The 57,671-nt window shown below is 65.9% G+C and carries 42 protein-coding genes; 14 read left to right on the forward strand and 28 right to left on the reverse strand.

Translation table 11 applies throughout. The features are described from left to right. The 3 genes from EBS11_RS16760 to phaP all read left to right on the forward strand — a co-directional run. Positions 1-1,724 (forward strand): ATP-binding protein (locus tag EBS11_RS16760; RefSeq protein ID WP_290604599.1); only part of this gene is annotated, 1,724 nt, incomplete at its 5' end. Positions 1,725-1,773: 49 nt separating this feature from the next. Further along, complete coding sequence (locus EBS11_RS16765; RefSeq protein WP_290604601.1) at positions 1,774-1,968, forward strand: hypothetical protein; 195 nt, start codon at positions 1,774-1,776, stop codon at positions 1,966-1,968. Between the two features lie 108 nt (positions 1,969-2,076). Next, positions 2,077-2,688, forward strand: a complete 612-nt coding sequence (phaP, locus tag EBS11_RS16770; protein WP_290604603.1) for a TIGR01841 family phasin — start codon at positions 2,077-2,079, stop codon at positions 2,686-2,688. 79 nt (positions 2,689-2,767) lie between these two features. Here the strand turns inward: phaP and EBS11_RS16775 are convergent, their stop codons facing one another. Further along, positions 2,768-3,397 carry a metalloregulator ArsR/SmtB family transcription factor gene (locus tag EBS11_RS16775; RefSeq protein WP_290604605.1) on the reverse strand — a complete coding sequence of 210 codons (630 nt, stop codon included), beginning with the start codon at positions 3,395-3,397 and terminating at the stop codon, positions 2,768-2,770. Further along, a complete protein-coding gene (locus EBS11_RS16780; RefSeq protein ID WP_290604607.1) occupies positions 3,394-4,611 on the reverse strand; it encodes an MFS transporter in 1,218 nt (405 codons plus the stop codon). Before EBS11_RS16780 ends, EBS11_RS16775 begins: the two co-directional genes overlap by 4 nt. A 146-nt stretch (positions 4,612-4,757) precedes the next feature. Here EBS11_RS16780 and EBS11_RS16785 point away from each other — a divergent pair, with 146 nt between their 5' ends. From EBS11_RS16785 to EBS11_RS16795, 3 genes are all read left to right on the forward strand, one after another. Beyond that, a complete protein-coding gene (locus EBS11_RS16785) occupies positions 4,758-5,462 on the forward strand; it encodes an SMI1/KNR4 family protein (RefSeq protein WP_290604612.1) in 705 nt (234 codons plus the stop codon). Between the two features lie 95 nt (positions 5,463-5,557). Further along, on the forward strand, positions 5,558-7,210 hold the full coding sequence (locus EBS11_RS16790; protein WP_290604614.1) for a VRR-NUC domain-containing protein: 1,653 nt from the start codon (positions 5,558-5,560) through the stop codon (positions 7,208-7,210). Then, entirely contained in the window at positions 7,207-9,480 is a 2,274-nt protein-coding gene (locus EBS11_RS16795; RefSeq protein ID WP_290604616.1) for an ATP-dependent DNA helicase, read from the forward strand. The genes EBS11_RS16790 and EBS11_RS16795 overlap by 4 nt, the downstream gene beginning before the upstream one ends. Here the strand turns inward: EBS11_RS16795 and EBS11_RS16800 are convergent. The 14 genes from EBS11_RS16800 to pstS form a co-directional block, all read right to left on the reverse strand. Beyond that, positions 9,477-10,214 carry a LytTR family transcriptional regulator DNA-binding domain-containing protein gene (locus EBS11_RS16800; RefSeq protein WP_290604693.1) on the reverse strand — a complete coding sequence of 246 codons (738 nt, stop codon included), beginning with the start codon at positions 10,212-10,214 and terminating at the stop codon, positions 9,477-9,479. The genes EBS11_RS16795 and EBS11_RS16800 overlap by 4 nt on opposite strands. Positions 10,215-10,225: 11 nt before the next feature. Then, positions 10,226-11,302 (reverse strand): histidine kinase, encoded by a 1,077-nt coding sequence (locus EBS11_RS16805; RefSeq protein ID WP_290604618.1) that lies wholly within the window; start codon positions 11,300-11,302, stop codon positions 10,226-10,228. A 6-nt stretch (positions 11,303-11,308) separates the two neighbouring features. Next, complete coding sequence (locus EBS11_RS16810) at positions 11,309-12,118, reverse strand: DUF5668 domain-containing protein (RefSeq protein WP_290604619.1); 810 nt, start codon at positions 12,116-12,118, stop codon at positions 11,309-11,311. Continuing rightward, a complete protein-coding gene (locus EBS11_RS16815; protein WP_290604620.1) occupies positions 12,108-12,491 on the reverse strand; it encodes a DUF5668 domain-containing protein in 384 nt (127 codons plus the stop codon). The genes EBS11_RS16810 and EBS11_RS16815 overlap by 11 nt, the downstream gene beginning before the upstream one ends. Before the next feature lie 388 nt (positions 12,492-12,879). Then, on the reverse strand, positions 12,880-13,782 hold the full coding sequence (locus EBS11_RS16820; RefSeq protein ID WP_290604621.1) for an NAD-dependent epimerase/dehydratase family protein: 903 nt from the start codon (positions 13,780-13,782) through the stop codon (positions 12,880-12,882). 94 nt (positions 13,783-13,876) lie between these two features. After that, on the reverse strand, positions 13,877-15,823 hold the full coding sequence (locus EBS11_RS16825; protein WP_290604623.1) for an ATP-dependent helicase: 1,947 nt from the start codon (positions 15,821-15,823) through the stop codon (positions 13,877-13,879). Positions 15,824-15,857: 34 nt separating this feature from the next. Next, entirely contained in the window at positions 15,858-17,054 is a 1,197-nt protein-coding gene (gene senA / locus EBS11_RS16830) for a selenoneine synthase SenA (protein ID WP_290604625.1), read from the reverse strand. 73 nt (positions 17,055-17,127) lie between these two features. Further along, a complete protein-coding gene (phoR, locus tag EBS11_RS16835) occupies positions 17,128-18,444 on the reverse strand; it encodes a phosphate regulon sensor histidine kinase PhoR (protein WP_290604627.1) in 1,317 nt (438 codons plus the stop codon). A gap of 11 nt (positions 18,445-18,455) precedes the next feature. Further along, positions 18,456-19,145: a response regulator gene (locus EBS11_RS16840; RefSeq protein WP_094444609.1), complete on the reverse strand. Its 690-nt coding sequence runs from the start codon at positions 19,143-19,145 to the stop codon at positions 18,456-18,458. Between the two features lie 5 nt (positions 19,146-19,150). Beyond that, positions 19,151-19,861: a phosphate signaling complex protein PhoU gene (phoU, locus tag EBS11_RS16845; protein ID WP_034778131.1), complete on the reverse strand. Its 711-nt coding sequence runs from the start codon at positions 19,859-19,861 to the stop codon at positions 19,151-19,153. Positions 19,862-19,905: 44 nt separating this feature from the next. Next, positions 19,906-20,700, reverse strand: coding sequence for a phosphate ABC transporter ATP-binding protein PstB (gene pstB / locus EBS11_RS16850; RefSeq protein WP_034755069.1), 795 nt, complete (start codon positions 20,698-20,700; stop codon positions 19,906-19,908). A 27-nt stretch (positions 20,701-20,727) separates the two neighbouring features. Continuing rightward, entirely contained in the window at positions 20,728-21,615 is an 888-nt protein-coding gene (gene pstA / locus EBS11_RS16855) for a phosphate ABC transporter permease PstA (RefSeq protein ID WP_290604634.1), read from the reverse strand. Then, positions 21,612-22,583: a phosphate ABC transporter permease subunit PstC gene (gene pstC, locus EBS11_RS16860; RefSeq protein ID WP_290604635.1), complete on the reverse strand. Its 972-nt coding sequence runs from the start codon at positions 22,581-22,583 to the stop codon at positions 21,612-21,614. Before pstC ends, pstA begins: the two co-directional genes overlap by 4 nt. 238 nt (positions 22,584-22,821) lie before the next feature. After that, positions 22,822-23,871, reverse strand: coding sequence for a phosphate ABC transporter substrate-binding protein PstS (gene pstS / locus EBS11_RS16865; protein WP_290604637.1), 1,050 nt, complete (start codon positions 23,869-23,871; stop codon positions 22,822-22,824). 271 nt (positions 23,872-24,142) lie between these two features. On the opposite strand from pstS, the gene ppk1 reads away from it, so the two are divergent. From ppk1 to EBS11_RS16880, 3 genes are all read left to right on the forward strand, one after another. Beyond that, a complete protein-coding gene (ppk1, locus tag EBS11_RS16870) occupies positions 24,143-26,236 on the forward strand; it encodes a polyphosphate kinase 1 (RefSeq protein ID WP_290604639.1) in 2,094 nt (697 codons plus the stop codon). 34 nt (positions 26,237-26,270) lie between these two features. Next, entirely contained in the window at positions 26,271-26,729 is a 459-nt protein-coding gene (sixA, locus tag EBS11_RS16875; RefSeq protein WP_290604641.1) for a phosphohistidine phosphatase SixA, read from the forward strand. Between the two features lie 277 nt (positions 26,730-27,006). Beyond that, positions 27,007-27,132 (forward strand): hypothetical protein, encoded by a 126-nt coding sequence (locus EBS11_RS16880; RefSeq protein ID WP_254926692.1) that lies wholly within the window; start codon positions 27,007-27,009, stop codon positions 27,130-27,132. A 229-nt stretch (positions 27,133-27,361) separates the two neighbouring features. On the opposite strand, the gene EBS11_RS16885 is transcribed toward EBS11_RS16880, so the two are convergent. The 8 genes from EBS11_RS16885 to EBS11_RS16920 form a co-directional block, all read right to left on the reverse strand. Then, positions 27,362-28,477 (reverse strand): polyamine ABC transporter substrate-binding protein, encoded by a 1,116-nt coding sequence (locus EBS11_RS16885; RefSeq protein WP_290604645.1) that lies wholly within the window; start codon positions 28,475-28,477, stop codon positions 27,362-27,364. Positions 28,478-28,662: 185 nt separating this feature from the next. Beyond that, positions 28,663-31,269, reverse strand: coding sequence for an ATP-dependent chaperone ClpB (gene clpB, locus EBS11_RS16890; RefSeq protein ID WP_290604647.1), 2,607 nt, complete (start codon positions 31,267-31,269; stop codon positions 28,663-28,665). A 121-nt stretch (positions 31,270-31,390) separates the two neighbouring features. Next, positions 31,391-31,864, reverse strand: coding sequence for a molybdopterin synthase catalytic subunit MoaE (moaE, locus tag EBS11_RS16895; RefSeq protein WP_290604649.1), 474 nt, complete (start codon positions 31,862-31,864; stop codon positions 31,391-31,393). Beyond that, positions 31,861-34,443 (reverse strand): DUF349 domain-containing protein, encoded by a 2,583-nt coding sequence (locus EBS11_RS16900; RefSeq protein WP_290604651.1) that lies wholly within the window; start codon positions 34,441-34,443, stop codon positions 31,861-31,863. The genes moaE and EBS11_RS16900 overlap by 4 nt, the downstream gene beginning before the upstream one ends. Before the next feature lie 181 nt (positions 34,444-34,624). After that, positions 34,625-35,278 carry a hypothetical protein gene (locus tag EBS11_RS16905; protein ID WP_290604653.1) on the reverse strand — a complete coding sequence of 218 codons (654 nt, stop codon included), beginning with the start codon at positions 35,276-35,278 and terminating at the stop codon, positions 34,625-34,627. A 114-nt stretch (positions 35,279-35,392) separates the two neighbouring features. After that, positions 35,393-38,062 carry a bifunctional acetate--CoA ligase family protein/GNAT family N-acetyltransferase gene (locus EBS11_RS16910; RefSeq protein WP_290604655.1) on the reverse strand — a complete coding sequence of 890 codons (2,670 nt, stop codon included), beginning with the start codon at positions 38,060-38,062 and terminating at the stop codon, positions 35,393-35,395. A 113-nt stretch (positions 38,063-38,175) separates the two neighbouring features. After that, positions 38,176-39,168 carry a DUF2804 domain-containing protein gene (locus EBS11_RS16915; protein WP_290604657.1) on the reverse strand — a complete coding sequence of 331 codons (993 nt, stop codon included), beginning with the start codon at positions 39,166-39,168 and terminating at the stop codon, positions 38,176-38,178. Beyond that, positions 39,165-40,451, reverse strand: a complete 1,287-nt coding sequence (locus tag EBS11_RS16920) for a crosslink repair DNA glycosylase YcaQ family protein (RefSeq protein WP_290604659.1) — start codon at positions 40,449-40,451, stop codon at positions 39,165-39,167. Before EBS11_RS16920 ends, EBS11_RS16915 begins: the two co-directional genes overlap by 4 nt. Positions 40,452-40,861: 410 nt before the next feature. Between EBS11_RS16920 and EBS11_RS16925 the strand changes: the two genes are divergently transcribed. Beyond that, positions 40,862-44,080, forward strand: a complete 3,219-nt coding sequence (locus EBS11_RS16925; protein ID WP_290604661.1) for a di-heme oxidoredictase family protein — start codon at positions 40,862-40,864, stop codon at positions 44,078-44,080. A gap of 27 nt (positions 44,081-44,107) precedes the next feature. On the opposite strand, the gene EBS11_RS16930 is transcribed toward EBS11_RS16925, so the two are convergent. After that, positions 44,108-45,469 (reverse strand): ATP-binding protein, encoded by a 1,362-nt coding sequence (locus EBS11_RS16930; RefSeq protein WP_290604663.1) that lies wholly within the window; start codon positions 45,467-45,469, stop codon positions 44,108-44,110. Positions 45,470-45,751: 282 nt separating this feature from the next. On the opposite strand from EBS11_RS16930, the gene EBS11_RS16935 reads away from it, so the two are divergent. Then, positions 45,752-47,905, forward strand: coding sequence for a TonB-dependent receptor (locus EBS11_RS16935; RefSeq protein ID WP_290604665.1), 2,154 nt, complete (start codon positions 45,752-45,754; stop codon positions 47,903-47,905). Positions 47,906-47,966: 61 nt separating this feature from the next. On the opposite strand, the gene EBS11_RS16940 is transcribed toward EBS11_RS16935, so the two are convergent. Together EBS11_RS16940 and EBS11_RS16945 are read right to left on the reverse strand one after the other, a co-directional pair. Continuing rightward, entirely contained in the window at positions 47,967-48,635 is a 669-nt protein-coding gene (locus EBS11_RS16940; RefSeq protein WP_290604667.1) for a response regulator, read from the reverse strand. Between the two features lie 23 nt (positions 48,636-48,658). After that, positions 48,659-49,030, reverse strand: a complete 372-nt coding sequence (locus EBS11_RS16945; RefSeq protein WP_034755042.1) for a YajD family HNH nuclease — start codon at positions 49,028-49,030, stop codon at positions 48,659-48,661. Positions 49,031-49,319: 289 nt separating this feature from the next. Between EBS11_RS16945 and EBS11_RS16950 the strand changes: the two genes are divergently transcribed. From EBS11_RS16950 to EBS11_RS16960, 3 genes are all read left to right on the forward strand, one after another. Beyond that, entirely contained in the window at positions 49,320-52,331 is a 3,012-nt protein-coding gene (locus tag EBS11_RS16950; RefSeq protein WP_290604670.1) for a PAS domain-containing protein, read from the forward strand. Positions 52,332-52,396: 65 nt separating this feature from the next. Beyond that, positions 52,397-53,623, forward strand: coding sequence for an exonuclease SbcCD subunit D C-terminal domain-containing protein (locus EBS11_RS16955; protein WP_290604672.1), 1,227 nt, complete (start codon positions 52,397-52,399; stop codon positions 53,621-53,623). A 21-nt stretch (positions 53,624-53,644) separates the two neighbouring features. After that, positions 53,645-57,400 (forward strand): AAA family ATPase, encoded by a 3,756-nt coding sequence (locus tag EBS11_RS16960; protein ID WP_290604674.1) that lies wholly within the window; start codon positions 53,645-53,647, stop codon positions 57,398-57,400. Positions 57,401-57,424: 24 nt separating this feature from the next. On the opposite strand, the gene EBS11_RS16965 is transcribed toward EBS11_RS16960, so the two are convergent. Continuing rightward, the gene (locus EBS11_RS16965) at positions 57,425-57,592 is read right to left on the reverse strand and encodes a hypothetical protein (RefSeq protein ID WP_290604676.1); all 168 of its coding nucleotides are present in this window, start codon (positions 57,590-57,592) and stop codon (positions 57,425-57,427) included. Between the last annotated feature and the right edge of the window lie 79 nt (positions 57,593-57,671).

Here is a 57,671-nt window from a genome sequence, read left to right on the forward strand (position 1 = left end):
CCCCGGGCGACAACAAGCTGCTCATCGACGCCAACCACCTGGCCGAGGAGCTGTTCGGCATGCCGCAGGCCGAACTGCTGCAGGGCGGCATGGAACCGCTGTTTCCCCGGACGCAGAACGATGGCCGCGCCTCGCCGCAGTTGCTGGAAGAAAAGATACGCGCCACCCTGCAAGGCAAGATCGTCGTCTTCCGCGCCAGCTGCTGCCACCGCGACGGCCATGCGATCGCCTGCGAAATCCGGCTGATGCGCCTGGCCGTGCCGGGCCGCCAGCTCGTGCATGCGCGCGTCATCGATTTGACGGAACGCAACCTGGCCGAAGCCATGCGCTCGGGCCAGAGCGCCCTGCTGGAAATGGTGGCCAAGGGCGCGCCCCTCGTTCCCACCCTGAACCAGCTGCTGCTGCTGATCGAAGGCCAGTCGCGCGGCGTGTACTGCTCCATCATGCTGCTCGACGATGACGGCATCCACATGCACAGCGCGGCCGGCCCCAGCCTGCCGCCCGAATACATGGCCCTGCTCGAAGGCGTGGCCATCGGCCCCGGCGTGGGGTCCTGCGGCACGGCCATGTTCCGCCGCGAACCCGTCGTGGTCAGCGACATCATGCGCGACCCGCTGTGGGCGCCCTACCGCGAGCTGGCCGCGCCGTTCGGCTTGCGCGCCTGCTGGTCGCGCCCCATCTTCGGCCAGGATGGCGCCGTGCTGGGATCGTTTGCCATGTATTACCGCGACGTGCGCAGCCCCGATGCGCACGACCTGGGCCTGATCGACACGGCCACCGACCTGGCCGGCATCGCCATCGGCCGCATGCGCCACGAACGGGAACTGCAGCGCCACCGCGCCCACCTGGAAGAATTGGTGGCCGAACGCACGGCCGCCTTGACGCAGGCCAAGGAACAGTCGGAACAGGCCAACCGCGAACTGGCCGCCGCGCTGGAAAACCTGTCCATCACGCAAGGGGAGCTGGTCCGCCGCGACAAGCTGGCCGCCCTGGGCGCCCTCGTGGCCGGCATCGCACACGAACTCAATACGCCCATCGGCAACGGCCTCGTCGTCGCCACCACCATGGCCGAGCGCACGCGCGAGATCCAGGCCAGCTTCCACGACGGCCTGCGCCGCTCCGAGCTGGAAGGCTACCTGGCGCAGGCCGGCGAGGCGGACGCCATCATGCTGCGCAACCTGCAGCGCGCGGCCGACCTGGTGTCCAGCTTCAAGCAGATCGCCGTCGACCGCGCCAGCTCGCAGCGGCGCCACTTCCTGCTGCGCCAGTTCATCGCCGAACTGATGCTGCCCCTGTCCACGCAGCTGAAGGCGGCCGGCCTGAGCCTGGCGCAGGACGTGCCGGAAGGCCTGGCCATGGACAGCTATCCCGGCCCCCTGGGCCAGGTACTGAGCAACCTGCTGGAAAACTGCCTGCGCCACGCCTTCGAGGGCCGCAGTGGCGGCAGCATCAGCATCACGGCGCGCGGCAGCGAGGATGGACAAGACGTCCTCCTCGCCATCGCCGACACGGGCGTGGGCATCCCCGCCGACGACCTCACGCACATCTACGACCCCTTCTTCACGACGAAACTCGGTTCCGGCGGCTCCGGCCTGGGCCTGCACGTGGCGCACAACATCGTCACGGGCGTGCTGGGCGGCCATATCGATGCCAGCAGCAGCCCCGCCGGCACCACCTTCACCCTGCTGCTGCCCGCCGCGGCGCCCCAGGCGGGTGCCATCTGACTGGCAGGCGCGCTACAATGCTGCCAACGTTTTCTGATGGAGCAGTGCCATGAAATACATCCTCGCCACGATCCTGCTGGCCATGTGCGCCGGCGCAATGGCCGGCCCTGCCCCCTGGTACAAATGGCGCAGCAAGGTCGACGGCACCCTGTCGTGCGCCCAGTCCACCCTGGGATTTGGCTGGGAACTTGCCTCGGGACCGTACAAAGATAGCCGTTGCGAAAAACCGGCGCTTGTTAAATAATGGGGCCATGACAACACGGGAAAACCGGCTTGAACACAAGCGATGGCAATGCGGCGTCGAAAGAGTATGGAACGATAAGAACGTATCTATTCAAACCGAGGAGACCACATGTTTACGAATCCGGAACAATTCGCATCGGCCACCAAGGCCCTGTTTGAATTCCAGCTGATGACCTTCAACACGCTCACCACCAAGGCCGTGCAGGGCGTGGAACAGGTGCTGGCACTGAACATGGCCACCGCCAAGTCCGGCATCGAGGATGGCCTTGCCGCCGGCAAGGAAATCAGCCAGGCCAAGGACCCGAAGGCCGCCATGGCCGCCGCTGCCGCCCAGCTGCAACCGGGCGTGGCCGGCGCCAAAGCGTATAAACAGCAGCTCGACGACATCATCAAGGAAATCCACACGGAATTCACCACGGCCGCCGAAGCCCACGTGGCCGAAGCGAAAAGCAATCTGAGCGCCCTGATCTACGACGTCACGAAAAACGTGCCGCCCGGCTCGGAAAACGCCGTGGCCATCGTCAAGGCCGCCATCGACAACGCCTTTCTTGGCTACGAGCAAGTCACCAAGGCCACGAAACAGGCCGTGAAAACCGTGGAAGAGCAGATCGCCAAGGCCAGCGCGCAAGTGGCGCAGGCCACGGAAAAGGCGACGAACGGCGCCAGTGCCGCGGCTGACAAGGCGGCGCCCGCCGCCAAGCCCAAGGCGGCTAAAAAGTAACACGCCCCAAGAGCAAGTGCCGGGGTCGTGCCCTCATGGTGCGACCCCGGCCTTTATTTGGGGTCAACACGTTTGGCCCTCACCCCACCGGCACGATCCGGTACACGCAGCGCCTCCCCCCCTCCAGCAGATACTCGCTGCGCGCCACCGTGCAATCGTCGCCCAGTACCCGCTGGAAGATGGCCAGTTCCGAACGGCAGAAATTCTGGCATGCCGTGGCTGCCGCGCAGATGGGGCAATGGTTTTCCACCAGCAGCACGCTGCCATCGTCCTGCGGCTCGGCATGGGCCATGTAGCCCTCGCCATCGCGCGCGCGCGCCAGGCTGTCCACTCTTTGCGCCAGATCAAGCCGCGGATCGACCAGCTTGCCATACGCCAGCTCGCTGCTGCGCTCGCGCGCGCCGATCAGTTTGTCGAGGCCCTCATCACCGAACAGGGCTTGCACTTGCGCGATCAATTCCACGGTCAGGTCGGCATGGCGATCGGGAAAGCGCGCATGCCCTGCCGGCGTCAGCTGCCAGCGGCGCGACGGGCGCCCCACCTTGTCGGCCACGTCCTCGTGCGCCACCAGGCCCTTCTCCTGCGCCGCTTCCAGCTGGCGCCGCGCGCCCATGGAGGTGATGTCGAGCAAGGCGGCCAGCTGCTGCGCCGTCTGCGGCCCCCGCATCTTCAGCAGGAACAGGGTGTGTTCGGACGTGCCCGCGCTCATGCCACCGCCTCGGCGTCGACGGCACCGCCCAGCTGGCGGCGCCAGGCCGCCATGCGCCACGCGGCCCAGGCGGCGCTGCCCGCGCCGGCGACGAGGATCAGCCGCGTGTCGATCAGGGTCAGCACGGAGCCGCTCAAGGCGACGACGATGTTGGCGATGCAAAAGGTGGTGGCCAGCAAGCCCATCACGGCGCCCTGCCCGTGCGCGCTGAAGCGCTCCGCGCACCAGCCCTGGATCACCGTGTTGTACAGGGCGTTCGGAATGCCGAACAGCACGATGGCGGCGATGCCCACCCAGATATTGCCCAGCGCCAGGATGCCCACGGCCAGCGCCACGCCGCAGGCATACCAGCTGGCCCGCAGCAAGGGCGCGTGACGGCTGGGGCCGCCCGCCAGCAGGGACGTGATCGTCATCGTGCCGCACAGGCCCACATTCACCCAGGCAATTTCCTGCGCATGGTAACTGGCCGTTTCGACCAGCCACAGCGGATAGAACTCGTAGAAGCTGGCCACGCCGCAGGTGAGCGCCAGTTGCACGATGAACAGGGTGCGCAGCTCCGCGTGGCGCAGCAGATTGAGCGAATGGCGGTCGCGCGCCACCTGCCACCACGACGTCGTCAGCAGGGATGGCGTTTCGCGCGGCAAGCCCACGGCCACCAGCACGGCGACGAGCATGAGGGCAGCGGCGGCGATCCAGAACGGCACCGTCACGCCCCAGTGCAAGGTGGCGCCCGCCAGGATGGGCCCCACCAGCCAGCCCAGGTAAAACGCGCCGTTCAGCCAGGACATGGCGCGCAGGCGCAGTGGTCCCTGCAATTGGTCGGCCAGCATGGCGCGCGCCACGGCGCCGTTGCCCTCCAGCAAACCCGTGATGAAGCGGGCGACGATGAACAGGGGATAGGACTGGATCACCAGCGCCCAGGCCGTGATGGCATGGCCGATGGCGGCGCCCACGGCCGTGCGCATCAGCAAGGGGCGGCGGCCATAGCGGTCCGACAAGGGACCCAGCACGGCCGAGCCGATCAGCAAGCCCAGCGGATTGATGGTCAGCGCCAGGCCGAACAGCAATTTCGACGGCAAGCCGAGGAAATTGTTGAAGGCATTCGGCGCCTCGGCCGCGAACAGCGGGGGCAGGATCGGATACGGCAGGGAGGCGCCGATGGTCGACAGCAGCGCCAGCAGGCAGGCGGCGGAAATCAGGAGAATATTTTTCATGCAGCCTCGGCGTAGGTAATCCGGCAAGAATACGTGGCCACGCCAAATAAGTAAACGAATATGTTTATTAATTATCCCCTCCTTGCCGCCGTGCGCGCCCCCGCCTCGGCTATCATGGCGCCATGATTCACGTTTCCAGGGCAAACATGACACTGTCAGAGATCGAACAGCGGCACGGCTACACCTTCCCTTCCCTGTATCGCCAGCTGGACCGCGACGGCATGCTCGCGGTCGGGGAATACGGCCCCGACTGGTACGAGCGCGTGTATCCCGCCTTGAAGGACACTCCCACCCTGCTGCTGCACGCCGACGATTTTGAGTTGCTGAGCGTCAAGGCCGTTGCGGCAGCCACGGAAGAACTGGCCGATCCCGACGACTACCGGCACATCGATCCCGCCTTCCGCTTCATCCCGTTCGCGCAGACGGGCGCGGGCGACCACTACTGCTTTTTCGCCTCAGGCGGGCAGGATGGCGAGATGCCCGTCGTGCTGCTGTGGCACGACCAGAATGCCGCCCAGTACCTGGCGAAGAACCTGCAGGATTTCCTGTTCCACATGCTGTTGAGCAGCATGGCGGACCAGGATACGTACAATGCCGTCGGCGACGACGCCTTCAAGGAACAGCTGGCCAGCATGCTGGGCACCCACGCGCGCTACCTGACGGCGCGGCAAGCCGAGGTGCTGCAAGCCTTGCTGGCCAGGGACATCATCGATTACGAGGTGGTGTTGCCGAAAGGACGCAAGCAAGCCCATCGCGGCCTGCTGACGGATCTCGAAGTGGCCAGCCTGCGCGAGGAACACATTCCCTACGAAAAGTTCGACAGCGATTTTGCCTACGGCGCGGCTGGCTGAACATGAAATCGCTGGGCAAGCGGCGGCTGAAGGTTTAAACTGTATATAAACACAGTAAAACCCGTCACCTTGCCACTTGCCCTATTGCCATCCCCATGCTGAAAGTCCTGGAAAATCCCCTGTACTATCTGGACAATTTCCAGGACGTGCTGAACTGGATCAGTGGGCGTTACGCCGACCTGCTGAGTCTTGAGGAAACGCGCTTCATCGCCGACTTCGGCGCCCTGCCGCAGCCGTCGCGCGCCCTGTTCGTGCGCCTCGTCATGCGCAAGGGCTGCCTGTTCCGCGCCAGCAAGCTCAACTACCCGGAAATCGGCGACACGCGCGCGGCCGCCCTGCCCCTGCTGGCGACGGGCTGGGTGGAGGCCGATCCCGCCATCTCGCTGGCCGAACTGTTCGAGCTGCTGCTGAAAGCGGAAATCGCCCAGGCATTCGGCCTCGCCGCACCCCTGAAGGCGGCGCGCAAGGCGGAGCAGCTGGACGCCTTGCGCGAGCAGCATGGGGATGAGAAAACCTTTTCCGCCTGGCATCCGGCATCCAACGACGTGCTGTACCGCATCGGCCTGCAACCGCTGTGCGACCGATTGCGCCTGATTTACTTTGGCAACTATCACCAGGACTGGTCGGAATTCGTGCTGTCCGACCTGGGCGTGTACCAGTATGAAAAAGTGGAATTCTCGCCCGCTTCACGGGGTTTCCGCACGCGCCAGGATATCGAGCACTATGAAGTGCTGCACCAGTGCCGCGAACGCTACAACGACAGCGCGCCCGCGGACGACGTGCTGCAGGAACTGGCGGCGCTGCCCTTGTCCCAGGACAATACCTGGCTGCTCAGCCGGCGCGACAAGCTGCGCTTCCAGATCGGCCAGCACCTGGAAAAATGCCAGGACTGGCCCGCCGCCTACCGCGCCTATGCGGATTGCCGCTATCCGGGCGCGCGCGGGCGCGCCATCCGCGTGCTGGAAAAAGACGAGCAGCCGCAGGCGGCCTACGAGCGCCTGGAGATCGCCCTGGCCGCGCCGGAAAGCGAGGCGGAACAGCAATTGCTGCTGCGCATGGCGCCCCGATTGCGGCGCAAGCTGGGGTACGCCAAGCAGGCGGCCAGCGCGGCCGCGGCCGTGGAGCGCATCGACCTGCTGCTGCCCCATCCGGGCGCCGCGTGCTACGTGGAAGGCGTGGTGCAGCAGCACCTGATGCAGGACGACGCGCCCGTGTACTACGTGGAAAACACCCTGATCAACTCGCTGTTCGGCCTGCTGTGCTGGCCCGCCATCTTCAAGGCCATGCCGGGCGCCTTCTTCCACCCCTTCCACCGCGGTCCGGCCGACTTGCACAGCGCCGATTTCTACCTGCGCCGCAGCGCCGACTTCGCCGCCTGCCTGGCCCGGCTGGACGACGGCTCGTATCAGGCGACGATCCGCGCCACCCTGGCCGCCAAGCACGGCATCGTCTCGCCCTTCGTCAGCTGGGAGGCGCTCGATGGCGGCTTGCTGGACCTGGCGCTGGCCTGCATGCCGGCCTTTCATCTGAAGAAGGCCTTCGAGCGCATCTTGCTCGACATCAAAAGCAACCGCAGCGGCTTGCCTGATTTAATCCAGTTCTGGCCGGCGGAACGGCGCTACCGCATGATCGAAGTCAAGGGCCCCGGCGACCGATTGCAGGACAACCAGCTGCGCTGGATCGCCTATTGCGCCGAGCACGCCATGCCCGTCAGCGTGTGCTACCTGCAATGGCAGGAGGCCGCATGAGCGGCCATACCTACACCATCGCCGTGCGCGCCCTGTGCGAGTTCACGGCCAAGGTGGGCGACCTGGACCTGCGCTTCACGCCCTCGCCCACGGCGCAGGAAGGCATGGCGGGCCACGCCACCGTCACGGGCCGGCGCGACGACGATTACCAGCGCGAAATCAGCCTGTGCGGCGACTTCGGGCCGTTGCACGTGCGGGGCCGCGCCGATGGCTACGACCCGGCGCGCCGGCAGCTGGAAGAAATCAAGACCTACCGGGGCGAGCTGGACGCCATGCCCGCCAACCACCGCCAGTTGCACTGGGCGCAGGCGCGCATCTACGGCCATTTGCTGTGCCAGCAGCTGAACTTGCCCATGTTGCGCGTGGCGCTCGTGTATTTCGACATCGCGAGCCAGAAGGAAACGGTCATGCACGAGGAATGCACGGCCGAGGCGCTGCGCCTGTTCTTCGAGCAGCATTGCGCGCTGTTCCTCGACTGGGCCGAGCAGGAGCTGGCGCACCGCGCCAGCCGCGACGCGCAGCTCACGTCCATGGCCTTTCCCCACGCGGACTTCCGCCCGGGACAGCGCCAGCTGGCCGAAGCCATGTACAAGGCCAGCAGCCGCGGCTGCGGTTTGCTGGCGCAGGCGCCCACGGGCATCGGCAAGACGGTGGGCAGCCTGTTTCCCATGCTCAAGGCGACGGCCGCGCATGGCCTCGATAAGCTGTTTTTCCTCGCCGCCAAGGTGCCGGGTCGGCAGATGGCGCTCGACGCCTGCGCCATCCTGAAGGACAGCGCCCCGCTGCTGCCCCTGCGCGTGCTGGAACTGAGCGCGAAAAACAGCGCCTGCGAGCATCCCGACAAAGCCTGTCACGGCGCATCGTGCCCGCTGGCCCAGGGCTTTTACGACCGCTTGCCGCTGGCGCGCGAGGTGGCGCTGGCCAGCGGCTTGATCCTCGACAAGGAAGCCGTGCGCGCCGTCGCCTTGCAGCAGGGTATTTGCCCCTACTACCTGGGCATGGAACTGGCGCGCTGGAGCGACGTCGTGATCGGCGACTACAATTATTATTTCGACCTCAGCGCCATGCTGTACGGCATGACCCTGGCCCACGACTGGAAGGTCAACGTGCTGGTCGACGAGGCGCACAATATGGTGTCGCGCGCGCGCAGCATGTACACGGCCGAACTGGCGCAGACCGACCTGAAGCTGCTGCGCAAGTTCGCGCCCGACACCCTGAAAAAGCCGCTGGACCGCCTGGCGCGCCAGTGGACGGCGCTATTGAAAGAACAGGACGGCGACTACCACGTGCATGCGGCCCTGCCCGACAAATTCTTTGGCGCCCTGCAAGGCGTGGCGACGGCCATCGGCGACTACATGGCCGAGCACGCCGCCGCGCTGGACGAGGACTTGCAGCGCTTTTATTTCGACGTGCTGCTGATCAACCGCCTGGCGGAAAGCTTCGGCACGCATTCGCTGTTCGACGTCAGCAGAACGAATACGGGAACCCATGCCGGTTCCACCGTCTGCATCCGCAACATCGTCCCGGCGCCGTTTCTCAAGGAACGCTTCGCGGCCAGCCACAGCACGGCCCTGTTTTCCGCCACCTTGAGTCCGTGGAATTACTACAGCGACACCCTGGGCATGCCGGACGACACGGCCTGGGTGGACGTGGAGTCGCCCTTCCAGGCGCAGCAACTGTCCGTGCGCGTGGCCGACAGCATTTCCACGCGCTACCAGCACCGGGCCGCCTCGCTGCTGCCCATCGCCCAGCTGATGGCGAAGCAATACGCGGAAACACCGGGCAACTACCTGGCCTTCTTCAGCAGCTTCGATTACCTGGAAAAGACGGCCACCCTGTTCGCCCAACATTACCCGGACGTGCCCATCTGGCAGCAGCCGCGCCGCATGGACGATGCGGCCCGGGCACAGTTCCTGGGCCGCTTCGGCCTGGAGACGCGCGGCATCGGCTTTGCCGTGCTCGGCGGCGCCTTCGGCGAAGGCATCGACTTGCCGGGCGCGCGCCTGATCGGCGCCTTCATCGCCACCCTGGGTTTGCCGCAGATCAATCCCGTCAACGAGCAGATCCGCCAGCGCATGGGCGACATCTTCGGCGCCGGCTACGATTACACCTATCTGTATCCGGGCATGCAGAAGGTGGTGCAGGCGGCCGGCAGGGTCATCCGCACGCAGTCGGACAAGGGCGTCGTCTACCTGATCGACGACCGTTTTTCCCGCCCGGAAATCCGCCAGCTGCTGCCCACCTGGTGGGATGTGCAGCTGGCCAGCTAGCCAACCATCAGCTTCAGTTTCTGGTAGCCGGCCTTGCTCACGGGAATGCGCGTATCGTCGCGCAGGATGGCCACGTGGCTGTCTTTCGTCGCCGCCTCGATGCGGCGGATGCCGTCGATATTGAGCAGGTAGGAACGGTGCACGCGCAGGAACTTGGCGGGGTCCAGCTGCGCTTCCAGTTCGCTCAGGCGCTGGCTTTTCAGGTAGGACTTGCCTTCGGAGCGGATGCTGATGTAGTCGTCCTGCGCCTCGATGTAATCGATGCGCGCGCTGGCGATGACGTGGACTTTGGCGCCGTCGCGTATCAGCACGCGGTCCAGGGGCGCGGCGCGCGTGGCGGCTTCGCGCGCCACCACCTGCACGGCAGCCGAAGCGTCCGGCGTGCTGCGCTGGGCGCGCGCATGGGCCAGCGCCTGCTCGAAGCGCTGTTCGCTGAATGGCTTCAGGAGGTAGTCGAGCGCATGGCATTCAAAGGCTTTCAAGGCATACTGGTCGTAGGCCGTGACAAAGATCAGCCGCGTCTTCGCGCCGATCAGCTCGGCCACTTCAAAACCGTCCAGGCGCGGCATCTGGATGTCGAGGAACACCAGTTCCGGTTCCAGTTCCGCGATGGCCTTGACGGCTTCGAAGCCGTTGGCGCACTCGGCCACGATGTCGATATCGTCATGGCGCGCCAGGTATTCGCGCAGCACGCCGCGCGCCAGCAGTTCATCGTCGACGATGGCTACCCGCATTCTTTCCTGCATCATGCTTCCTCCGTGTCGCCGGTCTGCGCCGGCATCGATAAGGTCACTTCAAACGTCCCGCCCCGCCGCGCCCAGTGCACGCTGGCCTCGTGGCCATAGGCGCTGGCCAGGCGCTGGCGCACATTGTCCAGTCCTACGCCATTGCCGCGCGATGGCCCTTGATCCGCATCAACCGGGTTGCGCACGGCGATCTGCAGCAGGCTGCCCGCGCGCCGCGCCTCGATGTCGAGCACGCCGCCATCCGTCAAGCCGCAGATGCCATGCTTGACGGCATTTTCCACCAGCGGCTGTATCAGCATGGGCGGCAGCAGGCAGGCCAGCGCTGCATCGTCGATGGCCACGGCGACCTGCAGCCGCTCGCCGAAACGCACCTGTTCGATGGCGAGGAAATGGCGGATCAGCACCAGTTCCTCGTGCAGGGTGATGTGCTTGTGCGCTTCCATGCTGAGGCTCTGGCGAAAGAAACTGGCCAGCTGCACCGTCATCTGGCGCGCCCCGGCCGCATTGATGGAAGTCAAGGCGCTGATGGAATTGAGACTGTTGAACAGGAAGTGCGGATCGATCTGCGTGCGCAGCATGCGCAGCTGCGCTTCCTGTGCCATCAGCTGCGCTTCCAGGCCCCGCTGTTCCGCCGTCTTGGCGCGCACGAATTCCAGCAGCAGGTAGTGCACGGCGGCGGCCAGGCAGTACAGCAGCGCGCCCAGGCCGAAGAACAGGGCCAGCAGCGGCTGCGTCAGCGGTACGCCCAGCCAGTGCACGTCCAGCAGCAGGCTGACGCTGTTGGAAAATTGCAGCAGCGTAGCCCACAGCAAGCCCGCGAACAGGGCCGCCACGCCCATCACACCCGCGATGGCGGCCGGATGGCGGGCGTTCAGCGGGTAGGCGCGGCACAGGTAAAAAGCGGAAAACCCCGTGCCGATGGCATACACGAGCGTGGCGGGCACCACCAGCAAGGCCGCGTTGAGCCAAGGCGCGCCGGCCACCCTGGCCAGTACGAACGCCAGGGCCAGCCCCAGCGCCAGGCAGACCAGCAGCGCCACCACGGCGCCGCGCCGCTTCGACAAGGGCCCGGACATGCGCGCCTAGTTGCGGATTTCCAGGCCGCCCATGATGGCGTAGCCCGTCACGTACAGGCGCTTGTCCTGGTTCGCCGGCACGATGGTCTTTTCCTCGAAGCCGCCGAGGATGGGCGTGCCCTGCAGCACCACGCTCCAGTCGGGCGGAATCTTGATGGTGATGCCGCCGCACAGGGCAAACACGTTGAGCACGGCTTCGCCTTCGATGGATGCCTGGCGCAGGTCGATTTCGCAGCCGGCCATGATGACATTGATGTCGCCGCCCTTGAAGCGCTGCGAGGACACGCGCCGCACGTAGCCACCCAGGATGGCCGTCACTTCGATGATGCTGTCGTCGTCCGCCGCCCCGCCCGTGCCGGACGCTGCCGTGGCCGCTGGCTTGTCGAGCGACACGGCGCCATTCCTGGCCTGGCCGAAGGAATCCGTCTGCGCGCCGCCCTCCTGCCGCGCGGCAAAGCGCCGGCGGCGCTGGCGCTGCTGCGCGCCAGGCAGGGACTTCGAGACGACGGCCACGCCCAGGCCGATGATCAGCAGGGGCCACAGCATGTCCCAGTTCATGTAGAAAATGCCCATGTGCTTGAGGGTCCAGACCAGGCCCAGCAAGACCAGCATGCCGCCCAGCAAGTAACCGTTGGCGCTGCGGCTTTGCGACAGTTTCAGCAAGCCAAACACGATCAAGAGCGTGGGCCAGAAACGGAAGGTATAGCGCACGCTGATGAAGCCCAGGTTATCGAGCAGGAACAGCAGCCCCAGGCCGATGACGATGACACCCAGCACGATCTGCGATGGCGAGTGCAGCGGCGGTTTATTTTTCATGCTCGGACTCCCGGTAGGCAATAAAATGTTTGTTCAACAGCGGTTCGATCACGAGGCCCACGCCCCAGGCGATCAGCAGGGCCGGCCAGCTATTGTAAAAACTCAGGTTCCACAGTTCTTCATAGGAAACATACCACCATGCGGCGAAAAAGATCAGCCACAGGCCGCTGAGCACCTGCTTGGCGGAGACGGGCGCGAGCAGCTTGTTCAGGCCGAAGAGCGCCATGATCACCGGCCAATAATGCCATAGCGCATAGTAATCGTGGAGGATGATCACATCGAGCCGGTCCAGCAGGATGATGGCGCCGATGACAATGAGCAGCACGCCCCATAGCAGCTGGGTACGCCGGCAATATGCTTGTTCAGGTTTCACGGGACCCCCTTGTTGTTGGTTGATCGTAAAGATACGCGCGATGGGCGCGTAGCGACAGCCTTCTTCGGCGAATGGCGGATACGCCACGGTGGATGGCGAGGCGGGACCAACGGGCGAAAAAAAAGACCGGCTGACGCCGGTCTTGAAGGGGTTGATGCAGTACACGACTTGCGGATCCCATGCGCAACATCGGGATGCGCATGCAGAGGAAATATGGTGCCGATCCTTGAGGCGACCGGCTGACCTGCTGGAAGATCGAACATGCCGCCCACTTCACGGCAGTGCGTCTCAACCAAGCAAAGTCATCATACTCCCGATTGGGAAAACATACCGTTCGCTAGCGCACACAGAACAGGCGTTGCTGAGCTGTATCAAACCCGCAAGCCTTTCAATGGGGCGGATGCAGCATGTCCTTGCCGATCCACGCCAGCACGGACGGCCCCTGCGGCTGCCAGCCCAGCAGCTTGCGCGCCCGTTCGCCCCGCACGCGGCTGTTCGAACCGAGGCCATACGAAGCCATTTCATAGCCCCATTCGGCGATGGCTTCCTGCAAGGGCCAGTCTTGCGCGGGGCCCAGGTCCAGTGCCTGGGCGATGGCGGCCGTCATGTCGCGGAAGGCCGCTTCGCCCGACTCGACGAAGTAGAAGGTGCCGGCGGGCGACTTTTCCAGCGCCAGCAGATACAGGCTGACGACATCGTCGATATGCACGTTGGACCAGATATTGCGGCCCGGCCCCACGTGGCGCACGATGCCGCTCTTGCGCGCCTGCTTGAGCAGGCGCGGCAGCTGCACGCTGTCGCGCGGCAAGGCACCGTGGCCGTAGATCAGGGTGTTGCACAGCACGGTGGCGCGCACGCCCTTGCCTGCGCTGGCCAGCACGAGGTCGTCGATGGCGACCCGGGCCGCCTTGTCGGCCGTCGGGGCCGGCAGCTTGTCTTCGTAATAGATCTGCTGCGTGCCCTCGCCGCCCGAGGCGTCGCCCACGATGGACGAGCCGCTCGTGTGCAGGAACGGCTTGTTCGTTCCCGCCAGCGCCTCGATGATGGCTTCCACGGCGCCCCGGTGGTCGCTGCTGGCCGCGTTGATGACGGCATCGGCCGCCTTCGCCTGCTCGATGAGCAATGCGCGGTCATTCAGCTCGCCCTGCACGCCCTGCACACCGATCTTGGCCAGTTCCGCCACCTGCTCCGGCTTGCGCACGAGGCCCGTCACCTGGTGGCCGGCGCGCACGAGGCCCGCCGCGATGGAACTGCCGATGAAACCTGCCGCACCCGTCAAAAACACGTTCATATCTTGCTCCCTGTCTGGTTAGATTGCTGTCAATCACACCAATCCAGTATGCCCGCTTTCGTCTTTCGCAAAAAGCAGTGGCACGACAAATGATCTATGACTTGGGCGCAACAATCTTCTGTTTGAGCTGGAGGGCGGCGATGTAGCGGCTCCGGTAGGCGGGGTCTTCCGGCGTCAGCAAGGTCAGCCGGTCGCGCGCCCGCGTGGCGGCCACGTAGAAGCGGTTTTCCTCTTCCAGCGGGTCGGTCTTGCTGCGCGGGAATTCGTCGACGGCCAGGTAGGGCAAAATCACGTGGTTGTACTCCAGGCCCTTGATCTGGTCGATGCAGGCGATCACCAGTCTGGCCTTGCCGGTCGAGACCGTTACGGCCTCTTCCATCTCGCCCAGCCAGCCGGCAAAGCCGTCCAGCGCCACGCCCGCTTCGCTGCACACGCCGATGAAGCCGTGCAGGGAGCGGGCCACGACGCGCGCCTGTGCCGGGTCGACGTAGATGCGGCGCGCCGTCTGTTCCAGCTGCATCAGGCCAAAGATGTGCTCCAGGGCGGCGCCCGCCGGCGCATCGGCCGGCAAGGCGCGCAGGTAGTCGACGGCCGCCAGGGTCAGGGCCGCCTTGGCCTGGTTGTGCGACTTGGCCAGCTGGTTGCTCAGGAAACCTTCCAGCAAGTCAGGGTAATTGGCCACGTCGGCCTTGGCTTGCTGCAATTCCGTGCGCGTAAACGGGATTTCCGCGAAGGCCACCAGGGCTTCGAGGATCTCGCCCCGGCGGGGACCGCTCTTGATCGCGTGCAAATCCTTGCGGGCGATGGCGACCATGCCGCGCAGCATCAGCACTTCCTGGCTCAGCAGATAGCTGTTCATGTCCACCAGGCCATACGCGATGCCGCTCTGGAATAGCGCCGTTTCCACGCGGATGGCCTGGTCGCGGTCGCGCAGCAAGATGGCCGTCGTGCCCGCATGCGCGTGTTCCAGCGCCGCGATCAGTTGCGCGCTGCACGCTTGCGGCTGCGCATGGTCGTACTGCAGCAGCTCGATGTGCGTGGCGCGCGCCAGGGCCGACACGCTGGCCTTGTTTTTCAGCACGCCGACGGCCTGCGCCAGCTGCGGGCCGTAACGGTAGGAGGCCGTCAGCGGCAAACGCTGCAAGGCGGGGAATTCCTGCTCGAAGCGCTGGCGCAGGAAGCGGTGGTCGGCGCCCGACCACGTGTAGATAACCTGATCCTTGTCGCCGGCGCCGCAGAAAAAGGCGTTGCCGCGGCGGATCAGCATGGTCAGCAGGCGGAACGACGCTTCGTTCAAGTCGTGCAATTCATCGGCCACGATGATCTGGAAGGCAGGCAGCTGCTGGCGCAGCGGTTCGTCGCCGTCGAGCATGCGCACGAGGTCGTAGGTGGCGTCGAACGGGGCGCGGAACTGGATGTCGCCCGTATCGGCGCCGCGCAAGCCTTCGTATTCGCGCAGCCACAGGTAATTCGTGCGCGACATGCCCAGCAGCTCCAGATTGTCTTCCAGGGAATTGCTCTCGAAGTCGGGATGCTGGAAGTCCATGCGCGCCTTGGTGCGCAGCTGCAGCTTCAGGAATTCGGCGATGGCGCCGTTCGTCGTATTGATTTCCAGAGGGTAACGGTCGGCGTATTTCTCGGCGACGACTTCCAGCGCTTCCCACGCCACGGGGCGCAGCTCTTCGTCGCTGCGCATGGCCGCCACCTGCGCCCGCTCCATCTGTTGCAAGACCTTGGCGGCAAAGGCGTCGAAGGTGTCGATGGTCAGGCGCTTGACGACGCCCAGCGGCACGCCCACTTCCAGCAGGCGCTGGCGCAGGGCCACGCGGGCCGCTTCCGTGAACACGAGGGCCAGCATGCGTTCGGGCGCGCGGCCCCGGTGCAGGGCTTCGGCCAGGCGCAGGGCCAGGGTCGTCGTCTTGGCGGCGCCCGCATTGGCGTCGATGAGGACAACTTTCTTTTGCGCCGTCTGGATGGCGACCTGCTCCGGCGTGGGCGTGATGCGTTTGGGAAGGAATTGCGGGGCGTTATCTATGCTCAAAAGGAATCCTGAAATTATGACTGACTTGACAGCCTCACCAGGCGCAGGTGCGCAAGCCGGCAAAGATGTCGTTGCGCTCGGGCGCGTGGAAGGCGCGCAGGCGGGGCGAGCGCAGGCGCGGCGGCGTGGCGAACGCGGCGCCGCGCAGGGCCTGGTGCCGCATGAAATAGGGCGCCGAATATTCGCGCCAGGCGTCCACGGCAAAGCCCGGATACGGCTCGAACGGCGTCGCCGTCCACTCCCACACCTGGCCCCACTGGAAGCGCGGATGGCCGGACAGCGCAGCATACTCCCATTCCGCCTCCGTCGCCAGGCGGCGCCCGGCCCAGGCGCAATAGGCTTGCGCTTCATACAGGTTGATGTGGCGCACGGCTTCGTTCGGCGGCAAGGTGGTGCGCTGGCCGAAGCGCATGGTGCGCCATTGCGTAGCCTCGCGCAGCCAGTACAGGGGCGACGAGCGCTCCTGCTGCATCAGCCAGGCGCTGCCGGCAGCGCTCCAGAACTGGCGGTTCTGGTAGCCGCCGTCGGCGACAAAGTCGGCAAACTGGGCGTTCGATACGGCGCAGGCATCGATGGCAAAGGGCGCCACGTAGCAGGCGTACGGCGGACATTCATTGTCGAAGGCAAAACCGGCGGCGCGGCGCGAACCCAGTTCGATGGTGCCACCCGGAAAGGCAATGTCGCCCGCCCCTGCCGGCAAGGCGGGGCTGGCCGCCAGGGTTTCCGGCGCTTCCAGTCCCAGCCATTGCAAGCCGGCCAGCATTTCTTCGCCGCACAAGTCTTCATGGGCCAGCGCCAGCCGGTAGGGATACAGGGCGCTGTCGACACTGGCTTCGCGCGACAGCTTGTCCAGTACCCGGTCCAATACTTCATGGCAATACGTCTTCACGGCGCCGGGACTGGGCAAGTCCAGCGTCCAGCGCGCGCGCTGTTCCACCATGTTGGCGTCGAACAGGTCGTCGCCGCGCGTCAGCAGGGAGTTATACACGGCGTCGGCCGGGTGGCTCGACGGGGCTTCGCGCAGGATGTACCACTCGGCAAACCAGGCGATGTGCGCCAGCTGCCACAGGGGCGGATTGAGCTGCGCGTGGCGGGGCATGCGCTCCACCACGTCCAGCCCGGCGGACACATAACAATCGAACAGGGACAGGGTGGCCTGGCGCGCGGCCACCAGCGACTGCGCCAGTTGCTGCGCGCCGGCGTGGCGAAAAGAAGCGTTGATTAAAGTCATGGCCTGATTGTAACGACTTTTGCCAACATTGCACCAGTCGCCGGGGAAACAGGGGACTGCGCCCCCGTTCCGCCTACTTGACCAGCAAGTCGCCCTGCAGCGGCGTGACGACGGACTTGGGCATGCTGACGATGAAGCTGCTGCCCTTGTCGGCGACGGACTGGATGGCCAACGTCCCGCCATGGCGCAGCAGCACGTGCTTGACGATGGCCAGGCCCAGGCCCGTGCCCTGGGTTTCGCGCGACCGGCTCTTGTCGACGCGGTAGAAACGTTCCGTCAGACGGGAGATATGTTCCTGGCTGATGCCGATGCCCGTGTCCTGCGCGATGAATTGCGGTCCGGCCGGGCCATCCTGCCAGCGCAGGGTGATGGTGCCGCCGGCCGGCGTATAGCGCACGGCGTTCGAGGCCAGGTTGCCGAAGGCGCTGTAGAGCTCGTCGTAACTGCCCAGCACGTCGGGACCGTTGCACTCCATCTTGATCTCGTGCTTGCCTGCCGACAAAGCCTTGGCGTCGCGCAAGACCTGCTGCATCAGCTTTTTGATGTCCACCGGTTCGGGGCGCAGGGGGTAGTCGACCGATTCCAGGCGCGACAGGGTCAGCATGTCCTCGATCAGGTGCTGCATGCGGTGGCCCTGCTCCGTCATCAGCTTGAGGTGCGCGGCGCGCGTGGCGGCGTCCAGGTCCAGCTCGGCGGAAGCGATTTCCAGGAAGCCCACGATGACGGTGAGCGGCGTGCGCAGTTCGTGCGAGGCGTTGGCGATGAAGTCGCGGCGCATCATCTCGATGCGTTCCGTCTCCGTCACGTCGTGGGTGACGAGGATCTGGCGGCGGTTCTCGAAGGGGATGATCTGCACGATCAGCTTGCGGTTGCGGAAGGTGATCGTCAGCGGCTGGTCGTAGCGGCCCAGGATGATGTAATCCATGAACTCGGGGCTGCGGATCAGGTTGGTGACGCGCATGCCCTTGTCGCGCTCGTGCGTGAGGCCCAGGTGCTTCTCGGCGGCGGGATTGCACCATTCGAGGAACAGCACGTCGTCCATGATGACGACGCCGTCGGGCAGCAGGTGCATGGCCTGGCGGAAACGCGCCAGCCATTCCGTCAGCTCGGCCTGGTTTTTCTCGTCGTCGCGGCGCATGCGGTACAGGCGCGCGAAGATGCTGGTCCAGGCGCCCCAGCCGTCGGGCAGCTTGGCGCTTTGCGGATTGTCCAGCCAGTTGCTCAGCTGGAACAGGTAGGACAGCTGCACGAACACCATCATGGCCATCAGCACGAAGGCGATGCCCAGCGCATACGTGGCGCCAAACAGGTACCACACGATGGCCACGCCCAGCAGCGCCAGCACCATGCGCAAGGCGGCCGGTACCCAGAACAGCAATTTCGGATTCATAGAGTGAGGCTTTACTTTTCAGACAACATGTAGCCGACGCTGCGCACGGTCTTGATCAGGCTTTCCGCCTCTTTCAAGGCTTTGCGCAAGCGCAATACGTGGACGTCGACCGTGCGTTCCTCGATCACCACATGGTCGCCCCACACCTTGTCGAGCAGCTGGCTGCGCGAAAACACGCGCTCCGGGTGGGCCAGCAGGAATTTCAGCAGCTTGTATTCGGCATGGCCGATATCGATCTTCTGTTCATCCATCATCACGGTGCAGCTGACGGGATCCAGGGCCACGTTGCCGGCGCGCATGGGCGCCTGCGCGTGTTCCGGGCTCTTGCGTCGCAGCAAGGCCTTGGCGCGGGCCAGCAGCTCGCGCGGCGAGAACGGCTTGGTGACGTAGTCGTCGGCGCCGCTGTTCAGGCCGGCCAGCTTGTCTTCTTCCATGCTCTTGGCGGTGAGCATGATGACGGGGATGGCGGCGAAATTGCGGTCGGCGCGGATGCGCGACAGCAGGCGCAGGCCCGTCTGGTCCGGCAGCATCCAGTCCAGCAGGATCAGATGCGGCGTGCGGTGCTGGATGAAGTCCCACGCATCGGCGACGTTTTGTACAGAACAGCAATTCCAGCCGGATTCGCGCAGCGAATAGGTCACCAGTTCAACGATGGCCGGCTCATCTTCAACAATCAATACCGTGGTTTTATCAGATGCCATAAAGCTTACTCAGGGAGCTCCTCGGAAATGGCGGGAGCAGCCACCTTGGTGTGGCGGATGTCCTTGCCTTCAACCACGTAAATCACGTATTCGGCGATGTTTTTCGCATGGTCGCCGATCCGTTCGATGGCCTTGGCCACCCACAGGGTATCGAGCGCCGCCGAAATCGTGCGCGGGTCTTCCATCATAAAGGTAATCAGGTTGCGCATGATAGACCGAAACTCATGGTCGATGATGGCATCTTGTGCAATTAATTGTAATGCCTGCTTGCCATCGTTGCGCGCGAACGCGTCCAGCGCGTCATGCAGCATGTCGGTGGCCGTGTTGGCGATGCCGCGCACCATTTCATAATGGTTGACGACGCCGTTGCCCCGCTTGTGCAGATTCTTCGCCACGCGGGCGATCTTCGTCGCCTCGTCGCCTACGCGCTCGAGGTCGGTAATCACCTTGATGGTGGCCATGATGGTGCGCAGATCGTTGGCGGCCGGCTGGCGGCGCACGATCAGGTGGCTGCAGGCGTCGTCCAGCGACACTTCCAGCTGGTTGACGACGTCGTCTTCGCGCATCACGCGGTCGGCGCGTTCCGGGTTGCCGATGCGAAAGCACGTCATCGCGTCGAGGAACTGGGTTTCAACGATGCCGCCCATCAGGAGCACTTTCGAGCGGATCGCTTCGAGTTCGTTGTCGTATTGCTTGGATGAATGTTCGCCTATCATGCTGTCTCTCCGTATTCAGTTGTCTTGTGTATGCGCGGGGCGGATCAGCCGAAGCGGCCCGTGATGTAATCCTGGGTTTCCTTGCGGGCAGGATTCATGAAGATCTGGTCCGTTTCGCCGAATTCCACCAGCTCGCCCAGGTACATATAGGCCGTGTAATCGGAGCAGCGTGCCGCCTGCTGCATATTGTGCGTGACGATGGCGATCGTGTAATCCTGTTTCAGTTCGCTGATCAGCTCTTCCACCTTCGACGTGGAGATGGGGTCCAGCGCCGAGGTCGGCTCGTCCAGCAGCAGGACGTCCGGCTTCACGGCCACGCCGCGCGCGATGCACAGGCGCTGCTGCTGGCCGCCCGACAGCGACAGGCCGCTCTTCGTCAGCTTGTCCTTGACTTCGCCCCACAGCGCGGCCTTTTTCAGGGCCCATTCGACGCGCTCGTCCATCTCGCCCTTCGACAGGTCTTCATACAGGCGCACGCCGAAGGCGATATTGTCGTAGACGGACATGGGGAACGGCGTCGGCTTCTGGAACACCATGCCGACCTTGGCGCGCAGCATGTTGACGTCCTGGTCGGCGTCGAGCACGTTGCGGCCGCGGTACAGGATGGAGCCTTCCGCGCGCTGGCCCGGGTACAGGTCGTACATGCGGTTCAGGGTGCGCAGCAGGGTTGATTTACCGCAACCGGACGGGCCGATGAAGGCCGTGACCTTCTTCTCGTGGATGTCCAGGTTGACGTTATGCAAGCTTTGCGTTTTGCCGTAAAAAAAGTTCAGGCCCGAAATCTCGATGGTTTTTTTCTTTGGTGCCAGGTCTTGGGCTGGATTCATTTGCGTATTCATATGGGTTCGCTTCGCTCGGTATCTGTTTTAATGAGGGACTTTTTGGCTGAACACGGTGCGCGACAGGATATTCAAGGCCAGCACGCTGAAGGTGATCAGCAGTGCACCGCCCCAGGCCAGCGAGCGCCAGTTGTCGTACGGGCTCATCGCGAAGGAGGCGATGACGGACGGCAAGTTGGCCATCGGCGCATTCATGTTGAAGCTTTGGAACTGGTTATTCAGGGCCGTGAACAGCAGCGGAGCCGTTTCGCCGGCGATGCGGGCCAATGCCAGCAGTACGCCGGTGATGACGCCAGCCTTGACGGCGCGCAAGCGCACCAGGGTGGCCACCTTCCAGCGCGGCGCGCCCAGGGCAAACGCGGCTTCCAGCAGGCTGTTCGGCACCAGGCGCAGCATGTTGTCCGTCGTGCGCACCACCACGGGCACGGCGATCAGCGACAGGGCGATGGCGCCCGCATAGCCGGAAAAGTGCTTCACATGCGCCACGTACAGCGCGTACACGAACAGGCCGATGACGATCGACGGGGCCGACAGCATGATGTCGGTGACGAAGCGCGTCACTTGCGCCAGCTTGTTTTCTTCGCCGTATTCGGCCAGGTAGATGCCGGCGAGGATGCCGATCGGGGTGCTCACCAGCGTGGCCAGGCCCACCATCAGGGCGCTGCCGACGATGGCATTGATCAGGCCGCCGCCTTCGCTGCCGGGGGCCGGCGTCGTTTGCGTGAACAGGTCGATCGACAGCGCGCCAAAGCCCTTGATCACGAGGGTGAACAGGATCCACACGAGCACGGCCAGGCCCAGGGCCATGGCGGCCACCGACAGGGCGATGCCGACGCGGTGCATCAGCAGGCGCTTGCGGTAGACCGGGTTCATGGCCGGCTTGGCCGGAACGTCGAGAGTGCTTACTTGGCTCATTTCGTGCCTTCCTTGCGGGACATGCCAGCCAGCATCAGCTTGGCGGCGGATAAGACGATAAAGGTGATGACAAACAGGATCAGTGCCAGCGAGAACAGCGAGGACACGTGCAGCGCCGATTGCGCTTCGCCGAATTCATTCGCCAGCAGGGAGGTGATGCTGTTGCCGGCGGCGAACAGCGACCACGACAGCTTGTTCGCGTTGCCGATGACGAAGGTCACGGCCATGGTCTCGCCCAGCGCGCGGCCCAGGCCCAGCATGACGCCGCCGACGACGCCGGTCTTGGTGTATGGCAAGACGATCTTGCGCACCACTTCCCAGCGCGTGCAGCCCAGGCCGTATGCGGATTCCTTCAGCACGGCAGGCACGATTTCGAACACGTCGCGCATCACGGAAGCGATGAAGGGGATGATCATGATGGCCAGCACCAGGCCGGCCGTCAGCAGGCCGATGCCCATCATGGGGCCGCTGAACAGCTGGCCGATGAGGGGCAGGTTGCCCAGGGTGGCTTTCAGCAGGGGCTGGACGTGGTCGGCAAACAGGGGCGCGAAGACGAACAGGCCCCAGATGCCGTAGATGATCGATGGCACGCCGGCCAGCAGCTCGACGGCCGTGCCCAGCGGGCGACGCAGCCAGGCCGGGCAGATTTCCGTGAGGAACAGGGCGATGCCGAAGCTGACGGGAAAGGCGATCAGCAGGGCGATCACCGACGTCACCAGGGTGCCGATGATGGGGATCAGGGCGCCGTACTGGTCATTGACGGGGTCCCATTCGGCCGACACGATGAAATGCAGGCCGAAGTTGCGGAAGGCCGGTATCGATTCCATGATCAGCGAAATGATGATGCCGACCAGCACGACCAGCACCGACATGGCGAACAGCATCGTCACCTTGTGGAACAGGAAGTCCTGGATGCGCTGCTTGCGCATGGTGGAAAGCATCTGTGCGTGACTGATGGAATCGGTCATGTTGCCGCCTGGCATGGGGATCGTGGAAGAGGTAGATTGTGCGCTCATAGTGTGCCAGATGTGGGTGGTACTGCCGGTATTACTGCTTGCAGGTACTGCTGTTGTGAACTCTTGTTTTATTATTACTTCTTTAGCCAGGACCGTCTGCAAGGGCTTGCGGGCGGTCCTGGCTAACTCCCTGCCCCGCCGTGCTGCTGGCGGGGACAAGGATCAGTACTTATCTGGTCAAGCTATCGAATTAGTAGATGGCTTTGCCCGATGCGTCTTTCAGGTTGGCTTTCCACGATTCCTGCACCAGTTTCACGACCGATGCCGGCATTGGCACGTAGTCCAGTTCAGCAGCGGCGGCGCCACCGTTCTTGTAGGCCCAGTCGAAGAATTTCAGGACTTCCTTGGCCTTGCCTGCGTCAGCCTGCACTTTGTGCATCAGGATGAACGACACGCCCGTGATCGGCCAGCTGTTTTTGCCAGCCTGGTCGGTCAGAACCACGCCGAAGCCTGGGGTTTGCGTCCATGGTGCCGAAGCGGCAGCGGCTTTGAAGTTCTCGTCGTCCGGTTGCAGGAAGTTGCCGTCCTTGTTTTGCAGCTGGGTGTGCGACATCTTGTTTTTCTTGGCGTACGCCCACTCGACGTAGCCGATCGAACCCTTGATGCGCTGTACGTTGGCAGCAACGCCTTCGTTACCCTTGCCGCCCACGCCCACTGCCCATTTCACAGCCGAGCCAGCGCCGATCTTCGATTTGAATTCCGGGTTGGTTTTCGACAGGAAGTCGGTGAACAGGAAGGACGTGCCCGAACCGTCGGCGCGGTGCACCACGGTGATTTCCGTGTCCGGCAGCTTGACGCCCGTGTTCAGCGAGGCGATTTCAGGCGCGCTCCACTTGGTGATCTTGCCCAGGTAGATGTCGGCAACGACTTTACCCGTCATTTTCAGCTGGCCTGGCGCCACGCCGTCGAGGTTGACGATGGTAACCACGCCGCCCATGATGGCCGGGAACTGCATCAGGCCGGACTCTTCCAGCTCTTCCGCCTTCAGCGGCATGTCGGACGCGCCGAATTCAACAGTCTTGGCCTTGATTTGCTTGATGCCGGCGCCGGAACCGACGGACTGGTAGTTCAGGCCGTTGCCGGTGTTGGCTTTGTAGGTTTCAGCCCATTTGGCGTAGATCGGGTACGGGAAGGTTGCACCAGCACCTGTCATATCTGCCGCCATGACGGAAGCGGAAGAAAATGCCATCGCTGCCGAAGCACCCACGACGATAAATTTGAACATTTGCTTCATTTGCATATCAAGTCCTCAGGGTTGTTAGGGCACAAAGTCCCGGTTGAATGCTGCGCAGTCTAGCAAGCGAATATGACAGCTTTATGACATGCGCCAAATTTCATGAAATATTTGCCTACGCCCGGGAAATGGCCATTTTCGGCGCCGCAAATGACATCCGCGCCGGCGCTTTATGACAGAATATGTCACGGCCATGTCATATTTCATGATTACACTCATTGCGCGTCATACAAGTAAAAATACCGCTAGAATTAATCATCTGCAAAGACAAAAGAATATGAAACCTGAACTGCACACGGAAGTGACCAAATCGGGCATCCTGCTTGACCGCGAGCTGTCGCAACTGACTTTCAACCGGCGCGTGATGGCCCAGGCGGAAGACCCGAACATTCCGCTGCTCGAGCGCCTGCGCTACCTGTGCATCGTCAGCAGTAACATGGATGAGTTCTTCGAGGTGCGCGTGGCCAGCCTGCTGGCGGCCGGCAGCATCGGCGGCTCGCTGGCGGGCCACCCTGCCCTGGCCGCCAACCTGGAACGCATCGGCAAGGAATGCCATGCGCTGGTGGAACGCCAGTACGAGATATTAAATAACGAAGTCTTGCCGGCCCTGCGCGAAGCGGGCGTGCATTTGCTGCGCGACAGCGACCGCAACGAGGCGCAGCGCGCGTGGGTGAAGGAATACTTCGACCGTGAAGTGCGTCCCCTGCTGACACCGATCGGCCTGGACCCGGCCCACCCCTTCCCGCAAGTAGTCAACAAGAGTCTCAATTTCATCGTCTCGCTGAGCGGCAAGGATGCGTTCGGCCGCGGCACGGCGATCGCCATCGTCAAGGCGCCCCGCGTCCTGCCCCGCGTGATCAAGCTGCCGGACGAGATCTCCGGCGACGGCGTGTCCTTCTGTTTATTGTCATCCGTCATCCATGCGCACATCTCGGACCTGTTCGCCGGGCGCGAGGTGATCGCCTACTCGCAGTTCCGCGTCACGCGCGACAGCGACCTGTGGGTGGACGAGGATGAAGTCAAGAACCTGCGCCAAGCCCTGAAGGGCGAACTGGTGGGGCGCCAGTTCGGCACCTCCGTGCGCCTGGAAGTGGCGCGCAATTGCCCGCCGGAACTGTCGCAATTCCTGCTCGACCAGTTCAGCCTCGACCAAAGCCGGCTGTACCGCGTCAACGGCCCCGTCAACCTCGTGCGCCTGTCGGAAATGATCGATCACGTCAAGCAGCCCGAACTGCGCTTCCCGCCCTTCTTCCCCGGCCTGGCGCACAAGGCCATCGGCAATGACATCTTTGCCGCGCTGAACAAGCACGACATCCTGCTGCACCACCCCTACCAGTCGTTCCAGACGGTAATCGACTTCGTGCGCAGCGCCGCCTACGACCCGTCCGTCGTCGCCATCAAGCAGACCATCTACCGCACGGGCATGAACTCGGACCTGATGGAGTCGCTGATCACGGCGGCGAAGATGGGCAAGGAAGTGACCGTCATCGTGGAACTGATGGCGCGCTTCGACGAGGAAGCCAATATCAACTGGGCCGACAAGCTGGAGCAGGCAGGCGCACAGGTCGTCTACGGCGTGGTGGGCTTGAAGACGCACGCCAAGGTGGCGCTCGTCATCCGCCGCGAGGAAGGCGCGCTGCGCTTCTACGCCCACTTGGGTACCGGCAACTATCACCCCACGACGACCAAGCTGTACACGGACTTCGGCTTGCTGACGGCCAACCAGGACCTGGCCGTGGAAGTGAACGAAGTGTTCATCCACCTGACCAGCCTGACCAAGCCGCACAACCTGAACCACCTGTGGCTGGCGCCGTTCGGCCTGCAAAGCGAGATCATCAAGGCCATCCGCAACGAGGCGAAGATCGCCCGCGCGGGCCGGCGCGGGCGCATCATCGTCAAGATCAATGCGCTCGTGGATGAATCCGTGATCCGCGCCCTGTATGCGGCCTCGACCGATGGCGTGAAGATCGACCTGATCGTGCGCGGCGCCTGCACCCTGAAGCCGGGCGTGCCGGGGCTGTCGGAAAACATCAAGGTGCGTTCCGTGATCGGGCGTTTCCTTGAGCATAGCCGCATCTACTACTTCCGTAATGATCTGGCGCACGATGTCTACCTGGCCAGCGCCGACTGGATGAGCCGCAACCTGTTCCGCCGCGTGGAAGTGGCCTTCCCCGTGCTGGACCGGGCGCTGAAGCGGCGCGTGATCGCCGAGGGCCTGAATCCGTATTTGAAGGATAATACGAATGCATGGGAACTGGAGCCGACGGGCCATTACGCGCGCCGCAAGCCGCGCGGCAAGCAAAGCCCGTTCAGCGCCCAGCAATACCTGATGCACACGCTGGGCACGCCGGGCGCGGAGGTCGGCGAATAAGCGTATTTCGACTCTCAACACTGAGGAGCACAACATGGATCTCATCTTGTGGCGACACGCGGAAGCCGAGCCAGGCGTACCCGACCTGGAACGCGCCCTGACCGTGAAGGGACAGAAACAGGCGCGCCGCATGGGCGAGTGGCTCGCTTCGCAGCTCTCCGAGAACTGCCGCATCCTCGTCAGCCCTGCCCTGCGCACCCTGCAGACGGCCGAGGCGCTGGGACGCAAGTTCAAGCTCATGCCGGAACTGGCGCCCGGCGCCGAAGCGGAAGACATCCTCAAGGCGGCCAACTGGCCCAGCGGCAAGGAAACCGTGCTCATCGTCGGCCACCAGCCCACCCTGGGCCAGGCGGCGGCCCTGCTGCTGACGGGCGAAGAGCAGGAATGGGAAATGCGCAAGGCCAGCGCGTGGTGGTTCTCGCAACGCGAGCCAGGCGATCCCATCAGCGTTTACCTGAAAGCCGTGATGGCGCATGACCTGGTGGTGAAGTAGGGAAACGTGTACGGCCGGCGCCGGCATGGGCAGGCGCCCCCGTCAGCGCTCACGTGTAAGCCGTGCTGGCGCATGGCCTGGCGCTGCCATCAGCGTGATGGGCCTGCAAGATGCGCAAAAAATGCGCTGGAACAAATTCTGGTGAAATTCACAACTCGGCAGCCTTGTAAAGCGCTGCCGATCTGCTAGAGTTTAATTGCATCAACTACGTGTTGGAGCGCTGCTCCGGCACATTGAGCAACCCAGCGGACAGCCGTCCAACGGCGGCTGAAAGACCATGTTAACCTTCCTCGTTTTTCTCTTCATCGCCATCTTCGCCGCCATCATCGGCTTTGTCGCCTTTGAATTGATCGAAGAAATGCGCGGCAGTCACCACAAGCTGATGGACCGCTACCACGAGTAGTGTTACCTCGGCACTATCGCATGGCGCCAGCGACGGCCTACCAGTCCGTCTCTCGCGCCATCCTTGTATCTCCCCTTGTATCTCCTCTTGTATCTCCTGACAAACCTGCTGCGCGTCGCGATTGGCAATCGGCGATGCCCACTGCCTGGTCGGGCCCGTGCAGAGCACAGTTCCGCTTCTCGATCACAACGCCCTTCGGCTCGCTACAGTGTTGCAGGGAGCCAGTACCTCACAGTCCCGTCTTGAACTTCGTATAGATGCGCGTCATCAATCGGCGGATATCGGCCGTCGTCGCTTCCGGCGCGGCCATGCGCTGCTTGTCGGCGTCCGGCAGGAAGATGGCCTTGTTCTCGCCGATATCCTTGCGCACATACTTGATGCTGGCCGGATTCGGGTTCGCATAGAACACTTTGTTGCTCAGGCTGGCATGCACTTGCGGGCGCAAAATGTAGTTGATGAACAGGTGCGCATTGTTCGGATGGGGCGCGTCGGCCGGAATGGCCATGGTGTCGAACATCAGGGCGGCCGTCTTCGGCACCAGCACCTGGATCACATTGCCGTTCTTCGCATCGATGGCGCGCTGGCGCGCGATATTGATGTCGCCCGACCAGCCCAGCGCCACGCAGACGGAGCCGTTGGCCATGTCATTGATGTAGCCGGACGAGCTGAACAGGGTCACGTAGGGACGGATGGCTTGCAGCACCTTGCCCGCTTCCTGGTAGTCGGCGGCCGCTTTCGAGTACGCGGGCTTGCCCAGGTATTGCAGGGCGGCCGGCAGCACTTCCGACGGCGAGTCGAGGAAGGACACGCCGCACGACTTCAGCTTGGCAGCGTATTTCGGGTCGAACACCAGGTCCCAGGCGTTCTCTGGCAGGGGCATCGCGCCCAGCGCCGCCTTGACCTTGTTGACGTTGATGCCCACCGTCGTGTAACCCCACAGCCAGTCGACCAGGTAATCGTTGTTCGGATCGATCTTCGACAGCTTGGCCTGCAGGTTCGGGTCTAGGTTGCCCAGGTTCGTCAGCTTGCTCTTGTCGAGCTTGCGCAACAGGCCCGCATCGATCTGCAGGCGCGCCCACTGGGCCGTCGGCACGACGATGTCATAGCCGGACTTGCCCGCCACCAGTTTTGCATTGAGGATTTCGTTGTTATCAAAAACGTCATAACGGACCTTGATGCCCGTTTCCTTCTCGAAATTCTTGATCGTGTCGTCGCCGATATAATCGGACCAGTTGTAGATGTTCAGGACCTTCTCTTCCTGGGCATGGGCAGGCAATGCCAGCACGGCCGCCGCCAAGGTCAATCCCAGTCCAATGCGCCGCCCTGCTTGCCATGTGTGTGCCATCGTGCCGCCTCCGGAATTAGTCAGAAAATAGTGACGATGATAGCAAGAAGGGCGGCATCAGGTCTAGCCCGATACCGCCCTGCTTTAGATTATGCCGATGTTAACCTGCGCCAACACCCCACAGCGTAGAACTGGGGTCAGACCCGGCGGGTCTGACCCCGGCTTTTGTTCGCCTTTGGGGTAAATTACACCTTGTCCAGCCCCACCTGCGCACCCGTAAACACGAGGTTGCCGTTCTGGGCGTCGATGCGGATCTCGTCTTTCGGGCCAAAGCGGCCTTCCAGGATCAGCTTCGACAGCGGATTTTCGATCTGCTGCTGGATCGCCCGTTTCAGCGGACGGGCACCATACACCGGGTCGTAGCCCGCTTCCGCGATTTGCTGCAAGGCCGCGTCGGTCAGGCTCAGCGCCATGTCCATGCTCGCCAGGCGTTCTTCGAGGATCTTCAGCTGGATCTTCGCGATCGCGCCGATGTTCTTCTCGTCGAGGCCGTGGAACACGACGATTTCGTCGATGCGGTTGACGAACTCGGGACGGAAGTGCGAGCGTACCTCGGCCATCACGGCCAGCTTCACGACACCGGGATCATCGCTCTCCATCGCCTGGATCTTGTGCGAACCCAGGTTCGACGTCATGATGATGACGGTATTCTTGAAGTCCACGGTACGGCCCTGGCCGTCCGTCATGCGTCCATCGTCGAGCACCTGCAGCAGCACGTTGAAGACGTCCGGGTGGGCCTTCTCGACTTCGTCGAGCAGGATCACGCTGTACGGCTTGCGGCGCACGGCTTCCGTCAGGTAGCCGCCCTCGTCGTAGCCCACATAGCCGGGCGGCGCGCCGATCAGGCGGGCCACGGAATGCTTCTCCATGAACTCGCTCATGTCGATGCGGATCATCGATTCTTCCGTATCGAACAGGAAGGTCGCCAGCGCCTTGCTCAGCTCGGTCTTGCCCACGCCCGTCGGTCCCAGGAACATGAAGGAACCATACGGCCGGTTCGGGTCGGAGAGGCCGGCGCGCGAGCGGCGGATGGCATCGGCCACGGCCGTGATCGCCTCATCCTGGCCGACGACGCGCTCATGCAGCTTCTCTTCGATGTGCAGCAGCTTGTCGCGTTCGCCCTGCATCATGCGCGACACGGGAATGCCCGTCGCGCGCGACACCACTTCCGCGATTTCCTCGGCGCCCACTTCCGTGCGCAGCAGCTTCGGATGGTCGGGATCGACCTTCGGCATGCCGCTGTCGGCCTGCTTGAGCTGGGCTTCCAGCTGCGGCAGCTTGCCATATTGCAATTCCGACACTTTTTGCCAGTTGCTCTCGCGCGTCGCCTGTTCCATCTGCAGCTTGACTTGCTCGATCTCTTCCTTAATGTGCGTGCTGCCTTGCACGACGGCTTTTTCCGCCTTCAGGATTTCCTCGAAGTCATTGTATTCGCGCTGCAGCTTGACGATTTCCTCGTCGATCAGGGCCAGGCGGCGCAAGGATGCCTCGTCCTTTTCCTTCTTGACGGCTTCCTTCTCGATCTTCAGCTGGATCAGACGGCGCTCCAGCTTGTCCATCACTTCCGGCTTCGAGTCGATCTCGATCTTGATCTTCGCCGCCGCTTCATCGATCAGGTCGATCGCCTTGTCGGGCAGGAAACGGTCCGTGATGTAGCGGTGCGACAGCTCGGCCGCCGCAATGATGGCCGCGTCCGTGATTTCCACCTTGTGGTGCAGCGCGTATTTATCCTGCAAGCCGCGCAGGATGCCGATCGTCGCCTCCACGGTCGGCTCGTCGACGAGCACCTTCTGGAAGCGCCGCTCCAGCGCCGCATCCTTCTCGATGTACTTGCGGTACTCGTCCAGGGTGGTGGCGCCCACGCAGTGCAGTTCGCCGCGCGCCAGCGCCGGTTTGAGCATATTGCCCGCGTCCATCGCGCCTTCGGCCTTGCCCGCGCCCACCATGGTGTGCATCTCGTCGATGAAGACGATGGTCTGCCCTTCATCCATGGCCAGTTCCTTCAGCACGGATTTCAGGCGCTCCTCGAACTCGCCGCGGAATTTCGCGCCCGCCAGCAAGGCGGCCATGTCCAGCGACAGGACGCGCTTGCCCTTCAGGGATTCGGGCACTTCGCCGTTGACGATGCGCTGCGCCAGGCCTTCGACGATGGCCGTCTTGCCCACGCCCGGTTCGCCGATCAGCACGGGGTTGTTCTTGCTGCGGCGCTGCAGGATCTGGATGGTGCGGCGGATTTCATCGTCGCGCCCGATCACAGGGTCGAGCTTGCCCTTGCGCGCCCGTTCCGTCAGGTCCAGCGTATATTTTTTCAGCGCTTCGCGCTGGCCTTCGGCCTCCTGCGAATCGACCTTGTTACCGCCGCGTACGGCCTCGATGGCCGCTTCCAGGGCCTTGCGGGTCAGACCGTTTTCGCGCGCCAGCTTGCCGCAGTCGGACTTGTCTTCCGTCATGGCCAGCAAGACCATTTCGCTGGACACGAACTGATCGCCCGCCTTTTGCGATTCCTTGTCCGCCAGGTTCAGCAGGGCCACGAATTCGCGGCTGACCTGCACGTCGCCGCCCGTGCCGGACACTTTCGGCAGGCGTTCGATCGAGGCGCCCAGGGCCTTGGACAGGCCGTTCACGTTGACGCCGGCCCGCTGCAGCAGCGAGCGGGCACCGCCGTCGTCCTGGTTCAACAGGGCCGTCAGCAGGTGGACTGGTTCGATATAGGGATTGTCGTTGCCCACGGCCAGGCTTTGCGCGTCGGCCAGGGCTTCTTGTAACTTGGTAGTGAGTTTATCTTGTCGCATGAAAAGCGCTCCCGGTTAATTAGTTGTTAACCAAATTGGGGTGAGGCAGTACTTTTCAAGCATACACAAAGCAGAAAACCGATGCACTTGGGCAAATGCTACCGTGCGCGGCGCGTACGATTCAAATGGGGCTTGCTTTTGCCGTCCATTTGTCCAGGGCCGCCCCGTCGCTGTCGCGCGCATCGAGCCAGCGCGCCCCGTCCGGCGTGTCTTCCTTCTTCCAGAACGGCGCTTCCGTCTTCAGGTAGTCGATGATGAACTCGCACGCGGCGAAGGCCTCGCCCCGGTGCGCGGACGACACGGCCACCAGCACGATCTGCTCCTGCGGCAGCAGAGGGCCGATGCGGTGGATCACCAGCGCGCCGGCCAGGGGCCAGCGCTCCCGGGCCTGCTCGACGATGGCGACGATGGATTTCTCCGTCATGCCCGGATAATGCTCAAGCTCCATGGCCGCCACGTCCAGCCCCTCGTTCATGTCGCGCACCGTACCGACGAAGCCGACGACGGCACCTACCTTGGGGTTGCCTGCACGCAATTGTGCGATTTCTTGACTGAGGTCAAAATCGGCTTGCTGGACGCGGACGGAAATACTCATTTGGCATGGCCTCCGATGCGGCGCAGCAAGGTTTCGATGCGGCTGGCCGTGCGCGCGTCCGTGACGGCGGGAATCGCGCACAGCTGCATCAGCTGCGACACTTGCGTGAGCGGCTTCTGGCCCGACTTGAGCGACGATTGCAGCACTTCCACCTGCATCTTCAGGCGGTCGCGGGCAAATTCCGCGCCGCTGTCGACGCCGGCGACGATTTCCAGGCGCAGCACTTCGTCGAGCAAGCGGGCCTCGTTGGCCTGCAGCTGCTCCACATAGGCGGCGGCGCCCTCGCCCAGCGCGGTCTGGGCGGCGGCAAAGCGCTGCTGCAGGCTGCGTTCGTATTGCGCGTCGAGCGCCGGCAAGGCGCTCCAGCGCCCGCCCCACGCCTGCGCGTCGGCACCGGCATCGCCATCGGCCAGGGCCGCTTCCAGCGCCTGCACCAGGCGCAGCTTGTCGCGCAGGGCATTCGCCTGCGCCGCGCCGGCGCGCTCGGCGATGGCGTCGGCCTGCGCCTGCACGCCGGCCACGGCTGCCTGGTAGCGCTGTTCGATCTTCGCTTCGCTGGCGCGCGGCACGGGACCCGTGGCATTCCACGCGCTGCGCGTGTCGCGCAGCAATTGATTGATGGCGGACGTGCGGGCCTTGTCGTCGCCGTCGGAGATGACGGCCGTTTCCAGGCTGGCGCACAGCGCCTCGCGCGCATGCAGGTGTTCGCGGCGCTCATGGTCGGCCGCATGGGCCGTTTCCTTGCGCTTGGCAAAGATGTCGTCGCAGGCGGCGCGGAAGCGCTGCCACAGCGCCTGTTCGGCGCGGCGTTCCAGCGGCAGGGCCTTGGCCAGCTCCTGCCATTTTTCCTGCAAGGCCTTCAGCATGTCGACCGTGTTGCGCTCGGATGGTTTCAGCAGGCCCACTTCGACGATCAGCTGCTCGCGGCGCGCCGTCTCGATCTGGCGCTGGGTTTCCAGCGGCTTCGACAGGGCGTCCAGCGCAGCGCCAAATTCCCCATCCAGGCGTTTCTTTTCCTTGCGGTCGATGGTGCCCAGGCGCGTCCACGCCTGGCGCAAACGCTGCGAGGCGGAGGCGACCTGTTTCCAGTCCGTGCTTTCCTGGGCCGCCAGGGCCGCCGTTTCCGCGATCAGTTCCTGGGCCTTGGCCGCATTGCCATGGCGCTCTTCGGCCAGCTGCTTGAAATGCTGGGCCGCCGGCGCGTAAGCCAGGCTGCAGGCGGCGTCGAAACGTTCCCACAGGGACTTGGGGGCGGGACCGGACAGGGTGTCGAGCGACTTCCAGCGCTCGCGCAGGCTGCCCACCTTCTTGGCCAGCTCGGCCATCGGCAACTCCTGCGCCGGCAATTCCTCGCCCGCCTTGACCAGTTCCTCGCGCGAGACATTGCCGCCCCAGCGCGCCCAGTCGGCCAGGCGCTTGAATTCGGCCCGCACGTGCGCCAGGCGGTCGGCCTGCGCCGGCGTCAGGCGGCCGTGCTTGGTATCGCGCAAGGTCTTGTCATGCTCGGAAGCCACGTGCAGCAAGCCATCCTGCAGGGCCGCTTCCATGGCGTCCAGCGTCTTGAAGAACTGCTCCGTCGCTTCCTTCGACACGGGCGCGTGTTCCTGGCGCGGCTTGCGCGGCGCGGCGTCCCCTTCGCCAGGCGCGGCAGCGGCTGGCGCTGCCGCCTGCACGGGCGCCGGCGCGCTGGCCAGCAGGGCCGCGAATTGCTGCTGCAGGCTGTCGGACAGGGGCGACTCGGGCAGGCGCGGCAAGGCTTGCCAGGCGCGTTTCAGGGCGGCGGCGTCCAGCGTGGCGGCATCCTGCGCCTGCCATTCGGCCAGGGCAAGCTGGCGCGCGTCGAACACGGCCTGGTGCTGCTGCAGCGCCTGCAAGGCGGACTGCGCCTGCTCGCGCGCTTGCGTAAAGTCAAGGTCCAGGTGTTTCGGCAGCGAGGCGCGCTCGGGCGACTGTGCATGCAGGGCGTGCTCGGCGTCGAGGTCCGCCAGCGCCTGCGCCAGCTCGCCGGCGCCCTGGCCATTGCTCGCCAGCGCGCGCGCGGCGGCGACGGCGTCGATGACGGCGCGCTGCAGCAGCACCTGCGCTTCCAGGCGGGCCGCCAGCGCGGCGCGCGCGGCGGCAAAGTCCGTGGCCAGCTCGGGCGTGGCCTTGATGACCTGCCATTGACGGTCCAGCTCAGCCACCTGGTTGGGGCTCAGCTTCTCGTCGCTCAACAGGCGCTGGGCGGCGGCGATGCTGGCCTGGGCGCGCTGCGTTTCGGCCGCCTGGTGGCGGATCAGGTCGATACGGCCCTGCATCAGCTTGGCGACGCGGCGGTCCGTGTTGCGCATGGCCTGGTGGGCTTTTTCCAGCAGGGGCAGCGAGTGGACATGCTCGGCCGCGATCAGGCGGGCATCGGCAAATTCGCTGGACACGATGAATTCAAGGGCGGCGGCTTCGTCGCCCGCCACGGCATGGGCACGCGCCACCTGTTCGGCGCGGCGCGATGCGCTCTGCGCCGAGGCGGCGGCCTGTTCTGCCACGACAGGATCGGGTGCGGCAGTCTTGCTGGCAGAACGTTTGAAAAGAAATTCGAACATGACGGGTTTCGCGTGGATCAAAACCACCATCATAACAAAGCCCGGGGTATTGCATCGGACAGGACTGAACAAGTTATCAAATGAGTAAATCGAACATTTTCCCCATGACGGCGGGCCGCCGCGCCGCCCGAAAACCAGCTCCGCCCCGGACGGCACGGCGAGGTGGGCGCTTGCTACCCCGTCAAGCCTGCGCGCGCAGCGGCTGCGGCGCCGCCAGCCGCGCCGCAGGGGCGTCGGCGCTGGCGCCGGCAGCGGCGCCCTGCCCGCCAGCCGCCGCCGCGCCCGCCGCCGGCAGGACGAAGGGCAGCACCTGCGCCTTGTCGCGGCGCGCTTCCTGCGCGCGCGCATCGTGGGCCAGGAATTGATAGGCGATGGCAAACCATGCTTCGCCCACGATCACCTTGCGCGCCAGGGCGAACAGCTCGCGCTCGTCCCTTTCCAGGCGCGCCAGCAAGGCCGCGCAAAAGGCGTCGATGGCGGCGCACAGCTGCCCGGCCTGCAGTTCCGTACTGTCGATGGCGGCAGCGGCGCGCTGCTGCACGGCATTGATACTTTCCAGCGCCGCATGGTTCAGGCCGTTAAGCTCGTTGAGCAGGCCGTCCGCATGCGGCGCGGCCTGGCGGATGGCGGGGATCAGGTACATCTCCACCTTGCGCCAGTAGCCGCCCTGGTAGAGACGGTTCAGCCAGTCGCCCGCGTACTGCAGCTGCGCCAGGCTCAGGCAGTTCTGGTGCCGCAGCTGCACGTGCATGTATTTCTGAAAAGCCAGCAGGCTCATGCGGATGCTGGCCTGTTCCACTGACAAGGACACCAATATATATGTTGCCGTAAGCATGCACTCACTCCCAAAGCACGTCGGACGTATCATCCTGGAAGTGAAAGTGTAAAGACTGCCGACAGGGCCAGGTTTGATCCTGCACAAACCTGCAGCCTGCCACGCGCATCATTTTCAGCGCGGCGGCCGCAAGCCGATGTGCAGGTTGACGACGCCCGGCTCTTCCGACGGCGTGACCTCGCCGCCAAAGCTCTTCACCAGCCGCTGCATGCCCTTGTTGCGCGCCATGGCCTCGCCCACCAGCGCTTCCGTGCCGCGGCCGCGGAAGTAGTCGACCAGCTTCTCGAACAGGATGTGGCCCAGGCCCTTGCCCTTCAGGGCCGAGCGCACGGCGATGGCGAAATCGGCGTGGATATTGTCCGGGTCGGCCACGGCGCGCACCACGCCCAGGGTTTCCGGCTTGCCGTCCGGCCCCGTGTGCGTGGCGATGAAGGCCATGGCGCGGTCGTAATCGATCTGCGTCAGGCGCGCCAGCTGCGACACGGGCAGCTCGCGCATGGACGTGAAAAAGCGCAGGCGCACGTCGTCCGGGTCCAGGGCGTGGAACAGCTCCATGTGCTGCGGCGCGTCCTCGGGACGGATGGGGCGCAGCAAAATGGGCTGGTCCATCCACGTCACCTGCTCTTCCAGCTCCTGCGGATACGGGCGGATGGCCAGGCGGTCGCGCTTCTGGCCCGGCTGCAGGCGGATGCGCGCGTCGAGGGCGATCACGCCATCCGCGTCGGCCACCAGGGGATTGATGTCGAGTTCGGCCAGCTCGCCGATGTCGGCCACCAGTTCGGCCACCTGGATCAAGGTGTAGCAGATGGCGTCGATGTCGGCCGGCGGCTGGTTGCGGTAGCCGGCCAGCAGTTTCGACACGCGCGTGCGCGCCAGCATGTCGCGCGCCAGCACCATGTTCAGCGGCGGCAGGCCGATGGCGTGGTCGGCCGTCACCTCCACGGCGATGCCGCCCTGCCCCACCAGGATGACGGGGCCGAAGGCGGCGTCCGTCGTCACGCCGACGATCAGCTCATGCGACTGCGGCCGGCGCGCCATCTGCTGCACCGTGAAGCCGTCGATGAGCGCGTCGGGCCGCATGCGGCGCACGCGTTTCTCCATGGCGGCGGCGGCCGTGCGCAGGATGTCGGGCGTGTCCAGGTCCAGCGCCACGCCGCCCACGTCGGATTTGTGGGCGATGTCGGGCGAATGGATCTTCAGCGCCACCGGGTAGCCGATATCGGCCGCCACGGCCAGCGCCTCTTCCACGTCGGCCGCCATGCGCGTGGTGGCGACGGGAATGCCGTAGGCGGCGAGGATTTCCTTCGAGCGGCATTCGCCCAGCACCGTCTGGCCAGCCGCCAGCGCGGCGGCGACGATCTCGCGCACCCGGGCGCGGCGCGGCGTGGCCGACATGGGCAGCTGCGCCGGCACCTGCATCAGGGTTTCCTGGTTGCGCCGGTACTGCACGATCTGCATGAAGCCGTGCACGGCCTTTTCCGGCGTGTCGTAGGTGGGAATGCCGGCGCGGTTGAGCACCTGGCGCGCGGGCGCCACGGTGGTGCCGCCCAGCAGGCACGACAGCACCGTGCGCGACGTCGCCTTGATCAGCGGCGTGACGGCTTCGGCGATGTCGATCGACGAGACCATGGCCGTGGGCGCGTGCAGCAGCAGCAAGGCGTCCGCCTGCGGCTCGTCGAGCAGCGGCGCGATGGCGTCCACATAGCGCTGCACGGCCGAATCGCCGGGCAGGCCGACGGGATTGTCGTGCGACCAGCCCCGCGGCAGCGCCTTTTCCAGCGCGATGACGGTGTCGGGCGACAGCTCGGCCAGCTTGCCGCCGCTGCCCACGAGGGCGTCGGTGGCCATCACGCCCAGGCCGCCGCCGTTGCACAGGATCGCCAGGCGCTCGCCCCGCTGCGAGCGGATATGCGTGAGGGTTTCCACGGCGTCGAAGAGTTCCTCGGCCGAATACACGCGCAGCATGCCGGCGCGGCGGATGGCCGCGTCGTACACGGCGTCCGAACCGGCCAGCGCGCCCGTGTGCCAGGCCGCCATGGCCGCGCCTTCCGCCTCGCGGCCCGCCTTCAGCACGATGACGGGCTTGCTGCGCGCGGCCGCCCGCGCCGCCGACATGAATTTGCGCGCCGCATGGATGTCTTCCATGTACAGCAGGATGGCGGCCGTGTCGACGTCGCCGGCCAGGTAGTCGAGCAGGTCGCCGAAATCGATGTCATAGCTGCCGCCGAGCGAAATGAACTTGGAAAAGCCCACGCCGTGCGCATTGGCCCAGTCCAGCACGCCCGACACCAGCGCGCCCGACTGCGAGACGAAGGCGATCTTGCCGCTCGTCGCGCCCACGTGGGCGAAGCTGGCGTTCAAGCCCAGTTTCGGCACCAGCAGGCCCATGCTGTTGGGGCCGAGGATGCGCAGCAGGTGCGGCTTGGCCGCCTTCAGCATGGCCAGGCGCAGCGACTGTTCGCGCGCGGGGTCCAGGCCCGACGTCATGACGATGGCCGCGCGCGTGCCCAGCGCGCCCAGTTCGCGGATCAGCGCCGTGATGGTGGCGGGCGGCGTGCAGATGATGGCCAGGTCCGGCGCCTTGGGCAGCTGCGCCAGCTTGCGGTAGCATTTCAGGCCCATCAGCTCGTCATACTTGGGATTGACGGGCCAGATGTCTCCCTGATAGCCGCCCCCGAGCAGGTTGTACAGGGCGATGGCGCCCAGCTTGTGTTCGCGCGCCGTGGCGCCGATCAGGGCCACCGAGGCCGGCTTGAACAGCTTGTCGAGATTACGGATACTCATGTTCTGGCCTCATGGATTGCCGGAGCGGGATTGCCGGAGCGACTATGCGCCAGTGTATAGGATGCGTTGCCGAATAAATTTGACCTTGTCGTGCATTTCGCAAAAAAGCATGGCTACCAGCGCGAGCGGTGGCTTTCCGTCACGCCCGCCAGCTGCGCCACGATGCGCTTGGGCGATTCCGCGCTGGCGCGCACCCAGCCGCTGAAGGTGCCGATGGGCTGGATGTAGCGGCTGGCGGCGATCCACAGGTTCTTGTCCTCGCGCCGCGCGCCCTCGGGCTTGAAGTGCAGGTCCAGCAGATCGTCGTCCGTCCACACATGCCACGGCGCCAGCGGGTTGTCGGGATTGAAGTCGAAATGCGCGCGGCCCAGCGCATACAGCTGGCCATCGAGCCACAGCGCGTTTTCATGCGCGCCGAAATAGCCGGCCTGCAGGTTGAAGCCCAGGTCCAGGCTGTGCGCCGACGCCCAGCGCCATTCCGTCTCGCGCGCCAGCAAGCCGTTCGAGTAATCGAAGCTGGCCACGCCATCGTCCAAGCTGTAGCCCATGGCGCCGCAGCGCACGTTGCCCCACAGGGGCAGGCCGCCCGACTTTTGCGTGGCGTGCGCGCTGCCGCCCTCGCCCACGGGCCCGATGGCCAGCAGGGTGGGCGCGACGGGCGGGCCGAATTCCGCTTCGATGCCGAAATGGCCGCAATCGAGCTGCAGGCGGTAGCGGTGCTGCGCTTGCGCCTCGATGGCGATGTGCTGCGACAGGAAGCGGAAACGGCTGCCGGCAGCCGCATGCGGCGCCACGGAGGCGGAAAGGCCCGGCACGCCATCCTGGGAAAAGCTGGCCACGATCCTGCCCTTGTGGCGGTCGAAGGCATAGGCGAACGCCGTGCTGGTCCAGCCCAGCTCGACGATGGCCACGCCGCAGAACACGGCGGGCGTGGACAGGGCCACGTAATGCCAGCGCTTGTGGTGGAACAGGCGCCAGAGGGCGCCGCGCGCGTGCGGCGGCGCCAGCGCGGCCCAGTCGAAGGCGCCCAGCATGCCCGCGTAGCGGCCGAAGCGGGGCTGGCCATCCGCGTCGAGCAGATCAGGGGGAGCGGGCGGCAGCATCATGCGGCCCGCCTTGCGGCCTGGCCGCCATCCTGCAGGGCCGCGGCCAGCTGCTGGCCGAACGGCGCCGGCTGCGCCTGCGCAATATCAACCTGCGGACAGGCATGCCAGAGCGCCAGACGCCGCACGGCGCCGGCCACGTCCTGCACCAGGCGGGGACTGGGGCGCACGCCCTCTTCCAGCGCCAGCGACTTGATCTCGAAGCGCCCCTGCGCGCGGTGCGCCTTGGCGTCCAGGCGGCCCACGAGCGCGCCGCGGCGCAGGATCGGCAAGGTGAAATAGCCGTACTGGCGCTTCTCGGCCGGCGTATAGCATTCGAGCCGGTAATCAAAGCCGAACAGTTCCAGTGCCCGGCGCCGGTCCCACACGACGGGGTCGAACGGCGACAGGATCGTCGTCAGGGTGGGCGCCAGCTTGCCGGCCGCCGCCGCCCGCGCCAGGTCCGCGTGATCGGCATGCACGTACACGGCATCCATCCAGCCGTCCACCGCGTAGCGCAGCAGCGCGCCCTCGTCCACCAGCGCCTGCAGATCGCGCGCCAGGCTGGCGCGCGGCTGCTTCGTGCGGAAGTAGTCGCTGATCCAGCCGGCCCGCGCCAGGCCCAGCGCCTTCACGCTGGCCAGCAGCAGCCGGCGCCGCACCTCGTCCTCGGACGGCAGCAAGCCATCGTGCCAGCCGGGCAGCACGCGCTCGGCCAGGTCGTAATAGCGCTGGAAATTGTGGCGCCTGGCGATCATCAGCACGCCCGAGGTAAACAGCACTTCCAGCGAGCGCTTTTCCGGCTTCCAGCTCCACCAGCCGCCCGCCTGGCCATCCGTGCGCTCGAAGTCGGCGGAACGGGCGGCGCCGTTGGCGCGGATGTGGGCCAGCACCGCGGCCACGGCATCGCCCTGCTCGGCCATCCATTTGACGGAGTATTTCCAGCCCATGGCGGCCGGGTCGAGCATGCGGTGGCGGTACAGCCCGTAATCCTCGATGGGCACGAAGCTCGCTTCGTGGGCCCAGTACTCGAACAGCGCGCCCTCGGCCAGCAGCTGTTCCAGCCACGGCTGCGGATAGTCGCCCAGGCGGCTCCACAGCACCAGGTAGGGACTGCGCGCCACCACGTGGATGGTATCGATCTGCAGCACGCCCATCTGGCGGATGGCGGCCAGCACGTCGGCCTTGACGGCCTTCCTGCGGCGCGCCTGCAGCAGGCCCTGCGCGGCCAGGTGCAGCGCGCGCGCGGCGGCCAGGGACAGCGCCGGCGTGGGCGGGGATAGCGGTGCGGCGGACGGTATCGGCAAGGTGGGATCTTCCTCAGCAAAAAAGGTGGCGCGCATCATGCACGGGCATATCAGGAAGATACCGCATTCTCATCGCCGCTTCCGCATTTTTTCCTGAATTGTATTCATGCTGTCGCGCATTTTCATTCACCTTGCGCACCGCAACAGTGCAAAAAATGACCGCGACATGACCGCTTCGTGACAACTGCACGGCGGCGCTTGACACGCCCCTGGCGATTCTATAACTTAAGGAAAACATTGCCGTACGGCAATTAAATACACCTCAGCCTTGCCCGCCCTGCACGCCTTCCATCCCTGCCGCCGGCCGGCCGCAGGGCGCGGCGTGCGCGGCGCCGGTGTCCGACTTGCCGGAGGGCGGCGCGGAGCAGGCTGGCCAATCCCACTGCATCAATAAAAACCAGGAAGAGAACATGCACACATCTTTGCTTTGGCTCGGGCGGCACGGGGCCGGTCCCGGCCGTTTTTCCAGGCCCGGCCTGCCGCTGGCCCTGTCCCTGGCCCTCGCGCTGTCCGCGTGCGGCGGAGGCGGCGACCGCGCCGCCGCGCCGGCCGCGGCGCAGCGGCTGCTGGCGGAAAGCGTATCCGAGGCCGCGCTCACGCCCGTCGCCGCCACGGCCAGCTCGGCCGAACGGGGCGACCTGTCGGCCGGCGCCGCCATCGACGGCAACGACGGCACACGCTGGGGCAGCGCCTTTACGGACAACGAATACCTGACGCTCGATTTCGGCACCTCGCAAACCATCACGCGCGTGCGCATCGCCTGGGAAAACGCGCACGCCAGCGCCTACCTGCTGCAGGTGTCGGACGACAATGCGCACTGGACCACCGTCCAGCCCGTCGACGACAGCAGCGGCGGCATCGAGGACATCACGGGTTTTGCCGCGCAGGGCCGCTACCTGCGCATGCAGGGCGTGAAACGCTCGGGCCAGTACGGCTATTCCATCTTTGAAATCCAGGCTTTCTCGGGCACGCCCGCCCTGCCGCCGGTGACGCCGCCCGTCACCGAACCGCCCCCCGTCACCAGCGACCCGGCGCTGCCCGGTGCCGTCATCCGCCCCGTGAGCGCCACCTCCTCGCCCGTGGAAAACCCCGGCATGTCGGCCGCCATGGCAATCGACGGCAAGACGGGCACGCGCTGGGCCAGCAAGTTCGAGGACGGTGCCTGGATCCAGTTCGACTTCGGCGCGAAGACGCCCGTCGGCTACATGAAGCTGCTGTGGGAAAACGCCTATGGCAAGCAATACGCGCTGCAGGTGTCCGACGACGGGCAGAACTGGTCGCAGATCCGCTACGTGAGCAATGGCCACGGCGGTACCGAGGAATTCTTCAACCTGGGCGTCAATGCCCGCTACATTCGCCTGCAGGGCGTGGCGCGCGCCACGCAGTACGGCTATTCGCTGCTGGAAGTGGAATTCAAGACGCCGGGCAGCGACAACAGCCTGCCGTCCACCGCCACCTCGGCGCTGAAATTCCCCGCCGACGGCGCGGCCATGGCGCCGCTGCCGGCCGCCGCGCAGCCGCTGGAAAGCCTGCAGTTCACCCTCGCGGACGGCACCCTGGTGACGCGCTTCGGCGCGCGGGGCCTGGCGCGCCACGGCCGCGAACGGGGCGAGGAGTGGAACGAGATCGGCTACGGCCCCAACGAAACGGTCGATCCCGTCACGGGCCTGCCGCAGGACAAGGGGCCCGGCAACTACCTGACCTTCGTGCCGCAGTACTTCAAGAACCGCACCTGGGGCGTGGAAATCATCGACAACAGCAAGGTGCGCGGCGTCACCAAACCGACCCTGATCGTCAACCAGTACACCACCGTCGACTTCCTCTCCGGCGGCGTGGCCTTCTTCCGCGGCTTCGACCGCCCCGGCGTGACGGGCTACGGCTGGATGTCGCCCGGCGAACTGGTGGACCGCAACGTCCCCGTCTGCAAGCCCATGGCCTACCCCGCCAATGACAGGCTGACGAACGCCAACGGCATCAACGGCGCCTGCACCCTCCTGATCAAGGAATACCCGGGCCATGGCGGCCTCGATGCGGCCGGCATGCCGAATGGCACCGACGTCAAGGCGCGCGCGCTGACGGCGGGCGACATCATCGAAGTGTCGCCATCGATGTTTTCCACCACCGCCTCGATGGCCTCGAAAGGCGACGACGGCGGCATCCGCTACTACTCCTACGAATGGACGTATGTCGTGGGCGCCGGCCTGCGGCCATGGTACGGCGTGCAGCCGCGCCTCAATTCCGTGCCGCTGCCGGAGGAAACCCTGTCCGGCGGCCTCGGTTCCGTGTCGTACAACTACTCGGACAATGCCCTGTTCATGTTCCAGCAGCCGCACAACCATATCGGCATGCAGAACATGCAGCGCTTCGTCGAGGGGCGGCGCCTGGTGCACACGAACTTCACCACCGGCGAGCATAACGAGGGCGGCAACGACCGCTACGCGCCGGCCGTCAGGCTGCAGGGGCAGCGCTACGCCCAGTCGGCCTGTATCGCCTGCCACGTCAACAATGGCCGCAGCCCCGCGCCCGTGGCCCTGAACCAGCGCCTCGACACCATGGCCGTGCGCGTCTCCAGCATCAATGCGGCGGGCCAGCAGGTGCCGCACCCGCAGTACGGCACGGCGATCCAGATGAATGCCGTCTCGCCTTCCGGCGCGCCGCAAAACTGGGGCAACAGCGTCAGCGTGGGCGGTTTCACGGCGCGCACGGCGGCCCTGGCCGATGGCACGCAGGTCGAACTGCGCAAACCCACGCTGGCCTTCGAAGGCCCCGTGCCGGCCATCGTCTCGCTGCGCGCGGCGCCGCCGATGATCGGCACGGGCTTGCTCGAAGCAGTGCCGGAAGCGGACATCCTGGCGCGCGCCCGCAGCGCGCCGGACGCCGATGGCGTCAAGGGACAGCCCAACTACGTGTATGACCCGGAAACGGGCGCCGTGCGCCTGGGCCGCTTCGGCTGGAAGGCCTCGAAGGCCACCCTGCGCCACCAGGCGGCCGACGCCCTGCTGCTGGACATGGCCGTCACCTCGCCCGTGTACCGCAACCGCGCCTGCATGGCCGGTCCCGCGGCGTGCGCGGCGGGCGGCGCGCAGCCCGGCATCTCGGAAGCGGACCTGCAGTCGATCACGCAGTACCTGGCCCTGGTCGCCGTGCCGGCCCAGCGCAGCATCGCCAGCGGCTTCCCGCGAGGCGTGGCGCCGATCGAGGAACTCAAGGTCGATCCGCAGCAGGTTGCCGCCGGTTCGAAGCTGTTCCAGGGCATGCGCTGCGCCGCCTGCCACACGGTGGAAATGAAGACGGGCGCAGGCCACCTGTTTGCGGAATTGCGCAACCAGACCATCCGCCCCTACACCGACCTGCTGCTGCACGACATGGGTCCCGAGCTGGCCGACAAGTTCAGCGAAGGCCAGGCGCAGGGCAATATGTGGCGCACGGCGCCCCTGTGGGGCATCGGCTACACGGAAAAGGTCATGGGCAACGGCGGCAAGGCCGGCTACCTGCATGACGGCCGCGCGCGCAGCCTGACGGAAGCGATCCTGTGGCACGGCGGCGAAGGGACGAAGGCGCGCCAACGTTTCGAGAACCTGTCGAAGACGGAGCGCGAGGCGCTGCTGGCTTTCCTGAAGTCGCTGTAGGCGTTTGCCGCACCGCTGGCGGCGCCGTCATGGGAAGATGACGGTCACCGCCAGCCCCCGGCCCTGCAGGCCGGCCCCCAGCACGATCTGCGCCCCATGCCGCTCGGCGATGCGGCGCACGATGGACAGTCCCAGCCCGCTGCCGGGCAGCTGTCCGCCGCCCAGGCGCACGAAGCGTTCGAACACGCGCTCGTGCATCTCTGCGGCGATGCCCGGTCCCGTATCGGCCACGCGCAGGTAGCTGCGCCCCTGCTCCACGCCGCAGCTGACGGCGACGCAGCCGGGCGCCGGCGTGTAGCGCAGCGCATTCTCGACCAGGTTGCGCAGCAGGATCTGCAGGCTGTCCGCGTCCAGCGCGCACGGCGCCGGCGCCGCATGCACCGCCAGCGCCAGCCCGTATGGCGCGGCCAGCGCCTGCCACGCTTCTTCCTGCCGCGCCAGCAGCGGCGCCAGGTCGCCCGGCGCCAGCGCCGTCCCCGCCGGCGCCTGCGGGTCGAGCTGGGCCAGGGCCAGCAGCTGGTTGACGAGGCGCGTGGCGCGCTCCACGCTGGCACCCAGGCCGGCGATGAATTCCTCGCGTTCGTCCGCGCTGCGGGCCCGCTGCAGCACCTGCAGATTGGTCTTGATGGCGGCCAGCGGCGTGCGCAATTCGTGCGCCGCATCGGCGGTGAAGCGCTGTTCGTTGTCGCGGCTCTGCCGCACCCTGCCGAACAGGCGGTTAATTTCCAGCAGCAGCGGATGCAGTTCGCCGGGCGCGCCATGCAGGTTGACGTCGGCCAGCTCGTTCGGCGTGCGCGCCGACACTTCATCGGCCGACACCTGCAGCACGCGGAAGACGCGGTGGATGCTCCACCAGATGGCGACGGTGGCCAGCGCCACGAGCAGCAGGCCAAACAGGGCGATGCGGTAAAAGAAGCCGCGGCTGATGTCGTCGCGGTGGCTGGTCGGCTCGGCCACCAGCAGCTGCAGGCTGCGCGGCTGGTCCCACAGCGAATACAGGCGCCAGCGCTGGCCGGCGATCGTCGTCCACGACAGGCCATCGGGCGCGCTGCGCGACAGGGTGATGTCGGAGGCCGCATCGTTGCGGTACAGCACGCGCTGCTGCGCGTCGCGCACCTTGAACAGCAAATAATGGTGGGGATTCGGATGGCCGCGCAGGGGCAGGTCGATGGGGCCCGTCAAGCCATGCTCGCGCACGTCCTTTTCCACCAGCGACAGCAGCAGGTGGCCCGTCTCGATGAGCGACTGGTCGAACAGTTCCTGGCTTTCGCGCCGCGCTTCCACGTAGACGATGGCGGCGCTGCCCACCCACAGGGCCAGGGTCAGGCCCAGCAGCACGGCCAGCAGGGTGCGCCGCAGCGACCAGGTTTGCAGAACGGAGCCGCTCATGCGCCTGCCGGCGCCGGATGCAGCTGCGTTTTCGGGCCGACGGTGGCGGAGACTATGAGCATGGGGCGCGCCTGAGGAAGAGTTTGCATGATGCCGCGGGCTTGTTAAGAATCTCTTAAGAACTTCTGCGCAAGATCCGGGGCGAAATATTTTATGGGAAGCCAGGTCCGCAATTGTAAATGATTCTTATTTTGCCAATGATTCCCATTACCGCAACAGCAGCGCCAGCAGCACCAATCAACCTATAACAAGCCAGTAAGCAATCAACCACCAGGAGTTTGCATGTCCAACAGTACCCGCCGCCCGCGCCTGCCGCGTCCCACCACCCTGGCACTGGCAATCGCCGCCCTGGCCTGCCTGCCCGCCCACGCGCAAGTGGCCGCGCCGGACAGCATGCCGGAAGTCGTCGTCTCCGCTTCCGGCTTCGAGCAGGATATCCGGCAGGCGCCCGCCTCGATCACCGTGCTGACGCGCCAGGAACTGTCGAAGGAACGCTTCGGCAACCTGACGCAGGCACTGGAAAGCGTGGAAGGCATCGACGTGGGCGCGGCGGCCGACAAGACGGGCGGCATGAACATCAGCATCCGCGGCATGCCCAGCGACTACACGCTGGTGCTGATCGACGGGCGCCGCCAGAACGCGGCCGGCAACGTCACGCCGAACGGCTTCGGCGGCACGCAGACGAGCTTCATGCCGCCGCTGGCCGCCATCGAGCGCATCGAGATCATCCGCGGTCCCATGTCCACCCTGTACGGCTCGGACGTCATGGGCGGCGTGATCAACATCATCACGCGCAAGGTGGGCAAGCAGTGGATGGGTTCCGTCTCGGCCGACTACACCTTGCAGGAAGAGGCGGACTTCGGCGACGTCAAGGCGGGCCGCTTCTACCTGAGCGGCCCCATCGCCACCGACCTGCTGGGCCTGTCCCTGCGCGGCAGCAAGCAGCGCCGCGATGCGGCCGACATCCGCGTGCCCAACGCGGCCGGCGCGCAGGTGCCCGCCAGCATGGGCGCCAATCCCGTGCGCGCGGACATCGAGAACTTTGGCGCGCGCATGGCCTTCACGCCGAACCGCTTCCACACCGTTATCCTCGACGCGGACGCGGGCCGCCAGACCTACGACAATTCGCGCGGCCAGCTGGGTACGCAGTCGGTGCAGGGCGGCTACGGCCCCGAGCAGAAATACAAGCGCGACCAGTGGACCCTGTCGCACACGGGCCGCTTCGGCTTCGGCACCCTGGACAGCAGCTACATGGTCAACAAGACGGAAACCCTGGGCCGTACGATCCCGCCGGGCACGCCGGGCGCCGTGGCCGGCAGCGCGCGCACCCTGGAAGTGGAAAGCCAGGTCTTCGACACCAAGTTGGTATTACCTTTGGGTAAGCACATGGCCACCGTCGGCGCGCAATGGTGGAAAGCGGAAATGACGGATGGCGTGGCGCCAAAGAAATTCGAATTCACGCAAAAAGCCCTGTTCCTGGAAGACGAATGGCAAGTGCTCGACAGCGTGGCCCTGACGGTGGGCGCCCGCTATGACGACCACAGCATCTTCGGCGGCCAGACCAGCCCCCGTGCCTATGCCGTGTGGAATGCCAATCCGGGCTGGACCGTCAAGGGCGGCGTCAGCAAGGGCTACAAGACGCCCCGCGTGGAACAATTGTCGCCAGGCATCAACGGCTTCGGCGGCCAGGGCACGATACCGCTCGTGGGCAGCCCGAACCTGAAGCCGGAAACGAGCACGACGACGGAAATCGGCGCGTATTTCGACAATCTGGCCGGCTGGACGGCCAGCGGCACCCTGTTCAACAACGCCTTCAAGGACAAGATCACCTCCGGCACGGGCCTGCTCAACTGCGACTACCGTCCGTCGCCGAACCGCCCCGGCTGCGTCAGCTTCGGCAACTGGCCCAATGTCGATGCGTTCGGCCAGTCCATCAACGTCGATGAGGCCGTCACCCGGGGCGTCGAGCTGAACACCCGCTTCCCGCTGGGCAAGACGCTGTCGGCCAGCGCCAACTACACCTACACGGAAAGCGAACAGAAGAGCGGCAGCAATGCGGGCCAGCCCCTGAGCGACACGCCCAAGCACGCCGTCAACGCGCGCCTGGCATGGGATATCTCGCCGCAATGGAATGGCTGGCTGCGCGGTGAATACCGCAGCGACCGCTTCCGCGATCCGGGCACCTCGGCCGCCACCCGCGCCGCCAAGGCCGCGCTGGGCGACTACAAGGGCTATGCCATGTTGCACGTGGGCAGCAGTTATCAGCTGAACAAGCGCGTCACCCTGAACGCGGCCGTGTACAACCTGCTCAACAAGGACTTCATCGACTACCAGCCGTACCGCGCAGGATCGGGCCCGGCATTGACCTACGCCAACCGCTACGTCAACAGCCTGGACGGGCGCCGTTTGTGGCTGTCGGCCACCGTCGACTTCTGATGCCGTGATGGCTACCTGAGCATCACCGCCGCGGGCTGCCTCAGGGCGGCCCGTTTTTGCATCAAGCCGCCTTGGGCTTGTCGATGCAATAGCCGATCGCATGCACGGTGCGTATCAATTCCCGCCCCAGCTTCTTGCGCAGGTGGTGGATGTGCACCTGCACGGCATTGCTTTCCACTTCGCCGCCCCAGCTGTACAGGTTTTTTTCCAGCTGCTCCCGGCTCAGCACCCGGCCGCCGTGTTCCAGCAGCAGCTGCAGGATGCGGAACTCCTTGACGGTCAGGGTCACGGGCCTTCCCCCTTGCGTCACCTGGCGGTCGGCGATGTCGAGCACCAGGTCGCCGTGCACGAGGTTTTCCCGCAGGCGGCCGGCGGCGCGGCGGCAGGCGCTGCGGATGCGCGCAGCCAGTTCGTCGAGGTCGAAGGGCTTCACGATGAAGTCGTCGGCGCCCGCGTCCAGCCCGGCGATGCGCTCGCCCACCTTGTCGCGCGCCGTGACGACCAGCACGGCGCCGCCGTAGCCGCTGTCGCGCAGGCTGCCCAGCGCCTGCATGCCGTCCTGGCCCGGCAAGCCCAGGTCGAGCAGGATGCAGGCATAGTCGTGCAGGCGCACGGCCGTGTGCGCGTGTTCGGCCGACATGACCCAGTCGACGGCATAGCCGCCCTGTTCCAGGCCGATCTGCGTGGCGCGGCCCAGCTGCGGGTCGTCTTCGGTGAGCAGGATGCGCATGGCGTGGGAGCCGGTCGGCCCGCTCAGTCCTTCTTCTTGATCAGCCCCGCCAGCGCGGCGAAGGGGTTGTGCGTGGCCGGTGCCACCTCGGCCGACAGCAGGCCGGCGCCGCGGTCCGCCTCCAGATAGCGCGAGTGCTCGTTGTCGTGGCAATACAGGCACAGCAGTTCCCAGTTGCTGCCGTCGGGCGGGTTGTTGTCGTGGTTATGGTCGCGGTGGTGCACCGTCAGCTGCTGCACGTTGGCGCGCGTGAATTCGCGCATGCAGCGGCCGCAGACCCACGGGTACATCTTCAGCGAGCGCTCGCGGTAGCCGCTCTCGCGCTGGTCGGCGGCGCGGCGCGCTTCGGCCACGATCTTGTCCAGTCTTGCCGCGTCGGGCTTTTTACTCTGCATGACAACTTTCGATATGGGAGGGAGAAGCGCCCATTTTAATGAGGATGGCGGCGGAATTGTACTTTTTCTGCCACGGCGCCCGCCCGTGTCGCCGGCCGCGCGCTTTTTTTCACGTGCGTGGCACCACGACTACTTGATTTAACGCAAAATAACGCCAGCGACAGACGACGAACGGGCGCTGGGGCAGCGAAAAATGGCGGCGCGCAGGTCAGCATATTTCGGCTATGATGCGCGCCACGCCGCCCTTCCCCTTTTCCATGACCCTAGCCTGCAAGCGCCCGTGATATCGATGACGAGACCCCTGCAACGCCTTGCCAGCCGCCTTTACCGCTTCAGCCTGGTGCCCCTGTTCGCGCTCCTGCTGTTGCTGGTGACGTGGGGCGCCGTCATCTACCAGGTGGGCCAGGAACAGGCCGGCGCCGTGCGCGACGCCGTGGCCGGCAGCCAGACCCTGGCGCGCACCCTGGCCGACCATACCGGCTACATCCTGCGCCAGACGGACCACGCCACGCAACTGTTCAAGCTCAAGTATGAGGAGTCGGGCGGCAGCCTGCGCCTGAACGAATTCACGCGCCGCCAGGGCCTGCTCGACAGCGTGCTGCCGTCGAAGCTGGAATTGCCCATCGCGCTGACCGACGCGCACGGCAACGTCATCGACAGCGCCAACGCCTATTTCCCGGACCAGCTGGCGCACCAGTCCTTCTTCCGCGCGCTGGCGGCCAATCCGGCCGACACGGCCCTGGTCGACACGCCCATGCTCGACGCCGACAGCAAGCACTGGACCATCCGCCTGGCGCGCCGCCTGAACGATGAGCATGGCCGCTTCGCCGGCGCCATCATCATCCTCGTCAATCCCACGTATTTCGTCGACGACTACGACCGCCTGAACCTCGATGAACATGGCGCGCTGATGCTGGTGGCGCGCGACAGCGGCCTGACGGTGGGGCGCATCGGCGAGCAGCTGATCATCAGCGACCGCATCGACTTCCGCATGCCCGGCCCGCCCGATCACGCGCCCGAGGAACTGGTGATCGAACCGCCCGTCGACGCGACCGCGCGCATCTACAGCTACCGCGAGCTGTCCCGCTATCCGCTGCTGGCCGTGGTGGGCGTCAGCCGGGCCGCCGCCCTGGCCCGCTTCGAGCACCGCCGCAAGATCTACCTGGGCGCGCTGATCGCCGCCAGCCTGCTGATCGCCGGCTTCACGGCCCTGCTGACGCGCCAGAGCGCCCGCCTGCGCCGCAGCATCCGCCAGGCCAAGGAAGCGCAGGCCCTGCTGCGCGCCGCCCACCAGGGCAGCCTCGACGCCGTGCTGCTGCTGAAAGCCTGGCGCCCGGCGCCGGGCAAGCCGGTGGAAGACTTCGTCTTTGCCGACATCAACGAACGGGCCGCCGACATGCTGGGCAAGCCCCGCTCTGAACTGCTGGGCCAGCGCGTGCTGCCGCTGGTGCCCCTGCTGCGCGGCGAGCGCTTCTTCAAGCGCTTCGTGCTGGTGATGGAAACGGGCCAGCCGCTGGAAGACGAATTCGAGCTGACGCTGGCGTCGGGCGGCACGCGCTGGCTGCGCCACCAGGTGGTGCCCATCGCCGACGGCGTGGCCGTCACCTCGCGCGACATCAGCGCGCGCAAGCACGACGAACTGGCGCTGCAGGACAACCGCAGCTTCCTGCAGTCGCTGATCGACCATTTGCCCGTGCTGGTGTACGTGAAGAGCGCGCGGCCGGAGAACTTCGGCCAGATGGAAGTGTGGAACAAGGCGGCCGAGGACATCACGGGCTACCAGGCCGGCGACATCATCGGCAAGACCGACTGCGAGGCCTTTCCGCCCGACTTCGGCCTGCACGACGCCGAGGACGACCGCGCCATCCTGGCCGAGCGGGGCGTCATCGACCATACGGAAAAGCCGCTGCGCCTGCCCGACGGCAGCCTGCGCTACCTGCACGCCGTCTCCGTGCCCGTGTTCGACGAGCGCCAGCAGATCGAGCATATCCTGTGCATCGCCGAAGACATTTCGCAGCGCCGCCAGCAGGAGCTGGAACTGCGCCAGAAACAGGCGGAGCTGGCGGCCGTCACCGACGCTTCGCCGCTGGGACTGGTGCGCCTGGACCGCCAGCGCCGCTGCACCTACGCCAACCGCACCTTCGAAGCCATCACGGGCCTGCCGCGCGCCGCCGCCCTGGGCGCCGGCTGGACCAGCGCGCTGCACCCGGACGATTATCCGCTGATGCACGTGGCGCTGGAGCAGCTCACGCGCAGCCATGCGCCCTTCCAGTCCACCCTGCGCTGCCTGCACCGCGACGGCAAGCTGGTCTGGGTCTCCGTGAAGATCGCCCCCATCCTCATCGACGACCAGATCGAAGGCTACGTGGGCAGCCTGGACGACATCACCACCCTGCGCGAATCGGAAGTGGCGCTGCTGGAAAGCGAGGCGCGCCTGCGCACCATCGCCGACACCCTGCCGGCCATGATCGCCTACATCGACGCCGACCAGGTCTACCGCTTCCTGAACATCGCCTACGAACGCGAATTCGGCCTGACGGGACGGCATGTGCTGGGCAAGAGCGTGCGCGACACCGTGGGCGAGGCCCGCTACCGCAGCGTCGCGCCCTACATCGGGCGCGTGCTGGCCGGCGAGACCCTGAGCTTCGAGGAAGAGGATGAAAAGGAAGGCATCGAGCGCTGCATGGAAGTGATCTACATCCCGCAGATCGGCGAGGACAATCTGCAGGTGGTGGGCTTTCACGTCATGCGCCAGGATATCACCGTGCAGAAGCGGGAAAAACAGCGCCTGCTGAAGCTGGCCCAGGTCGACGCCCTGACGGGCCTGTCGAACCGCGCCGGCTTCCAGCAAAAACTCAGCGACGCCATGCACGCGAGCCGCCAGCAGCAGCACCTGATGGCAGTCATGTACATGGATATCGACCGCTTCAAGCCCGTCAACGACACCCACGGCCACGGCACGGGCGATGCCCTGCTGCGCGCCTTCGCCCAGCGCCTGACGCAGACCATGCGCGCCACCGACATCATCGCCCGCCTGGGCGGCGACGAATTCACCATCATCATGGAGCAGATCAGCAAGCCGGACGACGCGGCCGTGCTGGCGGAAAAGATCGTCGCCGCCATGCAGCAGCCGTTCGAGCTGGAAGGCATCACCGTGCGCATTTCCGCCAGCATCGGCCTGGCCTTCTACCGCGACGAAGACATCTCCCCCGCCATGCTGCTGCAGCGGGCCGACGTGCTGCTGTACCAGGCCAAGCAGGATGGGCGCAATACCTATCGCGCCGGCGCGACTATCGATTGAAGTCTGGGTCTGACCCCGGTCATTCCTGCTATATTGGCGCCTGTCTTCCCTACACTTGCCCCACCATGCGCCTGCTGCACACTTCCGACTGGCATCTGGGCCAGACCCTGCACAATTACGAGCGGGGCTACGAACACCAGCGCTTCCTCGACTGGCTGCTCGACACCCTCGTGGCCGAGCGGGTCGACGTGCTGCTCGTCGCGGGCGACGTGTTCGACAACGCCAACCCGTCGGCCGCCTCGCAAAAGCAGCTGTACGTGTTCCTGCAGCAGGCGCGCGCGCGCCTGCCCGCGCTGCAGCTGGTCGTCGTCGCGGGCAACCACGATTCGGCCGGCCGGCTCGAAGCGCCCGGCCCCCTGCTGGCCGCGCACGGCACGCACGTCATCGGCCATGTGCTGCGCGACGAGGATGGCCAGATCGACCTGGAGCGCCTGCTGCTGCCGCTGACGGGCAGCGACGGCCAGGTCCAGGCCTGGTGCCTGGCCGTGCCCTTCCTGCGCCCCGGCGACGTGCCCAAGCTGCCGGCCGGCGACGCGCAGGACGCCTATCTGGGCGGCATCGCCCTGCTGTACCGCCAGCTGGCGGACCTGGCGCTGGCGCGCCGCCAGCCCGGCCAGGCCATCGTCGCCATGGGGCATTGCCACATGGTGGGCGGCGAAATGTCGAACGATTCCGAGCGGCGCATCGTCATCGGCGGCACGGAAATGCTGCCATCGGGGATTTTTGATGCCGCCATCGCGTATGCGGCGCTGGGCCATTTGCACAAGGCGCAGGCCGTGGGCGGGCAGGAACATATCCGCTATTGCGGCAGCCCCATTCCCCTGTCCTTCGCGGAAGTAAACTACCGCCACCAGGTGCTGTGCCTGGACATCGATGGCGAGCAGCTGCGCGAGGTGCGCGTCATCGAAGTGCCGCGCGCCGTGCCCCTCCTGCGCGTGCCCGCCGCGCCGGCGCCGCTGGCCGAAGTGCTGGAACGGCTGGCCGCTCTCGACGTGCCGGACGCTCCGGCCGAAGCGCAGCCCTTCCTGGAGGTGCGCGTGCGCCTCGACGCGCCCGAACCGGGCCTGCGCACGCGCATCGAGACGGCCCTCGACGGCAAACCCGTGCGCCTGGCGAAGATCGAGACGTCGAGCGCCGCACGCGCCAGCGCGCCGGACAGCATGACCCTCGACCAGCTGGGCCAGCTGCAGCCGGACGACATCTTCCGCCTGCTGTACCAGCAAAAATACGCCAAGGATGCGCCGCCCGAACTCCTCTCGGCCCTGGCCGAACTGCTGCTGCCCGGCGCCTGACCTTTTCGCACCTGAAGATCCATGAAAATCCTGAAAATCAGCGGTAAGAACCTGGCCTCGCTGGCCGGCGAATTTGAAGTCGACTTCCAGCAGGAGCCGCTGGCGTCCGCCGGCCTGTTCGCCATCAGCGGTCCCACGGGCGCGGGCAAGAGCACCCTGCTCGACGCGCTGTGCCTGGCCCTGTACGACGCCACGCCGCGCCTGCTCAAGGTACTGGGGCGCAACGCCCTGCCCGACGTGGGCAAGGAAACCGTCAACGCCCAGGATACGCGCACCCTGCTGCGCCGCGGCACGCCGGACGGCTACGCGCAAGTCGATTTCGTCGGCAACGACGGCGGCCACTACCGCGCGCGCTGGAGCGTGCGCCGCTCGCGCACCAGGGCCGAAGGCGCGCTGCAGGCCACGGCCATGAGCTTGCACCAGCTGCCCGCGCTGCAGCCCATCGGCGGCACCAAGACTGAAGTCAAGGAAGAAATCGAAAAGCGCATCGGCCTGTCCTTCGACCAGTTTACGCGCGCCGTGCTGCTGGCGCAGAACGAGTTCTCCACCTTCCTGAAAACGGAAGACAATGAACGGGGCGAGCTGCTCGAGACCCTCACGGGCAGCAGCATGTACACCGACATTTCCATGCGCGCCTTCGAGCGGGCCAAGAAGGAAAAACAGCTGCTCGAACGCCTGGGCGAAAAGCTGGCCGACCAGCGCCCCCTGTCGCCGGAAGAACGGGCCGAAACGCAGGCGCTGGGCGTGGCCGCCGAGGCTGTCCTGCAGACCCTCGACCTGCGCAAGGCCGTGCTGGAACAGCAGCAGCGCTGGCACCAGGAGACGCACAAGCTGCATGCGCAGGTGGCGGCGGCGCAAGAGGCGCTCGATGGCGCGCTTGCGCAGCGCGCGGCCGCCGAGGAGCGCCGCGCGGCGCTGGCGCAGTGGGAATTGCTGCAGCCGGCCCGTCCCCTGGCCGACGAGGTGACGCGCCTGGCGGACGACATCGCCGGCACCGGCACGGCGCTGGGCGCGGCGCGGCTCCAGGCGGCGCAAGCCGTCGCCGCCGAAGCGCAGCTGGCCGGCGGCGTGCAGCAGGCCACGGCCGCCCTGCAGGCACAGGAAGCGGCACTGCGCGACGCTGCGCCGCTCCTGGACCAGGCCAAGGCGCTCGACGCGGGCATCGCGGCGCACCTGCCCGCGCACCGCCAGGCGCAGGACGGCGCGCTGGCGGCCGACCGGGCCGACGAAACGGCGCGCGCCGCCTTGCAGGACGTGCAGCAGCGCCAGCAGGCCCTGCAGGCGGAACAGGCAACGGGCCGCCAGTGGCTGGACGCCCACCGGCATACGCAGCTGCTGGCCGAAAAATGGCAGTTGTGGGACCAGCTGTTCACCCAGGCCGGCCAGGCTGCCGCGCAGGCCGATGCGGCCGACGCCAGCCTGGCCCAGTCGGCGCAGCAGCTGCGCCAGGGCGGCGACGCCGCGCAGGCGGCGCACGAGGCGCTGGCCGGCGCCGCCGCCACGCTGGCGACGCGCGACGCGGAACGGCGCGATGCGCTGGCCGCCCTGCACGCCATCGATGGCCAGGACCTGCAAGACCAGCGCGGCCAGCTGGAGGCGCACGCGCGCCTGCTGGCGGGTGCGGAAAAAACCTGGAGCGAACTGTCGCGCCAGCAGCAAGCGCTGGCGCACTGGCAAGCTACGGCGGCGCAGCTGGCGCAAGCCACGCAGGCGGAAAACGCCGCGCTGGCGGCGGCAGCGGCGCAGACGGCCCTGCTTGACGCCAGCCTGGCGCAGGCGGAGAAATCGCTGAAGGGGGCGGAGGCGGCATGCGCGGCCAGCGTGGAACAGCTGCGCGCCACGTTGCAGGAAGACCAGCCCTGCCCTGTCTGCGGTGCGCTGGAACACCCGTACAGCCACGCCGACGACGCCTTGCAGGCGATGCTGGCCAGCCTGCAGGACCAGGTGCTGGCCTGCCGCGCCGGCTTGCGCGGCAATGTGGAACGGCTGGCAGCGCACAGGGCGGCGCTGGCCGCATACGCGCGCGAACAGGCGCAGACGGCGGCCGAACTGGCGGCCCTGCCGGCCGCCATTGCGCTCCTGGACGCCCAATGGCAGCCGCATGCGGACTCCCTGCAGCTGCCGCCCCCGGCGCAGCGCGCGGACTGGTTCACGCAGCAGCTGGCGGCGAATGCGGCCGGCCTGCAGGCGCTGGCACAGCAGGAAACGGCCCTGCGCCAGGCCGGCGCGCGGCGCGACCAGGCGCAGGCGGCGCACGAACTGGCATCGAACGACCATGCCCGCTGGACGGCCAGCGTCGCCGAGGCGCAGACGCGGCTGGCGCAGCTGCAGGCGCAGCAGGCAGCCCACGCCGAGAAGGGCGAGACGGCGCGCGGCGCGCTCGATGCCCTGCTGGCGCAGCTCGATGGCGCGTTTGCCGACGCGGATGGCGCCGAAGACTGGAAGGACGGCTGGCGCGCCGGCCCGGCAGCTTTCCGCGCCGCGCGCGAAACGGAAAGCCGGCACTGGCTGAAGCAGCAGGCGGATCAGGACAAGCGCCACCACGCGCTGGCAACGCTGGCGGCGCAGCTGGATGGCGCCACGCTGGCCGCCGGCAAGGCACGGCAACTGGCGCAGGAAGCCCATGCGGCATACGCCGCCCTCGACAAGCACTTGACAACGCTGCAGGCCGAACGCAACGCGCTATGGCAAGGCCAGGCCGTGGCCGACATCGAGCGCGCGCTGGCAAGCGCTGTCGCCGCAGCCAGGGTGCAACTGGCGCAGCAGCAAACGGCGGCGCAAACGGCCAGCCAGCAGCGCACGCGCCTCGATGAGGCATGCGCCCAGCTGTCGCAGCGCCTGACCGCCCTGCGCGCGCAGGAAGAGCGCGCCGCAGCGGCCCTGCAGGACTGGCTGCAGCAGTTCCAGCAGGTTCACGCCGGCCACGCGCCCGCCACGCTCGACGCGCTGCGCGCGCGCCTGGCCGTCTCCATGGACGCCATGCGCGCCGAGCGCGCTGCCCTGCAGCTGATCGCGGACGGCCATACGGCGGCCGTCTCCGTGCTGGCCGAACGCCGGCAGCAGCACGCGGCGCACCTGGCGCAGCCGCCGGCCGGCCTGGAAACGGACGTGGACGCGCTGCACGCGGCGCTCGACGCGCTGGCACAGGAACGCCAGGCGGCGAACGAGGAAGCGACGCGCCTGCGCCTGGCCATCGCGCAGGATGACGCCAGGCGCCACGGCGCGCAGGCCATGCTGGCGCAGATCGAGGCGCAGGCCGTCGTCGAGCGGCGCTGGGCCAGCCTGAATGAACTGATCGGTTCGGCCGACGGCAAGAAATTCCGCAACTACGCGCAGCAATTCACCCTGGAAGTGCTGCTCGGCTATGCGAATGCCCATCTGAGCCACCTGGCGCGCCGCTACCAGCTCGAACGCATCGGCAATCCGAACAATCCGTCGCTGGGCCTGATGGTGCGCGACCAGGACATGGGCGGCGAGCTGCGCTCCGTGCACTCGCTGTCGGGCGGCGAATCGTTCCTCGTCTCGCTGGCCCTGGCGCTGGGCCTGGCCTCGCTGTCGTCGAACCGGGTGCGCGTCGAGTCGCTGTTCATCGACGAGGGCTTCGGCAGCCTGGATACGGAAACCCTGCGCGTGGCCATGGATGCCCTCGACGGCTTGCAGGCCATGGGCCGCAAGGTGGGCGTGATCTCGCACGTGCAGGAAATGACGGAGCGCATCGCCACCCGTATCCTCGTGCAGCCCGGTTCCGGCGGCAAGAGCGTGGTGACGGTGCGTTAGGGGAAGCCAGCGGGCGCGCCAGCATCAGCGCGGCAGGGGTTCCCGGCAAAGCCTGAGCATGTCCCAGCCCAGTTCGCGCCGGATCTGCTCGGGGTCGGGCGGGGGCCGGCGCTGTTCCAGCTCCGCTTTCAACCATTTCCTGACCAATTCCTTGCCAGGTTGTACAGGCTGCTGCTTGTCACACTTGTCCATGGTGCTACCTCTTCAATGGATGCCAGACGGCCTCCCATATACGTTCAACGTCACGGCACGGATTCAGTTGACTTGCGCG

The sequence above is a fragment of the Janthinobacterium sp. genome (assembly GCF_009923995.1).
Taxonomy (GTDB): Bacteria; Pseudomonadota; Gammaproteobacteria; order Burkholderiales; family Burkholderiaceae_D; genus Janthinobacterium.

Coding starts and splice junctions, on each gene's coding strand:
- EBS11_RS16935 (WP_290604665.1), top strand. CDS start 45,752: ATGTCCAACAGTACCCGCCGCCCGCGCCTGCCGCGTCCCACCACCCTG.
- EBS11_RS16785 (WP_290604612.1), top strand. CDS start 4,758: ATGACACTGTCAGAGATCGAACAGCGGCACGGCTACACCTTCCCTTCC.
- EBS11_RS16905 (WP_290604653.1), bottom strand. CDS start 35,278: ATGCTTACGGCAACATATATATTGGTGTCCTTGTCAGTGGAACAGGCC.
- phaP (WP_290604603.1), top strand. CDS start 2,077: ATGTTTACGAATCCGGAACAATTCGCATCGGCCACCAAGGCCCTGTTT.
- EBS11_RS16780 (WP_290604607.1), bottom strand. CDS start 4,611: ATGAAAAATATTCTCCTGATTTCCGCCGCCTGCCTGCTGGCGCTGCTG.
- EBS11_RS16940 (WP_290604667.1), bottom strand. CDS start 48,635: ATGCGCATCCTGCTCACCGAAGACGACCCGCAGCTGGGCCGCGCCACG.
- EBS11_RS16795 (WP_290604616.1), top strand. CDS start 7,207: ATGAGCGGCCATACCTACACCATCGCCGTGCGCGCCCTGTGCGAGTTC.
- EBS11_RS16820 (WP_290604621.1), bottom strand. CDS start 13,782: ATGAACGTGTTTTTGACGGGTGCGGCAGGTTTCATCGGCAGTTCCATC.
- EBS11_RS16910 (WP_290604655.1), bottom strand. CDS start 38,062: ATGAGTATCCGTAATCTCGACAAGCTGTTCAAGCCGGCCTCGGTGGCC.
- phoU (WP_034778131.1), bottom strand. CDS start 19,861: ATGATAGGCGAACATTCATCCAAGCAATACGACAACGAACTCGAAGCG.
- EBS11_RS16805 (WP_290604618.1), bottom strand. CDS start 11,302: ATGTCCGGGCCCTTGTCGAAGCGGCGCGGCGCCGTGGTGGCGCTGCTG.
- EBS11_RS16930 (WP_290604663.1), bottom strand. CDS start 45,469: ATGAGCGGCTCCGTTCTGCAAACCTGGTCGCTGCGGCGCACCCTGCTG.
- EBS11_RS16790 (WP_290604614.1), top strand. CDS start 5,558: ATGCTGAAAGTCCTGGAAAATCCCCTGTACTATCTGGACAATTTCCAG.
- EBS11_RS16800 (WP_290604693.1), bottom strand. CDS start 10,214: ATGCGGGTAGCCATCGTCGACGATGAACTGCTGGCGCGCGGCGTGCTG.
- pstC (WP_290604635.1), bottom strand. CDS start 22,583: ATGACCGATTCCATCAGTCACGCACAGATGCTTTCCACCATGCGCAAG.
- pstA (WP_290604634.1), bottom strand. CDS start 21,615: ATGAGCCAAGTAAGCACTCTCGACGTTCCGGCCAAGCCGGCCATGAAC.
- EBS11_RS16880 (WP_254926692.1), top strand. CDS start 27,007: ATGTTAACCTTCCTCGTTTTTCTCTTCATCGCCATCTTCGCCGCCATC.
- EBS11_RS16950 (WP_290604670.1), top strand. CDS start 49,320: ATGACGAGACCCCTGCAACGCCTTGCCAGCCGCCTTTACCGCTTCAGC.
- EBS11_RS16900 (WP_290604651.1), bottom strand. CDS start 34,443: ATGTTCGAATTTCTTTTCAAACGTTCTGCCAGCAAGACTGCCGCACCC.
- EBS11_RS16840 (WP_094444609.1), bottom strand. CDS start 19,145: ATGGCATCTGATAAAACCACGGTATTGATTGTTGAAGATGAGCCGGCC.
- senA (WP_290604625.1), bottom strand. CDS start 17,054: ATGACTTTAATCAACGCTTCTTTTCGCCACGCCGGCGCGCAGCAACTG.
- EBS11_RS16775 (WP_290604605.1), bottom strand. CDS start 3,397: ATGAGCGCGGGCACGTCCGAACACACCCTGTTCCTGCTGAAGATGCGG.
- EBS11_RS16965 (WP_290604676.1), bottom strand. CDS start 57,592: ATGGACAAGTGTGACAAGCAGCAGCCTGTACAACCTGGCAAGGAATTG.
- EBS11_RS16955 (WP_290604672.1), top strand. CDS start 52,397: ATGCGCCTGCTGCACACTTCCGACTGGCATCTGGGCCAGACCCTGCAC.
- EBS11_RS16885 (WP_290604645.1), bottom strand. CDS start 28,477: ATGGCACACACATGGCAAGCAGGGCGGCGCATTGGACTGGGATTGACC.
- pstB (WP_034755069.1), bottom strand. CDS start 20,700: ATGAATACGCAAATGAATCCAGCCCAAGACCTGGCACCAAAGAAAAAA.
- phoR (WP_290604627.1), bottom strand. CDS start 18,444: ATGAATCCGAAATTGCTGTTCTGGGTACCGGCCGCCTTGCGCATGGTG.
- ppk1 (WP_290604639.1), top strand. CDS start 24,143: ATGAAACCTGAACTGCACACGGAAGTGACCAAATCGGGCATCCTGCTT.
- EBS11_RS16925 (WP_290604661.1), top strand. CDS start 40,862: ATGCACACATCTTTGCTTTGGCTCGGGCGGCACGGGGCCGGTCCCGGC.
- EBS11_RS16810 (WP_290604619.1), bottom strand. CDS start 12,118: ATGAAAAATAAACCGCCGCTGCACTCGCCATCGCAGATCGTGCTGGGT.
- pstS (WP_290604637.1), bottom strand. CDS start 23,871: ATGCAAATGAAGCAAATGTTCAAATTTATCGTCGTGGGTGCTTCGGCA.
- clpB (WP_290604647.1), bottom strand. CDS start 31,269: ATGCGACAAGATAAACTCACTACCAAGTTACAAGAAGCCCTGGCCGAC.
- EBS11_RS16960 (WP_290604674.1), top strand. CDS start 53,645: ATGAAAATCCTGAAAATCAGCGGTAAGAACCTGGCCTCGCTGGCCGGC.
- sixA (WP_290604641.1), top strand. CDS start 26,271: ATGGATCTCATCTTGTGGCGACACGCGGAAGCCGAGCCAGGCGTACCC.
- EBS11_RS16765 (WP_290604601.1), top strand. CDS start 1,774: ATGAAATACATCCTCGCCACGATCCTGCTGGCCATGTGCGCCGGCGCA.
- EBS11_RS16915 (WP_290604657.1), bottom strand. CDS start 39,168: ATGATGCTGCCGCCCGCTCCCCCTGATCTGCTCGACGCGGATGGCCAG.
- EBS11_RS16945 (WP_034755042.1), bottom strand. CDS start 49,030: ATGCAGAGTAAAAAGCCCGACGCGGCAAGACTGGACAAGATCGTGGCC.
- moaE (WP_290604649.1), bottom strand. CDS start 31,864: ATGAGTATTTCCGTCCGCGTCCAGCAAGCCGATTTTGACCTCAGTCAA.